Annotated in this window: 48 protein-coding genes and 2 pseudogenes (2 of these 50 only partly in view); 22 read left to right on the plus strand and 28 right to left on the minus strand. The window is 70.6% G+C overall.

Annotated elements, in window-relative coordinates; all coding sequences use genetic code 11:
- Positions 1–714, minus strand: the 5' portion of a protein-coding gene (locus ACWY4P_RS19630) for a helix-turn-helix domain-containing protein (protein WP_456211844.1). It extends 177 nt beyond the left edge of the window; 714 of the gene's 891 nt are visible here — the first part of the coding sequence; it begins with the start codon at positions 712–714; its stop codon lies off the left edge, out of view.
- A gap of 162 nt (positions 715–876) precedes the next feature.
- On the opposite strand from ACWY4P_RS19630, the gene ACWY4P_RS19635 reads away from it, so the two are divergent.
- Genes ACWY4P_RS19635 through ACWY4P_RS19645 form a run of 3 tightly spaced genes read left to right on the plus strand, consistent with a single transcriptional unit; the run spans position 877 to position 2,011 of the window.
- Positions 877–1,380 carry an ATP-binding protein gene (locus ACWY4P_RS19635; protein WP_456211845.1) on the plus strand — a complete coding sequence of 168 codons (504 nt, stop codon included), beginning with the start codon at positions 877–879 and terminating at the stop codon, positions 1,378–1,380.
- Positions 1,377–1,739 (plus strand): hypothetical protein, encoded by a 363-nt coding sequence (locus ACWY4P_RS19640; RefSeq protein ID WP_456211846.1) that lies wholly within the window; start codon positions 1,377–1,379, stop codon positions 1,737–1,739. The genes ACWY4P_RS19635 and ACWY4P_RS19640 overlap by 4 nt, the downstream gene beginning before the upstream one ends.
- Positions 1,736–2,011, plus strand: coding sequence for a hypothetical protein (locus tag ACWY4P_RS19645; RefSeq protein WP_456211847.1), 276 nt, complete (start codon positions 1,736–1,738; stop codon positions 2,009–2,011). The genes ACWY4P_RS19640 and ACWY4P_RS19645 overlap by 4 nt, the downstream gene beginning before the upstream one ends.
- A 70-nt stretch (positions 2,012–2,081) precedes the next feature.
- On the opposite strand, the gene ACWY4P_RS19650 is transcribed toward ACWY4P_RS19645, so the two are convergent.
- The 8 genes from ACWY4P_RS19650 to ACWY4P_RS19685 all read right to left on the minus strand — a co-directional run bounded on the left by ACWY4P_RS19650 (position 2,082) and on the right by ACWY4P_RS19685 (position 13,326).
- Positions 2,082–3,242 carry an ABC transporter ATP-binding protein gene (locus ACWY4P_RS19650; RefSeq protein ID WP_456211848.1) on the minus strand — a complete coding sequence of 387 codons (1,161 nt, stop codon included), beginning with the start codon at positions 3,240–3,242 and terminating at the stop codon, positions 2,082–2,084.
- Positions 3,235–4,293, minus strand: coding sequence for an ABC transporter ATP-binding protein (locus ACWY4P_RS19655; protein WP_456211849.1), 1,059 nt, complete (start codon positions 4,291–4,293; stop codon positions 3,235–3,237). Before ACWY4P_RS19655 ends, ACWY4P_RS19650 begins: the two co-directional genes overlap by 8 nt.
- Before the next feature lie 11 nt (positions 4,294–4,304).
- Positions 4,305–5,270 (minus strand): ABC transporter permease, encoded by a 966-nt coding sequence (locus ACWY4P_RS19660; protein ID WP_456211850.1) that lies wholly within the window; start codon positions 5,268–5,270, stop codon positions 4,305–4,307.
- Positions 5,263–6,189, minus strand: coding sequence for an ABC transporter permease (locus ACWY4P_RS19665; RefSeq protein WP_456211851.1), 927 nt, complete (start codon positions 6,187–6,189; stop codon positions 5,263–5,265). The genes ACWY4P_RS19660 and ACWY4P_RS19665 overlap by 8 nt, the downstream gene beginning before the upstream one ends.
- Before the next feature lie 150 nt (positions 6,190–6,339).
- A complete protein-coding gene (locus ACWY4P_RS19670) occupies positions 6,340–7,989 on the minus strand; it encodes a peptide ABC transporter substrate-binding protein (protein ID WP_456211852.1) in 1,650 nt (549 codons plus the stop codon).
- A gap of 529 nt (positions 7,990–8,518) precedes the next feature.
- Entirely contained in the window at positions 8,519–10,384 is a 1,866-nt protein-coding gene (gene typA, locus ACWY4P_RS19675; protein ID WP_456211853.1) for a translational GTPase TypA, read from the minus strand.
- Between the two features lie 146 nt (positions 10,385–10,530).
- The gene (locus ACWY4P_RS19680) at positions 10,531–11,217 is read right to left on the minus strand and encodes a hypothetical protein (RefSeq protein WP_456211854.1); all 687 of its coding nucleotides are present in this window, start codon (positions 11,215–11,217) and stop codon (positions 10,531–10,533) included.
- Positions 11,218–11,268: 51 nt separating this feature from the next.
- On the minus strand, positions 11,269–13,326 hold the full coding sequence (locus tag ACWY4P_RS19685; RefSeq protein ID WP_456211855.1) for an ABC transporter family substrate-binding protein: 2,058 nt from the start codon (positions 13,324–13,326) through the stop codon (positions 11,269–11,271).
- 323 nt (positions 13,327–13,649) lie between these two features.
- Between ACWY4P_RS19685 and ACWY4P_RS19690 the strand changes: the two genes are divergently transcribed.
- From ACWY4P_RS19690 to ACWY4P_RS19705, 4 genes are all read left to right on the plus strand, one after another.
- Positions 13,650–13,934 carry a hypothetical protein gene (locus ACWY4P_RS19690; protein WP_456211856.1) on the plus strand — a complete coding sequence of 95 codons (285 nt, stop codon included), beginning with the start codon at positions 13,650–13,652 and terminating at the stop codon, positions 13,932–13,934.
- Positions 13,935–14,134: 200 nt separating this feature from the next.
- Positions 14,135–14,980: a hypothetical protein gene (locus ACWY4P_RS19695; protein WP_456211857.1), complete on the plus strand. Its 846-nt coding sequence runs from the start codon at positions 14,135–14,137 to the stop codon at positions 14,978–14,980.
- 15 nt (positions 14,981–14,995) lie between these two features.
- Positions 14,996–16,957 carry a fumarate reductase/succinate dehydrogenase flavoprotein subunit gene (locus tag ACWY4P_RS19700; protein ID WP_456211858.1) on the plus strand — a complete coding sequence of 654 codons (1,962 nt, stop codon included), beginning with the start codon at positions 14,996–14,998 and terminating at the stop codon, positions 16,955–16,957.
- Positions 16,954–17,724, plus strand: a complete 771-nt coding sequence (locus ACWY4P_RS19705) for a succinate dehydrogenase/fumarate reductase iron-sulfur subunit (RefSeq protein WP_456211859.1) — start codon at positions 16,954–16,956, stop codon at positions 17,722–17,724. The genes ACWY4P_RS19700 and ACWY4P_RS19705 overlap by 4 nt, the downstream gene beginning before the upstream one ends.
- A gap of 43 nt (positions 17,725–17,767) precedes the next feature.
- On the opposite strand, the gene ACWY4P_RS19710 is transcribed toward ACWY4P_RS19705, so the two are convergent.
- From ACWY4P_RS19710 to ACWY4P_RS19740, 7 genes are all read right to left on the minus strand, one after another.
- On the minus strand, positions 17,768–20,563 hold the full coding sequence (locus ACWY4P_RS19710; protein ID WP_456211860.1) for a SpoIIE family protein phosphatase: 2,796 nt from the start codon (positions 20,561–20,563) through the stop codon (positions 17,768–17,770).
- Positions 20,564–20,732: 169 nt separating this feature from the next.
- The gene (locus tag ACWY4P_RS19715) at positions 20,733–21,176 is read right to left on the minus strand and encodes an ATP-binding protein (protein WP_456211861.1); all 444 of its coding nucleotides are present in this window, start codon (positions 21,174–21,176) and stop codon (positions 20,733–20,735) included.
- A 367-nt stretch (positions 21,177–21,543) separates the two neighbouring features.
- Entirely contained in the window at positions 21,544–21,939 is a 396-nt protein-coding gene (locus ACWY4P_RS19720) for a (deoxy)nucleoside triphosphate pyrophosphohydrolase (RefSeq protein WP_456211862.1), read from the minus strand.
- A 131-nt stretch (positions 21,940–22,070) separates the two neighbouring features.
- Positions 22,071–22,253 carry an SPOR domain-containing protein gene (locus ACWY4P_RS19725; RefSeq protein ID WP_456211863.1) on the minus strand — a complete coding sequence of 61 codons (183 nt, stop codon included), beginning with the start codon at positions 22,251–22,253 and terminating at the stop codon, positions 22,071–22,073.
- Between the two features lie 219 nt (positions 22,254–22,472).
- On the minus strand, positions 22,473–24,146 hold the full coding sequence (locus ACWY4P_RS19730) for an APC family permease (RefSeq protein ID WP_456211864.1): 1,674 nt from the start codon (positions 24,144–24,146) through the stop codon (positions 22,473–22,475).
- A gap of 435 nt (positions 24,147–24,581) precedes the next feature.
- Complete coding sequence (locus ACWY4P_RS19735; protein WP_456211865.1) at positions 24,582–26,303, minus strand: purine-cytosine permease family protein; 1,722 nt, start codon at positions 26,301–26,303, stop codon at positions 24,582–24,584.
- Between the two features lie 234 nt (positions 26,304–26,537).
- On the minus strand, positions 26,538–27,290 hold the full coding sequence (locus tag ACWY4P_RS19740; protein ID WP_456211866.1) for a GntR family transcriptional regulator: 753 nt from the start codon (positions 27,288–27,290) through the stop codon (positions 26,538–26,540).
- Positions 27,291–27,520: 230 nt separating this feature from the next.
- On the opposite strand from ACWY4P_RS19740, the gene ACWY4P_RS19745 reads away from it, so the two are divergent.
- Positions 27,521–28,948 (plus strand): M1 family metallopeptidase, encoded by a 1,428-nt coding sequence (locus ACWY4P_RS19745; RefSeq protein WP_456211867.1) that lies wholly within the window; start codon positions 27,521–27,523, stop codon positions 28,946–28,948.
- Positions 28,949–29,100: 152 nt separating this feature from the next.
- Here the strand turns inward: ACWY4P_RS19745 and ACWY4P_RS19750 are convergent.
- Together ACWY4P_RS19750 and ACWY4P_RS19755 are read right to left on the minus strand one after the other, a co-directional pair.
- A pseudogene (locus ACWY4P_RS19750) lies at positions 29,101–29,891 on the minus strand (nitrilase-related carbon-nitrogen hydrolase); the annotation flags it as partial.
- Between the two features lie 149 nt (positions 29,892–30,040).
- The gene (locus ACWY4P_RS19755) at positions 30,041–30,391 is read right to left on the minus strand and encodes a DoxX family protein (protein ID WP_456212980.1); all 351 of its coding nucleotides are present in this window, start codon (positions 30,389–30,391) and stop codon (positions 30,041–30,043) included.
- 105 nt (positions 30,392–30,496) lie between these two features.
- On the opposite strand from ACWY4P_RS19755, the gene ACWY4P_RS19760 reads away from it, so the two are divergent.
- Both ACWY4P_RS19760 and ACWY4P_RS19765 read left to right on the plus strand, forming a co-directional pair.
- On the plus strand, positions 30,497–31,423 hold the full coding sequence (locus ACWY4P_RS19760; RefSeq protein ID WP_456211868.1) for a LysR family transcriptional regulator: 927 nt from the start codon (positions 30,497–30,499) through the stop codon (positions 31,421–31,423).
- 94 nt (positions 31,424–31,517) lie between these two features.
- The gene (locus tag ACWY4P_RS19765; RefSeq protein WP_456211869.1) at positions 31,518–33,161 is read left to right on the plus strand and encodes an FAD-binding oxidoreductase; all 1,644 of its coding nucleotides are present in this window, start codon (positions 31,518–31,520) and stop codon (positions 33,159–33,161) included.
- A gap of 171 nt (positions 33,162–33,332) precedes the next feature.
- Here the strand turns inward: ACWY4P_RS19765 and ACWY4P_RS19770 are convergent, their stop codons facing one another.
- The 3 genes from ACWY4P_RS19770 to ychF form a co-directional block, all read right to left on the minus strand.
- Entirely contained in the window at positions 33,333–34,586 is a 1,254-nt protein-coding gene (locus tag ACWY4P_RS19770) for an ATP-binding protein (RefSeq protein WP_456211870.1), read from the minus strand.
- Between the two features lie 204 nt (positions 34,587–34,790).
- Positions 34,791–34,925: a hypothetical protein gene (locus ACWY4P_RS19775; protein WP_456213390.1), complete on the minus strand. Its 135-nt coding sequence runs from the start codon at positions 34,923–34,925 to the stop codon at positions 34,791–34,793.
- 547 nt (positions 34,926–35,472) lie between these two features.
- Complete coding sequence (gene ychF / locus ACWY4P_RS19780) at positions 35,473–36,561, minus strand: redox-regulated ATPase YchF (RefSeq protein WP_456211871.1); 1,089 nt, start codon at positions 36,559–36,561, stop codon at positions 35,473–35,475.
- A gap of 491 nt (positions 36,562–37,052) precedes the next feature.
- Between ychF and ACWY4P_RS19785 the strand changes: the two are divergent.
- Positions 37,053–37,283: pseudogene (locus tag ACWY4P_RS19785) on the plus strand (DUF6542 domain-containing protein); the annotation flags it as partial.
- A 70-nt stretch (positions 37,284–37,353) separates the two neighbouring features.
- Here the strand turns inward: ACWY4P_RS19785 and ppgK are convergent.
- Both ppgK and ACWY4P_RS19795 read right to left on the minus strand, forming a co-directional pair.
- Positions 37,354–38,178 carry a polyphosphate--glucose phosphotransferase gene (gene ppgK / locus ACWY4P_RS19790; RefSeq protein ID WP_456212981.1) on the minus strand — a complete coding sequence of 275 codons (825 nt, stop codon included), beginning with the start codon at positions 38,176–38,178 and terminating at the stop codon, positions 37,354–37,356.
- Between the two features lie 84 nt (positions 38,179–38,262).
- Positions 38,263–39,270, minus strand: coding sequence for a 4-hydroxy-3-methylbut-2-enyl diphosphate reductase (locus ACWY4P_RS19795; protein ID WP_456212982.1), 1,008 nt, complete (start codon positions 39,268–39,270; stop codon positions 38,263–38,265).
- A 54-nt stretch (positions 39,271–39,324) separates the two neighbouring features.
- On the opposite strand from ACWY4P_RS19795, the gene xseA reads away from it, so the two are divergent.
- The 3 genes from xseA (at position 39,325) to ACWY4P_RS19810 (ending at position 41,623) form a co-directional block, all read left to right on the plus strand.
- Positions 39,325–40,545 (plus strand): exodeoxyribonuclease VII large subunit, encoded by a 1,221-nt coding sequence (gene xseA / locus ACWY4P_RS19800; RefSeq protein WP_456211872.1) that lies wholly within the window; start codon positions 39,325–39,327, stop codon positions 40,543–40,545.
- A gap of 10 nt (positions 40,546–40,555) precedes the next feature.
- Positions 40,556–40,855, plus strand: coding sequence for an exodeoxyribonuclease VII small subunit (locus ACWY4P_RS19805; RefSeq protein WP_456211873.1), 300 nt, complete (start codon positions 40,556–40,558; stop codon positions 40,853–40,855).
- A 177-nt stretch (positions 40,856–41,032) separates the two neighbouring features.
- Positions 41,033–41,623, plus strand: coding sequence for a malonic semialdehyde reductase (locus ACWY4P_RS19810; RefSeq protein WP_456211874.1), 591 nt, complete (start codon positions 41,033–41,035; stop codon positions 41,621–41,623).
- Positions 41,624–41,778: 155 nt separating this feature from the next.
- On the opposite strand, the gene ACWY4P_RS19815 is transcribed toward ACWY4P_RS19810, so the two are convergent.
- Positions 41,779–42,318, minus strand: a complete 540-nt coding sequence (locus ACWY4P_RS19815) for a DUF4245 domain-containing protein (RefSeq protein WP_456212983.1) — start codon at positions 42,316–42,318, stop codon at positions 41,779–41,781.
- A gap of 170 nt (positions 42,319–42,488) precedes the next feature.
- On the opposite strand from ACWY4P_RS19815, the gene glpX reads away from it, so the two are divergent.
- Positions 42,489–43,520: a class II fructose-bisphosphatase gene (gene glpX / locus ACWY4P_RS19820; protein ID WP_456211875.1), complete on the plus strand. Its 1,032-nt coding sequence runs from the start codon at positions 42,489–42,491 to the stop codon at positions 43,518–43,520.
- 93 nt (positions 43,521–43,613) lie between these two features.
- Here glpX and ACWY4P_RS19825 read toward each other — a convergent pair whose 3' ends face one another.
- Together ACWY4P_RS19825 and ACWY4P_RS19830 are read right to left on the minus strand one after the other, a co-directional pair.
- On the minus strand, positions 43,614–43,970 hold the full coding sequence (locus ACWY4P_RS19825; RefSeq protein ID WP_361729879.1) for a WhiB family transcriptional regulator: 357 nt from the start codon (positions 43,968–43,970) through the stop codon (positions 43,614–43,616).
- Between the two features lie 149 nt (positions 43,971–44,119).
- Complete coding sequence (locus ACWY4P_RS19830) at positions 44,120–44,794, minus strand: DUF1707 SHOCT-like domain-containing protein (protein WP_456211876.1); 675 nt, start codon at positions 44,792–44,794, stop codon at positions 44,120–44,122.
- A gap of 146 nt (positions 44,795–44,940) precedes the next feature.
- Here ACWY4P_RS19830 and ACWY4P_RS19835 point away from each other — a divergent pair, with 146 nt between their 5' ends.
- Entirely contained in the window at positions 44,941–46,611 is a 1,671-nt protein-coding gene (locus tag ACWY4P_RS19835; protein ID WP_456211877.1) for a fumarate hydratase, read from the plus strand.
- A 54-nt stretch (positions 46,612–46,665) separates the two neighbouring features.
- On the opposite strand, the gene ACWY4P_RS19840 is transcribed toward ACWY4P_RS19835, so the two are convergent.
- Complete coding sequence (locus ACWY4P_RS19840; protein ID WP_456211878.1) at positions 46,666–47,733, minus strand: chitinase; 1,068 nt, start codon at positions 47,731–47,733, stop codon at positions 46,666–46,668.
- Between the two features lie 213 nt (positions 47,734–47,946).
- On the opposite strand from ACWY4P_RS19840, the gene ACWY4P_RS19845 reads away from it, so the two are divergent.
- The 6 genes from ACWY4P_RS19845 (at position 47,947) to ACWY4P_RS19870 (ending at position 56,399) form a co-directional block, all read left to right on the plus strand.
- A complete protein-coding gene (locus ACWY4P_RS19845) occupies positions 47,947–48,354 on the plus strand; it encodes a hypothetical protein (protein WP_456211879.1) in 408 nt (135 codons plus the stop codon).
- 125 nt (positions 48,355–48,479) lie between these two features.
- Positions 48,480–50,612, plus strand: a complete 2,133-nt coding sequence (locus tag ACWY4P_RS19850; RefSeq protein WP_456212984.1) for a bifunctional polysaccharide deacetylase/glycosyltransferase family 2 protein — start codon at positions 48,480–48,482, stop codon at positions 50,610–50,612.
- Positions 50,613–50,744: 132 nt separating this feature from the next.
- A complete protein-coding gene (locus ACWY4P_RS19855) occupies positions 50,745–52,100 on the plus strand; it encodes a class II fumarate hydratase (RefSeq protein ID WP_456212985.1) in 1,356 nt (451 codons plus the stop codon).
- Between the two features lie 57 nt (positions 52,101–52,157).
- Positions 52,158–52,871, plus strand: a complete 714-nt coding sequence (fomD, locus tag ACWY4P_RS19860) for a cytidylyl-2-hydroxypropylphosphonate hydrolase (RefSeq protein ID WP_456211880.1) — start codon at positions 52,158–52,160, stop codon at positions 52,869–52,871.
- Positions 52,872–53,156: 285 nt separating this feature from the next.
- On the plus strand, positions 53,157–53,819 hold the full coding sequence (locus tag ACWY4P_RS19865; RefSeq protein WP_456212986.1) for a class I SAM-dependent DNA methyltransferase: 663 nt from the start codon (positions 53,157–53,159) through the stop codon (positions 53,817–53,819).
- Between the two features lie 567 nt (positions 53,820–54,386).
- On the plus strand, positions 54,387–56,399 hold the full coding sequence (locus tag ACWY4P_RS19870) for a SpoIIE family protein phosphatase (RefSeq protein WP_456212987.1): 2,013 nt from the start codon (positions 54,387–54,389) through the stop codon (positions 56,397–56,399).
- A gap of 64 nt (positions 56,400–56,463) precedes the next feature.
- On the opposite strand, the gene ACWY4P_RS19875 is transcribed toward ACWY4P_RS19870, so the two are convergent.
- Positions 56,464–57,347, minus strand: partial view of a transglycosylase domain-containing protein gene (locus ACWY4P_RS19875; RefSeq protein WP_456211881.1) — the final stretch only. It continues 1,372 nt past the right edge of the window; the window shows 884 of its 2,256 coding nt (coding positions 1,373–2,256); its start codon lies off the right edge, out of view; the stop codon is at positions 56,464–56,466.

The raw sequence follows: 57,347 nt of genomic DNA on the forward strand, positions 1-57,347 counted from the left end.
GTCGACGGATACCGTACTCAACTCGGTCACGTTCGGCTCGATCACCATGAACGCGTGGTTGAAGGCGACGCCGCGCTCGATGTCGAGCGGGAACACTTGGATCGTCACGTTGGGGAGGCGGGACATCTCGATCAGATGCAGGAGCTGATCGCGCATCACCGTTCGGCCACCCCAATGCACGCGTAGCGCCGACTCATGGACGATCGCATGGAGGCGTGGAGCACGCTCGCCCACCAGCACTTTCTGGCGCTCCTTCCGGAACTCGACTGCCTGATCGCGCACGGACTGCGGGCTCTCGACATAGCTGCCGCCGTGGATCGCGGTGGCGTAACCGCTGGTCTGAAGCAACCCAGGCACGTACATCGGCTCGTAGTTCCAGAGGTCGACCGCACCGGCCTCCAACTCTGCGAGGTCGAGGTGGGACGGACTCAGCACCCCGCGGTAGCGGCTCCACCAGCCTTTCCCCGAATCCTGAGCCATGTCCTGAAGCGCGTCAACGTAGGCACCACTCATGTCACCTACAGCCTGCGCGAGCGCACGGACTCGCTCCGGGGACATCCCCGTCCGTCCGGCCTCGATCTTGCTGAGCTGTGGCTGCCGCATGCCGAGCAGAGCCGCGCCGTCCGCCACGGACATTCCCGCATGCTCACGCATTTTGCGCAGCTCAGCGCCGAAACGTCGCTGACGATACGTCGGGTTGGCCCTCAGCCCCATATGCCCCTCCCTGGCTCTCCGCGCGTGCAGTGTCGCTCAGCGCCATCGCGCTCGTCCACTTCTTCAACACCGGTTCGATGGAGCAGGTTGAATACATGACGCCTCTCACATTACCTTGAGTATGGCGCCAGTCACAGAAGGCACTCACCTGGAGGCTGCCACATGCGCACGCCCGAAGAGCCCTGGTCCTACGGCCTGTTCATCCCCCACGACCCCCGCGCCGTGGGCGTCGTCCGGGCCACCATCCGCCACGTCCTCAAAGCGGCCCGCCTCGACTGCATCGTCGACACGGCCGAACTCCTCGTGTCCGAGCTGGTGACGAACGCGTACCGCAACACCGAGACCGACGCGTACGTCAGCATGGACTGGGAGCCGACGCCGCCGGACTTCCGCGTCACCGTGTGGGACTCGGGCTGCGGCCTGCCGCAGCCGGTGACGGCCGATGCCGACGACGAGAACGGCCGGGGACTCACGCTCGTCGAGTCCTGCTCCAACGCGTGGGGCGTGCACGACTACACCGACAAGGACGCGGGCGTCACCGGGAAGGCCGTGTGGTTCACGCTGGCCCCGCCGACACCCGCGATGGGGCAGACTGGGCAATCGTCGACCCGCACTGGCCACCGTATGTGGACGGCCTACGGCACACCGGAGGAGACAGCGCCGTGAGCACTCAGCCCATAGAGGACTCCCACCACGACGAGCCGCTGTTCCCCATGCCGCCGCTGACCGAGCAGGCGCTGCGCGTCGCCGTGCGCTCCCTGGACCTCAGCGCGGCTGTCCGGTTCGAGGAAGAATTCCACAGCGCCTGGCAAGAGGCGGTGCAGACCGACAGCACCGTCCCCATGCACACCTTCCTGCACCGCTGGGGAGTGTTCGTGGCGCTGCGGCGCTACCCGGACCGGGCTCGGCGGCTCCACGAGTTGGAGGCTGCCGTCGCTGAGGCGCCCACCATCGAAGACGCCCGACAGGCCTCGGCCGAGATCGGAAAGCTGCTGGACGCCGCGCGCCGCGAGGTCGCCGCATGAGCGATTGGACCTGGGAGTACCTACCCGATGCCGAAAACGTGGTGGGCGGCTTGGACCCCCAGATCAAGCACGACGTGGAACGGCTTGCTCAGCGGCTGGCCGACGCCGCTGCCGTCAAGTACCTCGGTGATCCACCGGTCCATGAATCCGGGGTGTCGGGATTACTCGACCACGCAGAGGGCCGACTGATCGTCTGGTACCAGGAGCACCGTCGCTTCACCACCGTCTTCATCATCCGGGTGCAGCATTGGCCCGAAACAAGCGGGTCCTGAACAACGCCGAGGGCCGTCCGGACCATCCACACGGTCCGGACGGCCCTCGGCGTGGCCGAACAGGAAAACGCTACGCGTGCACGACGTCCTTCTCCTCCGCGAAGTGGCACGCCGACTCGTGCGCCGCAGGCGTGTCCGTGCCCGCGAAGCGCTCGGGGATGGCGAGCAGCGGGACCTCCTTGGCGCACTTGTCCTCGGCCTTCCAGCAGCGGGTGCGGAAGCGGCAGCCGGAGGGCGGGTTGGCCGGGGAGGGGACGTCGCCGGCGAGGATGATGCGCTCGCGGCCCTCCCGGGCCCCCGGGTCGGGGACCGGGACGGCGGACAGCAGGGCCTGGGTGTACGGGTGGGTCGGGTGGTCGTAGATCTCGGTGTCGGAGCCGATCTCGGCCATCTTGCCCAGGTACATCACGCCGACGCGGTCGGAGATGTGGCGCACGATGGACAGGTCGTGGGCGATGAAGAGGTAGGAGAGGTTGAACTCGTCCTGGAGCTTCTCCATCAGGTTGATGACCTGTGCCTGCACCGACACGTCCAGCGCGGAGACCGGCTCGTCGCAGATGATGATCTCCGGGTTGAGGGCCAGCCCGCGCGCGATGCCGATGCGCTGGCGCTGGCCGCCGGAGAACTGGTGCGGATAGCGGTTGATGTACTCGGGATTGAGCCCGACCACATCCAGCAAGTCCTGCACCTTGCGGCGGCGGTCGCCCTTCGGGGCCACCTCGGGGTGGATCTCGAAGGGCTCACCGATGATGTCGCCCACCGTCATCCGGGGGTTCAGCGAGGTGTACGGATCCTGGAACACCATCTGGATGTTGCGCCGGACCGCCTTCAAGGCCCGCCCCGACAGCCTGGTGATGTCCTGGCCCTTGTAGAAGACCTCGCCCGCGGTCGCGGTCTCCAGGGTCATCAGCAGCTTGGCGACGGTCGACTTGCCGCAGCCGGACTCGCCGACGATGCCGAGGGTCTCGCCCTGGTAGAGGTCGAAGGACACGCCGTCGACGGCCTTGACCGCGCCGATCTGGCGCTTGAAGAGGATGCCCTGGGTCAGCGGGAAGTGCTTGACCAGGTTTCGCACCTGAAGGATGGGCTCGCCGCGCTCGACGGGGGCGTCGATGGCGGCGACGGCCGCCTCCTCGGTGGCGGCCTCGACGACCTCGACCTCGGTGACGTTGGGGGTGGCGTCGGCAGGGGTGGCGTCCACGGCCTCGTGGGTCTTCTCGGTGTCAGCCATGGATCGTCTCCTTCCAGAAGTGGCACGCGCTGCCACGGCCCGGCAGCGGGGTGCCGTCCTGCTCGGTGACCGGCTCCAGCACAGGGACGTCGGTGCGGCAGATGTCCTGCGCCTTGGGGCAGCGCGGGTTGAAGGCGCAGCCCGGCGGGATGTTGAGCAGGTTGGGCGGCAGGCCCTTGATCGCGTAGAGCTCCTGGCCCTTGCGGTCCAGGCGCGGGATCGACTCCAGCAGGCCCTGGGTGTACGGGTGGGCCGGGCGCTTGTAGAGCTCGTGGACCGGGGCGGTCTCAACGATCCGGCCCGCGTACATCACCGCGATCTTGTCGGCGACGTCGGCGACGACGCCGAGGTCGTGGGTGATGAGGATCAGGCCCATGTTGTACTCGCGCTGGAGCTCCGCGAGCAGGTCCATGACCTGGGCCTGGACGGTCACGTCCAGGGCGGTGGTCGGCTCGTCCGCGATGATCAGGTCCGGCTCCAGCGCCAGCGCCATGGCGATCATGATGCGCTGGCGCATACCGCCGGAGAACTGGTGCGGATAGTCACCCACCCGCTCCCTCGCCGCCGGGATGCGCACCCGGTCCATCAGCTCGATGGCCTTGGCCTTGGCCGCCTTCTTGGACAGACCCTGGTGGACCCGGAACATCTCGCCGAGCTGGTAGCCGACGGAGAGCACCGGGTTCAGCGAGGAGAGCGCGTCCTGGAAGATCATGGCGATCTTCCGGCCGCGGATCTTGCGGCGCTCCTCGTTGGTCATGGTGAGCATGTCTTCGCCGCGGAACAGGATCTGGCCCTGCGGGATCTTCCCGGGCGGCATGTCGAGGATGCCCATGATGGCCTGGGCGGTCACCGACTTGCCGGAGCCGGACTCGCCGAGAACGGCGAGGGTCTCGCCCGCGTGGACGCTGTAGTTGACGCCGTTGACGGCCTTGGCGACACCGTCCCGGGTGTGGAACTCCACGTGCAGGTCGCGGACTTCCAGCAGCGGGGTGCCGTCGTCGCTCTCACGCTGCCCGGCGGGGGCGCTCGCGGTCTTCTCGATAGTGGTCACGTACGCCCTCCTCAGCGCAGCTTGGGGTCGAGGGCGTCGCGCACCGCGTCGCCGAGCATGATGAACGCGAAGACGGTGAGGCTCAGCATCCCCGCCGGGAACAGCATCACATGCGGGTTGTCACGGATGGCGTCCTTGGCCGACGAAATGTCGATGCCCCAGGAGATCGCCGGGTCGGCGAGGCCGAGGCCCAGGAACGACAGGGTGGCCTCGGCCGAGATGTAGGTGCCGAGCGAGATCGTGGCCACGACGATGGTCGGGGCGATCGCGTTCGGCAGCACGTGCCGCAGCAGGATCCGCCCGGTCCCGGCGCCGAGGGCGCGCGCCGCCACCACGTAGTCCGTCTGCTTGGCGGTGATCACCGAGCTGCGCGTCACCCGCGCGATGGTGGTCCAGCCAAGGAAGGCCAGGGCGCCGATGACGACGTACACCTTCCGCTCGGTGAAGGCGTTCATCACGACCATGGTGCCGAGCAGGAACGGCAGGCCGAAGAAGATGTCGGTGATCCGGGAGAGGATCGCGTCGACCCAGCCTCCGAAGTAGCCGGCCACCATGCCGAACGTCCCACCGACGAGCGTCACCACGGCGGTGGTACCGATACCGACCAGAACCGAGGCACGGGTGCCGTAGATGACACGCGCGTAGATGGAGCGGCCCTGGCCGTCGTAGCCGAACCAGTCGGCCTGGAAGAAGTGCGTCAGCTCCGGCTTGGTCAGGAAGTGGTTGGTCAGGTCGCCGTCGCGCGGGTCGGCGCCGGTGAACAGACCGGGGAAGGCGGCGATGGTGAGCAGCAGCACCAGCAGGACCGCCGAGATCCAGAACATCGGCCGGTGGCGCAGGTCGTACCAGGCGTCGCCCCACAGGGAGCGCGGCTTGCCCTGGGGGGCGGGACCGGCGGCCGGGGCGGCGACCGGCTCGGCCGGCGGGGCCACCGCGTCGACCGCCGTGTCGGTCTTGGTCTTGGTCACGTCAGGCATAACGGATCCTCGGGTCCAAGACCGCGTACAGCAGGTCGATCAGCAGGTTGATCAGCAGGATGATGAGGACGAAGACCGTGACGGTGCCGACGATCGTGGAGCCCTCACGCTGTCCGAGCGCGTTGTAGAGCAGGTTCCCGACGCCCTGGACGTTGAAGATGCCTTCGGTCACGACCGCGCCGCCGATCAAGCCGCCCACGTCGGCGCCCAGGAAGGTGATCACCGGGATGAGCGAGTTGCGCAGCAGGTGGACCCCGATGACGCGGCGGCGCGGCAGGCCCTTGGCGACCGCGGTGCGCATGTAGTCGGCGCGCAGGTTCTCCGCGAAGGTGGTGCGGGTCAGCCGGGCCACATACGCCATGGACAGCATCGCGAGGACGAAGCCGGGCAGTAGCAGTTGCTCCAGGTTGGTGGAGTCCTGGACGTTGGGCGGCAGCCACTTGAGCTCGTCCGCGAAGAGGAACCGGGCGAGGTAGCCGAGGACGAACACCGGCATCGAGATGACGATGAGGGTGAAGATGAGGACGCCGGTGTCGACGGCCTTGCCGGCCTTGAGCCCGGCCCAGGCGCCGAGGCCGATGCCGACGATCATCTCGATGGCGACGGCCACCGCCGTGAGGCGGAGGGTCACCGGGAATGCCTCGCCCATCACGTCAGTGACCTGGCGGCCACCGAACGTCTTGCCGAAGTCACCCTGGAACAGGTTGACCATGTAGTCGTAGTACTGATGCGGGAGGGACTTGTCCAGCCCGAACTCATGGCGCAGTGACGCGACCTGTGCGGGGTCCGCGGCCTTCTCGCCCCACATCGCTCTGATGGGGTCGCCGGGAAGGACGTGGACCATAAGGAAAATCAACAGAGTTGTCCCGATGAATACCGGGATCATCTGGAGCAGTCGCCTGACGACGTAGCGCCCCATTTTGCCTCCATGCCGTTGGGGGGCGGCGAAGGCCTCGTCTCGTCTGCAGCCACCGAGCGGGGGGACAAGGGGCGGGGCCTTGACGCCTGCGAGCCGGTGCCGCCGCTCCCCGGGTGGAGAGCGGACGGCACCGGCAGGCGGTCCCGATGCTTACTTCTTCTTCAGCTGGACCTGGGTGAAGATGGGGTCACCGTCCTGGCCGTACGGGATCTTCCCGAGGACCTTGTTGGACTGACCACTGTTGACCTTGTAGAACCACAGCGGGATCGCCGGCATGTCCTTGGCGAGGAGCTGCTCCGCCTGCTGGTACAGCTTCACCGTCTCGTCGAGCGTCGGGGCCTCGTCGGCCTTCTTGCTCAGCTTGTCGAACTCCTTGTTGGAGTAGCCGCTGGTGTTACCGGCGGCGGTGGTGCTGTACAGGTCGCGCATGAAGTTGGAGTTGACCGGGTAGTCGAGCACCCATCCACCGCGGTACATCGACTTGACCTGGTGCTTGTCACGGGCGTTCAGGTCGGCCTGGAAGTCCGGCTTGGAGTCGCCGATGCACTCGACCTGGACGGCCTTGCGGATGCTGTTGCAGACCGCGTCGACCCACTCCTTGTGCGGCTGGTCGGCGTTGTACTGGATGGAGATCTTGTTGCCCGGGACACCGCCGCCCTCCTTGATGAGGGCCTTGGCCTTCGCCGGGTCGTAGGTGACCTGATCCTTGAGCGCGCCCGCCTTGTAGCCGAGCACGCCACGGGCGACGTAGCTGTCGGCGGGGGCGCGGGTGCCGTGGAGCACGGTCTTGGTGATCGTGTCACGGTCGATCGCCATCGACAGGCCCTGGATGACCTTGGGGTCGATGTCCTTGAACTGCTTGGTGTAGAAGGCCGGGACGATCGACTGGACCGCCGAGTACTCCAGCTCGATCGCGCGCTTGCCCAGGTCGCTCCGGTAGTTGGTGAGCGCGGTGGTGGGGATCTGCTCGATCCAGTCCAGGGTGTTGGAGCGCAGTGCGGAGTAGGCGGCGTCGGCGGTGGTGTAGTTCGCGAAGTCGATGCCGCCGTTCTTCGCCTTGTCCGGGCCCTTGTAGTCCGCGAACGTCCGGACCTTGATCAGCTTCTTGTGGTCCCAGGAGACGAACTTGTAGGGGCCGTTGCCGATCGGGTGCTCACCGGCGGCCTTGGGGTCCTTGAAGAACTCCTTGGGCAGCGGGGACCAGACGTCATAGCCGAGCTTGTAGGCGAAGTACGAGACCGGGCCGGCCAGCTCGATCTTGAACTCGTTGTCGTTGACGACCTTCAGACCGGACATCTTGTCCGACTTGGGCGCACCCTTCTCCGGGTGGACGTCCGCGTAGCCCTTGATGTCCTGGAACCAGCTGGAGTTGGTCTGGTTGTTCTTGACGTTGGCCGACCAGTTCCAGGAGTCCACATAGGACTGGGCCGTGACCTTCTCGCCGTTGTGGAACGTCCAGCCCGGCTTGAGCTTGACGGTCCAGACGGAGGAGTCCTTGTTCGGGGTGACGGACTCAGCGTTGACGTAGGTGAGCTTGCCGGTGCCCGGCTCATAGCCCACCAGCTGGGAGAAGACCGCCCGGATGACGCGGCTGCCCTGGCTCTCCTTGGCGTTCGCCGGCTGCAGCGGGTTCTGCGGCTCGCTCAGCTGGGCGGTCAGGATCCCCTTCGGGTCCGCCGCGCCCTTGTTCATGTCGTTGTCGCCGCTGTCACTGCCGCCGTCGTCGCCACCACAGGCGGTTGCGGCCAGCGCCACAACCGCGGCCAACGCGACCCACTTGGCGCTCTTGGCACCGCGCATGGGTTTGCCTCCTCAGGAGTCCACTGTCACTACGAAAAAGGGGCCGCCGGAGACACGCTGACACCCCTGACAGCGAAAGGGACCGGAACCCCCCGTGTGCTCGTAGGCCCGCACTCCCCACAGCGCGTGACCCATCGACCCGAGCCCAACGAACCCCATAATTGAGCACGGCAGTCCCGTTAACCACACTTTAAGGGTCTCGCTTTGGTCACAGGATCTACGCGCGGAGCTTCGAAATCCGGACAAAACTGCCGCAGACAGACACACGCGAAACGGACTGTTAACACATCATGCGGAGTGCAGTCACCGATAATCGGACGTTGATCGCCGAATAAGAGCTTGACTGACATGTTGCTGACATGGCAGCAGCCCGGACCCCACCCCGAGGGCGGGAATTCCGGGCCGCTGGCATATGGCGGACGCAACACCGGCCGATTACGCTTGGTAATCGGCCGGTATTACTTTTCTTGGTGTTTTTACGAGCGGCAGGGCGCCTTTACGCGCGGCCGCACGCGGCCGCGATGCGGCGTTACCGCTTCGCCCGGGCGGTGGCGCGGGCGCGGTTCTTCTGGTCGAGGACGACCTTGCGGATACGGACGGTCTCCGGGGTCACCTCGACGCACTCGTCGTCGCGGCAGAACTCCAGGCACTGCTCCAGCGACAGCAGCCGCGGCGGGACCAGGGACTCGGTCACATCCGCCGTCGAGGACCGCATGTTGGTGAGCTTCTTCTCCTTGGTGATGTTCACGTCCATGTCGTCGGAGCGGGAGTTCTCCCCGACGATCATGCCCTCGTACACCTCGGTGCCCGGGGAGACGAACAGCGTGCCGCGCTCCTGGAGATTGGTCATCGCGAAGGCGGTCACCGCGCCCGACCGGTCGGCCACCAGCGAACCGCTGTTACGGGTGCGCAGCTCGCCGAACCACGGCTCGTGGCCCTCGAAGATGGAGTGCGCGATGCCGGTGCCGCGGGTGTCGGTCAGGAACTCCGTACGGAAGCCGATCAGACCGCGGGCGGGGACGACGAACTCCATCCGGACCCACCCGGAGCCGTGGTTCGTCATCGTCTCCATACGGCCCTTGCGCGCCGCCATCAGCTGGGTGATGGCGCCCAGGTGCTCCTCCGGGCTGTCGATGGTCATCCGCTCGACCGGCTCGTGGACCTTGCCGTCGATCTCCTTGGTGACCACCTGCGGCTTGCCGACGGTCAGCTCGTAGCCCTCCCGGCGCATGGTCTCCACCAGGATCGCCAGCGCCAGCTCGCCACGGCCCTGGACCTCCCAGGCGTCCGGGCGCTCGGTCGGCAGCACGCGCAGCGAGACATTGCCGACCAGCTCCTTGTCGAGGCGGTCCTTGACCATCCGGGCGGTGACCTTGTGGCCCTTGCCGCCCTTGCCGACCAGCGGCGAGGTGTTGGTCCCGATGGTCATCGAGATGGCCGGCTCGTCGACCGTGATCAGCGGGAGGGCGATCGGGTTCTCGGGGTCGGCCAGGGTCTCGCCGATCATGATCTCCGGGATGCCCGCGACCGCGCAGATGTCGCCGGGCCCGGCCACCTCGGCGGGCTTGCGGGTGAGCGCCTCGGTCATCAGCAGCTCGGTGATCCGGACGTTGGAGATCGAGCCGTCGCGCTTGATCCAGGCGACGGTCTGCCCCTTCTTCAGCTCGCCCTGCTCGACTCGGAGCAGCGCGATACGGCCGAGGAAGTTGTCCGCGTCCAGGTTGGTGACATGGGCCTGGAGGGGGGCGCTCGAGTCGTACTCGGGGGCCGGGATGGTCTCCAGGAGGGTCGAGAAGAAGGGCTGGAGGCTGTCGCTGTCGGCCGGGACGGTGCCGTCCTCCGGCTTGTTCAGCGAGGCCACGCCGTCGCGGGCGCAGGCGTAGACGATCGGGAACTCGATCTGCTCCTCGGTCGCGTCCAGATCCAGGAAGAGGTCGTACGTCTCGTTGACGACCTCGTCGATCCGGGCGTCCGGGCGGTCGGTCTTGTTGATGCACAGGATGACCGGCAGCTTGGCCTGAAGCGCCTTGCGCAGCACGAAGCGGGTCTGCGGCAGCGGGCCCTCGGAGGCGTCCACCAGCAGCACGACCGCGTCGACCATGGACAGGCCGCGCTCGACCTCGCCGCCGAAGTCGGCGTGGCCGGGGGTGTCGATGATGTTGATGGTGACGGGGTCCCCGCCGTCCGCCGGGTGGTACTTGACGGCGGTGTTCTTCGCGAGAATGGTGATGCCCTTCTCGCGCTCCAGGTCGTTGGAGTCCATGACCCGGTCGTCCACGTGCTGGTGGGCGGCGAACGCGCCGGCCTGCTTGAGCATGGCATCGACGAGGGTCGTCTTGCCGTGGTCGACGTGGGCGACGATGGCAACGTTACGGATGTCGTGGCGCGTGGGCACTGCGGCGCTTCTCCCGGAATCGTGGATGGCGGCGCGCCCGGTCCGGCACGCCCGCCTGCCGGGCAGATCACGCCACGGCCTCACCCCATGGTACGTGGGCGGGGCGGTAACGGACGCCCCGCCCGTACCGGGCCGGTGGACCGGGCTCAGGCCCGCGCGGGGTCGCCCTCGTGGCAGCCCAGCCTGGCGGCCTCGCGCGCACCGCCGCTCGCCTCCTTGTCCAGCTTCTCGCCGCACGCCAGGATGATCTCGATTCCGGCGTCGTCCCAGGTCACCACGTGGCCGAAGCTGACCGTCTCGTCCCCGCAGGCATAGCGGAAATCGGCCTCGACCAGGTCGTACGCGCGGGCCATGACATAGCGGCCAGGTACGCCGGCCTCGCCGTAGGAGGAGTCCTTGTCCTTGTCGTACGCTGTCGTTTGCCCGATACGGTCGGCCAGGGGGACGACCGGCTTCGCCTGCTGGGCCAGACTGCGGATCGACTGCTTCTCGGGCAGGGTTGCGCCCTGTGTCCGGACGGACACGGTGTAGCGGGCCACCGTCTCGACGCCATCGGTACTGACCTTGCTGCCCTTCTTGACCTTGGTGGCGACCGCCATGTCGGTCACCGCCGAGCGCCGGGAGACGTTCAGCCAGGTGTACGTGCCGTCGGCGCACGCCTTTTTGGCCGCGATGTTCTGAGCGCCGCCGCGGGCGGCCCCGTCAGAGCCGTCGGAGCCGCCGGACGTACAGCCCGCGGCCCCTGCCGTGATTGCTACGGCCACGATCGCCGTGGTCAGTCCGCGCTTCATGTCCTTGCCCCCCGTGCCTCCGGTGTTGTGGTCGTCGGCCATGCTTCATGCCAACCGGTCTTCCGGACAAGGGAGTTGAGCCACTCCTGAGGATCACTTCCGGAAGCCGATGTCCTGGTAGCGCGGGGTGGCGAAGCCGAAGGCGCCCGCGTTGACCACGGTCTTCCTGGCCGCGACCAGCTGGGGGCGCTGGTAGAGCGGGATCGACCCGGCCGCCGCCCAGATCCGCGCGTCGGCGCGGCTGACCAAGGCCCGGGAGGAGCCGGAGTCCAGCTCGGCGACCGCCTGGTCGAAGAGCTGGTCGATCTGGTCCGTGCCGACCCGGGTGTAGTTCTGCTCGACGACCAGCGAGCCGTCCGCGGCGGGCTGCGGCTTGGCGTAGATCGGGCGGGCGTCGGTGGCGGGGTAGGCGCTGGCGGGCCAGGAGTAGAGGGCGAGGTCGTAGTTGCCGGAGGCGATGTGGTCCTTGAAGTAGCCGCTGCCCGAGACCTTGGTGATCTTGGTGCGGACGCCGATCGCCTCCAGCATCCGCGTGATGCGCTCGCTGACCCTGCCCAGCGGGGCGGTGCCGGCGCCGGTCGGCACCACGAAGCGCAGCTCCAGCGGCTGGCCGTGCTTGCGTACGACGGCCGCGGCGGCGCGCCCGGAGCGGCCCGCGTCACCCGCGTCGGGGCCCGCGCCCCGGCCGCCGTGCCGCCCGCCGTCCCGCTGCCCGCCGTCCCGCGCGGCGTCGTGGCCCTGGTCGTCCGTCTTGGCGCCGAGCGCCTTCTGCCGGGCCGAGGCGGAGGCGGCGCGCCAGCCCGCGTCGGCGAGCAGGGCCTGGGCCGCGTGGGGGTCCTTGCCGCCGATGGCGCCGCTGTGGTCCTTGTAGCCCTGCTGTCCGGCCATCAGCAGATGGTTGCCGAGCGGCTTGGCGGGCAGCCCCAGGGGCCCCAGCACCAGCTCCGCGAGGCCCTTGCGGTCGATCGCGCGGGCCACGGCGCGGCGCACCCGCTCGTCGGCGAGCGGGCCCTTGGTGCCGTTCAGGGCGAGCTGGGTGTACGCGGGCTCCAGGGCCTTGCGCACGGTGAGCCTGCGCAGGGCCGCCGTCTCGGCCCGTGTCTTCTCGGAGGCGTTCGCCTCCGCCCAGGCGCGCATCGCGTCGGCCGCGTCCCGGCCGCCCGCCGCCAGGTCCGCCCCGGGCGCGGCCCCGTGCCGGGCCGCCGGCTCGGCCGCGGTCTGCTTCTCCGCCCCCCTCTTCCCGTTCTCCCCGCTCTCTGCCTTCTTACCTTTCTTGCCGGGCACCTCGGCCGCGTCCTGGATCCGCTCGGCCATGGCCCGGTCGACCTCGGCCAGGTCGAGCTTCCCGGCCAGCAGCGCGGCGGGCCTCTCCTTGACCGGCACGGCCTTGAAGACCAGCTTGTCGAGCCGGGCCCGATCGCCCCACCAGCGGGGGTTGCGCACCAGCGTGACGCTCTTCGTGCCGCCCGTGATGCTGCGCATCATGAACGGGCCGGCGCTGACCGCGAGCCCCCTGCGCCGCCCGTCATTGAAGGCGGTCGGGTCGCTCATCACGCTCTTCGGATAGAGCGGGGTGAACAGCGAGCGCCAGTCCGCGTACGGCTTGGCGAAGGTGATCTCGACCTCGCGCTCCCCGTCGCCGGGTTCGACCTTGGCGATGCGGTCGTACCCGGCGTTGCGGGCCGTCCAGTACGCGCCGTCCGCACCGCGCAGCGCCTTCCACTGGGCGGTGAAGTCCTCGGCGCCGATCGGGCGCCCGTCGGTCCAGACCGCCTCGGGGGTGAGCTTGTAGCGCACGACCTGCCTGGGCTCGCGGTCCACCACGTCGGCGGCCCGGAGATAGTCGGGGTTGCGCTGCGGGCGGCCCCGGCCGTCCAGGGTGAACAGGGACGGCAGGACGGCGCCCGCGATCCGCTGGGTGCCGCTGTCGGCGTTGGTCTGGAAGGCGTTGAACGTCCCGGGCGCCGCGTCCAGGGCCCAGCGCAGCGTCCCCGTACCGGCCACCCCGCCGCGGGCGGCCGCGGCCACGTCCCGTCGGGCGGCGGCGGGCGAGCTGTCGTCACCGCTGGAGCTGCATCCGCTCGCCCAGGGCAGCGGCAGCAGCACTCCCGCGGCGAGCAGCACGACGCGGCGGCGCTTGGCGATGGACATGACACGTACCTCCGGGGTGGGCCTGCTCGGCCGGACGGGCCGGGTGAGCCGGGATTGTGCATATTTGGCATATTGTGACGCTCATCGCATATACTCCTCACTCAAAGCGACGGTTCAGGAAACAGCACGCCGAGACGGCCATGGAGGGGAAAGGATCACCCGACCGGGTCAATCCGGTGGGCGCGCACCCCCGCGCGCGAGGGTGCGATCGCTCCGGTGGCTCCGCGAATCGCGACAGATCCCTTCCCAACCGCGACCATGACGCGTAACACTCGCTGTCGCATGAGCGTCGCCAACCGCAACCGCGGAAGTGAGGGCAAGTCATGTCCTTGAACGACGACTTGACGGCCGTCCAGCGCCGTCTCGACGACTTGGTCCGTTCGGTCAACCGGCTCGAGCAGTCGGTCGGCGCCGGAGGCCTGGAGATACGCCGCGTCCGTACCGACACGGACCACCTGCGCGAGAGCCTCGCCCTGCTGCGCGAGTCGGCCCCCGGCGAGCGGTCTCGCCCGGAGATGGTGCTGGTCCCCGACGCGCCGTACAACAGTGCGCTCTGGTCGGACGTCGACGACGAGGGGATCGGCGTGCGCGACCATCACGCGCCCTAGGCGCGTACGCGGCGTGACCGGCGCCCGCCCCACGAGGTCGAGGCGACCCCGCACCAGGCGCCCCGCCCCGCACGGGGCAACGCGCTACGAGGCGACCCGGCCGCCGACGCGACGGGCGCTCTCCCTGAGGTGTCCCGCCCCTCACGCCGCGTGAGTGCCGCCCCACCACCCCACCCGCACACTCCACCACGGAGTCCCCTTTGGCCACAGGCACCGACCCCCAGGCCCGTACGGCCTCCGGAAAGAATCCCGCCGTACACGGCGTGCACACGCCCTCGCGCGCCGCCGTCCAGGCCCGCCATCTGCGGACCGACCGCTGGTGGCTCTCGCCCGCGGCCACCGCCGCCGGGCTGTTCGCCTTCATCGTCTACTCGACCTGGCGGGCCTTCTCCGGAGACGACTACTACGCCGAGCCGTATGTCTCGCCGTTCTACTCGCCCTGCGTCGCGCAGAACTGCGTGCCCATGAAGGGCGGCGCGAACTGGGAGATCTTCGGGGCGTGGTGGGGCCTGTCCCCCGCCCTGCTGATCCTGATCTTCCCGCTGGGCTTCCGGCTGACCTGCTACTACTACCGCAAGGCCTACTACCGGGGGTTCTGGGCCTCACCCCCGGCCTGCGCGGTCCCCGAGCCGCGCGCGAAGTACACCGGCGAGACCCGCTTCCCGCTGATCCTCCAGAACATCCACCGCTACTTCTTCTACTTCGCGGTGATCGTCGCCGGGATCCTCAGCTACGACACGGTGCTCGGCTTCCGCGACGAGCACGGCCGGTGGGGCCACATGGGCCTCGGGACCCTGGTGCTGCTCGTCAACATCGCACTGATCTGGGCTTACACCCTCTCCTGCCACTCCTGCCGGCATATCGTCGGCGGCCGGCTCAAGCACTTCTCCCGGCATCCGGTGCGCTACCGGCTGTGGGGCTGGGTCAGCAAGCTCAACGCGCGCCATATGGCGCTGGCCTGGGCCTCGCTGGTGAGCGTCGCGCTGGCCGACTTCTACGTCTATCTGGTGGCGAGCGGCGCCTTCGACGATCCGCGGTTTTTCTAGGAGAGGTGCCTGAAGATGACCCAAGTCGAACGGCAGTCGTGGGACGTGGTCGTGATCGGCGCCGGCGGCGCCGGGCTGCGGGCCGCGATCGAGGCACGCGAGCAGGGCAAGCGCTGCGCCGTCATCTGCAAATCGCTCTTCGGCAAGGCCCACACCGTCATGGCCGAGGGCGGCATCGCCGCCAGCATGGGCAATGTCAACGAGGGCGACAACTGGCAGGTGCACTTCCGGGACACCATGCGCGGCGGAAAGTTCCTCAACCACTGGCGGATGGCGGAGCTGCACGCCCAGGAGGCGCCGGACCGGGTCTGGGAGCTGGAGACCTGGGGCGCGCTCTTCGACCGCACCCCCGAGGGAAAGATCTCCCAGCGGAACTTCGGCGGCCATGAGTATCCACGCCTCGCCCATGTCGGGGACCGCACCGGCCTGGAGCTGATCCGCACCCTCCAGCAGAAGATCGTCTCCCTCCAGCAAGAGGACAAGGCCGAGTTCGGCGACTACGAGGCGCGGCTGAAGGTCTTCCAGGAGTGCACGGTCACCCGTGTCCTCAAGGACGAGGCGGGAGAGCGGGTCGCCGGGGTCTTCGGCTACGAGCGCGAGTCCGGCCGCTTCTTCACCATCGAGGCCCCCGCGGTGGTGCTGGCCACCGGCGGCATCGGCAAGTCCTTCAAGGTGACGTCCAACTCATGGGAGTACACCGGCGACGGCCACGCACTGGCGCTGCTGGCCGGGGCGCCGCTGGTGAACATGGAGTTCGTGCAGTTCCACCCGACCGGCATGGTCTGGCCGCCCTCGGTCAAGGGCATCCTGGTGACCGAGTCGGTGCGCGGCGACGGCGGGGTGCTGCGCAACAGCGAGGGCAAGCGCTTCATGTTCGACTACATCCCGGACGTCTTCAAGGAGAAGTACGCCCAGACCGAGGACGAGGGCGACCGCTGGTACGAGGACCCGGACCACAACCGCCGCCCGCCCGAGCTGCTCCCCCGCGACGAGGTCGCCCGCGCCATCAATTCCGAGGTCAAGGCGGGCCGCGGCTCCCCGCACGGCGGGGTCTTCCTCGATGTCTCCACCCGGATGCCCGCCGAGGTCATCAAGCGGCGGCTGCCCTCCATGCACCACCAGTTCAAGGAGCTGGCGGACGTGGACATCACCGCCGAGCCCATGGAGGTGGGCCCGACCTGCCACTACGTGATGGGCGGCGTGGACGTCGACCCGGACACCACGGCCGCGGCCGGAGTACCCGGCCTGTTCGCCGCGGGCGAGGTCGCGGGCGGCATGCACGGCTCCAACCGGCTGGGCGGCAACTCCCTCTCCGACCTGCTGGTCTTCGGCCGGCGCGCGGGGCTGTACGCGGCCCGGTACGCGGCGGAGGCGGCCGCGGCGGAGCGGCGGCCGGCGCCGGACGACGCGCAGATCGACCTGGCGGCGGCCGAGGCGCTGCGCCCGTTCAGCGCGGAGGGCGGCGAACCCAGCCTCGCGCACCGGTCCACGGTTCCGGCCGAGAACCCGTACACGCTCCACCAGGAACTTCAGCAGACCATGAACGACCTGGTGGGCATCATCAGGAAGGCCGGCGAGATGGAGGAGGCGCTGCACCGCCTGGCCAGTCTGCGGGTGCGGGCGCGGCGCGCCGGGGTGGAGGGGCACCGGCAGTTCAACCCCGGCTGGCACCTGGCCATCGACCTGCGCAACATGCTGCTGGTCAGCGAGTGCGTGGCGCGCGCCGCGCTGGAGCGAACCGAGAGCCGCGGCGGGCACACCCGCGACGACTATCCGGAGATGGACCGCGAGTGGCGGCCGGTCAACCTGGTGTGCCGGCTCGCCGACCCCTCGGGGGGGCTGGCGGCGCCGGACGCGCGACAGGGGCAGATCCGGCTGGAGCGGCGCCTGACCCCGCCCATCCGGCCCGATCTGCTCGGCCTGTTCGAGAAGGATGAGCTGGTGAAGTACCTGACGGACGAGGAGCTGACGCAGTGACTGCGTACGAGGCCCACTTCAAGGTGTGGCGGGGCGACGTGGAAGGCGGCGGTCTGAAGGACTTCCACGTCGAGGTCAACGAGGGGGAGGTCGTTCTGGACATCGTCCACCGGATCCAGGCGACCCAGGCCCCGGACCTGGCGGTCCGCTGGAACTGCAAGGCGGGCAAGTGCGGCTCCTGCAGCGCCGAGATCAACGGGCGGCCCCGGCTGCTGTGCATGACCCGGATGTCGGTTTTCGGCCGTGACGAGACGATCACCATCACTCCGCTGCGCGCCTTCCCGGTCGTCCGGGACCTGGTGACCGATGTGTCGTTCAACTACGACAAGGCGCGCGAGGTGCCGTCCTTCGTGCCGCCCGAGGGCCTGGGGCCGGGCGAGTACCGGATGTGGCAGGAGGACGTGGGGCGGTCCCAGGAGTTCCGCAAGTGCATCGAGTGCTTCCTGTGCCAGGACACCTGCCATGTGGTGCGCGACTTTGAGGAGAACAAGCAGGTCTTCGCCGGGCCCCGGTTCCTGATGCGCGTCGCCGAGCTGGACATGCACCCGCTGGACGAGGCGGCCGAGACCGGGATCGACCGCAAGCGCACGGCCCAGGAGGAGCACGGCCTCGGCTACTGCAACATCACCAAGTGCTGCTCCGAGGTCTGCCCGGAGGGGATCAAGATCACGGACAATGCGCTGATCCCGCTCAAGGAGCGGGCGGTGGACCGTAAGTACGACCCGCTGGTGTGGCTGGGCAACAAGATCCGCCGCCGCGAGTCCTGACGGTTCGGGAACGGGCCGGGTCCGAACCGTAAAGCCCGGCCCGTCACCACATGCTCAGCAGCGCCTCCACCGAGTCCGGGCCCGACGACTGCCCGTTCGGCAGCGCCAGCTCGAACCAGACCGTCTTGCCGTGTGGTGTGCGCCGGCTGCCCCAGCCCGCGCTGAGCAGGCCGACCAGCTGGAGCCCGCGCCCGCCCTCGTCGGTGTCGCGGGCGCGCCGGCGCCGGGGCTGGACCAGGCCGCTGTCCCAGACCTCGCAGACCAGCGTGCGGTCCAGCAGCAGGCGCAGCCGGATCTCGCCCTCGCCGTACCGCAGGGCGTTGGTGACCAGCTCGCTCACCAGCAGCTCGGTGGTGTCCACCAGCTCGTCCATGCCCCAGGACTCCAGCTGCTGCCGGGCCAGTTCACGGGCGCGGCCGACCGACTTGGGCTCGCTGGGCAGCTGCCAGTCGCCGACCGAGTCCGCCGACAGGCCCTGCATCCTGGCCATGAGCAGGGCGATGTCGTCCTCGCCGTGGTGGGTGTCCAGGGTGCTCAGAACGTGGTCGCAGACGTCCTCCAGGGACACCACGCTGTCGGGGGTGTTGAGGGCCGCGCGCAGGGCCTGAAGGCCCTCGTCGAGGGTGTGGTCGCGGGACTCGACCAGGCCGTCGGTGTAGAGGGCCAGCAGCGCGCCGTCGGGGAGCTCGACCTCGATCTCCTCGAACGGCTCGCCGCCGACGCCCAGCGGCATGCCGGGCGGGACCTCCATCAGCATGGCGGACTCGCCCGGTTCGACGAGGACGGGGGGCGGGTGCCCGGCGTTGGCGAACGTGCAGCGGCGGGTGACGGGGTCGTAGACGGCGTAGACGCAGGTGGCGAGGTACACCTCGGCGAGGTCGGAGGAGCCGTCGGCGGCCTTGCCGCGGCGGGCGCGCGAGCCCGCCCGCCCGCCGGCGGGCGAGCCGCCGGGCGCGCCGAGCCCGCTGGCGATCTCGTCGAGGGCGGAGAGGACCTCGGCGGGCTCCAGGTCGAGCAGCGCCAGGGTCCGTACGGCGGTGCGCAGCTCGCCCATGGCGACGGCGGCGCGCAGGCCGCGGCCCATCACATCGCCGACCACCAGGGCCGTGCGATGGCCGGGCAGCTCGATGACGTCGAACCAGTCGCCGCCCACCTCGGTCGCGGCGTTGCCCGGCAGATAGCGGCAGGCGATATCGAGCCCGGCGGCCTCGGGGTCGCCGGGCGGCAGCAGGCTGCGCTGAAGTATCAGCGCGCGCTCGTGCTCTCTGCGGTAGAGGCGGGCGTTGTCGATGGAGACGGCCGCGCGGGCGGCCAGCTCCACGGCCAGGGCGGTGTCCCGCTCGCCGAAGGGTTCGCTGCCCTTGGTGCGGGAGAACTGGGCGAGGCCGACGACCGTGTCGCGCGCGACCATCGGCACCACCAGCGTGGACTGCAGCATCGTGCCCAGCTCGAGGCTCTCGCCGCTGTCCCGGCCGGGGATGACGCGGGCCCGGGCGGTGCGCAGGGCCACGGCGCTGGGCGAGTTGAAGGGGTAGCGGTGCACCTCGCCGACCTGGACGGGCTTGGCGCTGCCCGCTCCCTCGCCGCCGGCCAGGTAGCTGTCGCCGAAGGCGACCGGGCCGGCCGAGACGGCGCTGGCGAAGGCCACCCGGCGCAACTCGGCGCTGCCGTCGGCCAGCCCGGGCGGGGTCTCGTCGCCGGAGAGCAGCCCCTGGTAGAGGTCGACGGAGGCCAGGTCGCAGAACTGCGGTACGGCCACGTCCAGCAGCTCGCGCGCGGTGGTCTCCAGGTCGAGGGAGGTGCCTATTCGGGCTCCCGCCTCGTTGAGCAGCGCCAGGTTGCGGCGTACCCCCGCGGCCTCCTGCTCGGCGCGGCGGCGGCCGGTGACATCGGTGGCCAGCCCGGCGACGCCGATGGGCCGGCCCGAGCCGCTGTGCAGCCGGTACAGCGAGATCGACCAGCGGCGCCGCTCGGAGTTGCCGGGCACGGTGCCCACGATGGGCATATCGGTCAGCGACTGGCCGCTGTCGAGGACTTGGCGCAGGGCGGCGGCGAGCCGGTCGGCCTCGCCGCGCGGGAGCAGATCGTACGCGGAGGCGCCGCGATACGCCTCGGTGGGGCGGCCGAAAACCGTGGCAAACCGCTCATTGACGCGAAGCATGCGCAGATCGGTACCGAAGAGAAAGAAACCGAGCGGAGATTGACCGAAAACGGCCTGCGATGCGGCGAGGTCGGTCTCCAGCCCGCGTAGAGCCGTCACATCAACGGCGATACACAGGGCGGACCGCTCACCGTGCTCGGTCTCGGCCGGCATCACATAGACCTCGGCGATTCCGTGCCCTTGTGGCGCCTGTGGGTTGTGATACGGGACGAGCCCGGTCCACTCCCTGCCGTCGAGGATGTCGGCGACCGTGCGGCGGCTGGCCTCGCGCAGCTCGGGCGGCACGAACGCCTCCACCGGGTCCTTGCCGATGGCCTGTTCGGGACTCAGGCCGAGGAGCTCGGTGGCGCGCCGGCTCCACTGGGCGATCCTGCCGTCGGGCCCCAGCCCGAAGGAGGCGACCCGGATGTAGTCGTAGATCGAGCCGGGCGGGCTGCTCTGCCATACCGCCGGGGCGGAGGACAGGGAAAAGTCCGACGATCGGTACGGCACAGGCGAAGAGGATGAAGCAGACACAGAAGATGAAGGTGACGAGGACGATGAAGACGATGAAGAGGACAGGGAAGACGAAGCGGGTGAGATGGACGAACGCGACGATGAGGATGTACGTGACTCCGGCGACATCTGCGAACCAACCGCCTCCTCGGGCATATCCGCCCCCGCTGGCTTCTCGCTCATGCGCCCGTCCCCTCCGGCTCAGGTGCTCCGACCGGCTCTCAGATAGCGAGTATCCAGCACCTCGGCCATCCGGAGTACGGTCTTCACGATCACAGCACTATCTCAGCCCGCATTCAGGTCCCGTCCCGGCTTTTTGACAAGCGCTCAAGATCAGCGCTCTCTCACACTCTTAACCGGGCAGAGCCAGCTCGAACCACACCGTTTTCCCGGCGGCGTTGCTCCGGGCGCCCCAGCGCAGTGCGCTGCGGGCCACCAACTGCAGGCCACGGCCGCCTTCGTCCTCCGGGGCGGCCACGCGCTCGCGCGGCGGATCGGTGAGCGGGTCGGAAACCTCGACCAGCAGGACCGGGTCCCCCGCGGCGCGTTCGCGACGGGCGTACAGACAGACGCCGATCGGGCCGCTGGCATGCCGCAGCGCATTGGTGACCAACTCGCTCACCAGCAAGACCGTCACATCGCACAGCGGCGTCAGGCCCCAGCCGTCCAGCGCCTCGCGCACCTGGGAACGGACCACCCGCACGGCCCCGGGCTCGGCGGGGAGAACCCACTCGACGAAGCCGGGCCGGCCGGGCCCGGACCCAGCCGCTCCTGCGCTGTCCGTCACGCCGATCACTTCCCCCGACCTGTCCAAGCCCCGCCGGAAAGTACGGATTCAGGGAGGTTAATCAGTACATACCCGATATCCGGGTCGCAGTACCGTCCGCCGCCCTGAGACGACCTGGGGGTTCGTGGGGCCGCGTCGGTGGGGCCGGGCGCATGCGGTCGGGCGCATGGCGCCGGGAACAGGACCTAGGCCCTGTCTCCCCGATCTCTGCGGGCCCGCGACGCCTGGCACGCACGCTCGCCGCGTTGTCGGGCTCGCCCGAGTAGGCCCACTACGAGGGCGACCCTCCGCCTTGCGATCGCACGCGCCCCCAGCTACCGCTGGGAGGTGCCCCCTGACGCCGCAGGCTGATCCACAGAGATCGGGGAGACAGGGCCTAGGCGCTCAGCAGCCGCCGTACCGCCTCGGCCACCGCCGGACGGTCCTCGTCCAGCCAGTCGACCTCGTCCACGCGGTCGGGCGGGAGCCAGCGCAGTTCGTCGTGGTCCTCCAGCGGGCGCGGCTCGCCGGAGCACAGCTCCGCGGTCCACACCTGGAGGACGTACCCGGGCTTCAGGGCCCACTCGCCGGGCAGCCGCTCCAGCGGCCGCACCTCGACTCCGAGCTCCTCGCGCAGTTCGCGCACGAGGGCCTGCTGCGGCGTCTCCCCGGGCTCGGCCTTGCCGCCGGGCAGCTCCCAGCGGCCCGCGAGCTCGGGTGGGGCGCTGCGCCGCGCGGCCAGCAGCCTCCCCTGGTCGAACACCGCTCCGCCCACCACCACGCGCACCGTCATGCGCCGCACCCTACGGGAGTCCCTCAGGGTGTGGCGCGGGCGGTGGAAGGAGGCGCTGGAGAGGGGGCCTGGGCCATTGCCGGGCTCAGGCCCGGTGGGCGGCCGGGCAGCGGAGCCCGGCCGGGGGTCGCTCAGCGGGTCTGGCGGGCCGCGGTCCGCTCGACGACGTAGAGCTGCTCCTTGCTCTGCGAGTCGAGCCGGTCGGCCACTTCCTGGGCCTCGGTCTTGGTGGCGTAACGGCCGACGCGATAGCGATTGCCGTTGTCGTCCTGGCGGATGACGAGCCATGGCAGGACGGCATTGCTGTCACTCATCGGTCCGCCCCCTCCAATCTGGCACGCCCCCGCGCGCGCCTCCGTGACTCCGGTAAGGAATTCCCGATCCGCATATGCCCGAGCCTACGCCCAACCTTCACGCACCGGATACGCCTTCTCACAACGAGGTAATCATCCGGCCACGCCGCCGGTCATCGGCGGCGTGGCCGGTCGAGGTGTCGCCCCGCCAGGGCGGCACCTCGTCCGGCCCGCACCATGTCAGACGCCCGCGGCCGCCTTCTCGCGCCGGTCGTCGCCCGCCTCGCCCGCGGCCTCAGCGGCGGCCTCGGCCTCGGCGGCGGCGGTCAGCTCCTGCTCGGCCTGCACCAGGCTCGGGTTGCGCCAGGCACTGCGCACGCCCCAGGTGTAGAAGAGCAGACCGATCACGGCCACGATCAGCAGGTCCCAGCCCTCGGGCAGATAGCCGCGGCCGCCGTACTCCTCACCGCCGGCCCACGAGACCACCGCCATGACCAGCAGGTACGACACCATCCAGGCGCCCGCCAGCAGGTGCGGCTTCAGCTCGGCCCACGGCTTGCGCAGCTCGTACCAGGCCCAGATCGGCAGACCGATCGCCATGATGAAGATGACCTTGCCGGTGAGCGGCCAACGGGCCCAGTACAGAACGAGCGAGCCGAAGACCATCGCGATCGGCGCGATGATCGGCATCGCGCGCAGCTTCACCGGGCGCGGCAGGTCCGGGGAGAGGCGGCGCAGCGACATCACGGCGACCGGGCCGGTGATGTACGAGATGACCGTCGCGACGGAGACGATCTCGGCGAGCGAGCCCCAGCCTCGGAAGACCGCGAGGAACGCGAAGGCGATGACCAGGTTGAGCAGCAGCGCCGGGCGCGGGATGCCGGTCTTGGGGTCGACCCGGCCGAAGACCTTCGGCAGGTGACCGTTCTCCTGCACACCGTGGATCATGCGGGAGGTGGTGGCCGCGTAGATCATGCCGGTGCCGGACGGGGAGATGAAGGCGTCCGCGTACAGCAGCAGCGCCAGCCAGTTCAGGCCCCAGGCCGTGGACAGGTCGGCGAGCGGGGAGTTGAAGGACAGGCCCGACCAGCCGCCGTGCGACAGGTCGGCGGCCGGGACCGCGCCCAGGAAGGCCACCTGGAGGGCGACGTAGATCACCAGCGAGATGACGATGGAGCTGATGACGGCCTTGGGCAGGGACTTGCCGGGGTTGCGTGCCTCGCCCGCCATGTTGAGCGGGGACTGGAAACCGTTGTAGGCCCAGACGATGCCGGAGACCGCGACGGCGGTGAACACCGAGCTCCAGCCGTTGGGGGTGAAGCCGCCGTTGTCGCTGTAGTTGCCGGAGTCGAAGTGGGCCAGCAGCAGGGCGCCCGCGGTCAGCGTGGGGACGACCACCTTGAAGACGGTGATCGCGGTGTTGGTCTTCGCGAAGAGAGTGATCGCGAACCAGTTGAGGAAGAAGTAGAAGACCAGCAGGACGGAGGCGAGGACGACACCGCTGCCGGTCAGCTCCTTCCCGTCGTACAGCTGCTTCGCCCAGCCGAAGTCCCAGGAGCTCATGTACTGGATGGAGGCGGTGGCCTCACCCGGGATCACCGAGACGATGGCGATCCAGTTGGCCCAGGCGGCCAGATAGCCGGCGAGCGAGCCGTGCGAGTACTGCCCGTACCGGACCATGCCGCCGGCCTTGGGGAACATCGAGCCGAGCTCGGAGTAGGTCAGCGCGATGGTCAGTGCCACCGCGGCACCGATCACCCAGGCGAGAATTGCGGCGGGGCCGGCCAGTGACGCGGCTCGTTCGGCACCGAAGAGCCAGCCGGAGCCAATGATGGAACCGAGGCCGACCGCGGTGAGCGACACCGTTCCGAGCGACCTTTTGTAATGCGAGTGGGAACCTTGTTCAGTGCTCAACGTCCCTGACACTCCCTTCGTCCCCAATAGCTGTACCTGATGCAAACCGGCGTCATCGTACAAGCGAATTGAAGGGGTGCCTCACGGGTTTGAGCTGAGTTTGAGGTCCGGCTCTCACAGATGCACTCTGGGGCGCATCAACGCAGGTCAATCGCTGGTAAAATCCATGAGAAGCATAAGTCAAGACGCGCCTGCCGGGCCCTTCGCTGAATCTTTACGGACCGGGCACGGGACTTATTAATCCCGCCCGTAATCGCCTGCAACTCACCGAGGAAGCGACGACTCTTCCTCAATGTTCGTGCACAGATACCGCGAATGGGCCCAGATGGCTGAGTGACGCGAGTTGAGCACGATGTGCCGCTTTTCATGCAGCGGCCACGGATCTCAAATCTACCTCAAATTCCATCGAGCTCAAATTCAGCTCAAATCTATTTGTTATGACCGGAGTTGAGGAACGGTCGGCACCGGCATCAGCACCGGCTCGGCGGCGGGCGCCTTACGGCACACATCGCCGCACTCCGCGTCCAGGGAGCAGCACAGCGAGCAGATAGGTCCGGCCTGCACCGGGCAGTCCGCGATATCCGGCAACTCGTACGCGGTCTCGCAGACCGCGCAGGTGTGGGTGGCGGTGACATCCGGCACCTCGACGGCCGGGCCGTTCACCCGGTTCTCGCGGGCCAGGTAGTACTTGCCCTTGGTGAGCCAGGCCAGCAGCGGACTGAGCAGCAGCGCCAGGCCGCAGGCGATGAAGGTCGAGAACGCCTCGGCCACCTCGCCGAACAGGCCGAAGAAGGCGAGGATCGACACCGTCGAGGCGGTCACCATCGCGCCGAACCCGGCCGGGTTCACGGCGTACAGATACGCGCGCTTGAACTCGATGTACTTCGGACTCAGCCCCAAGGGCTTGTTGATGACCAAGTCAGCAGTAACCGCAGCGATCCAGGCAATGCCGACATTCGAGTAGAAGCCGAGCAGCTTGTTGAGCGCCGCGAACATGTTCATCTCCATGAGCGCGAGCGCGATGGCGAGGTTGAGGAAGATGTACCAGACCCGGCCGGGGTGGCGGTGGGTGACACGGGAGAAGAAGTTCGACCAGGACAGCGAGCCGCTGTAGGCGTTGGTCACATTGATCTTGATCTGGGAGACCACCACGAAGACCGCGGCGGCGGGCAGCGCGACCGAGCCCAGCCACGGCTTCAGCGCCTCGATCTGCGGAGCGATCGGCTCCAGCGCATGCGTCTTGCCGACCGCGCCCAGCGCCACGAAGGCCAGGAACGCGCCGCCGATCTGCTTGGCCGCGCCGATGATCACCCACCCGGGTCCGGCGGCGAGCACGGCCAGGTTCCAGCGGCGCTTGTTCTCCTCGGTCTTCGCCGGCATGAAGCGCAGATAGTCCGCCTGCTCGCCGATCTGCGCGATGAGGGACAGCGCCACGCCCGTACCGAGCCCATAGCCGATCCAGTCGAAGCCGGAGCCCGCGCCCTCCGTGCCCCCGAAGGAGGCGAACGAGCCCCAGGCGTCCGGGGCCTCGAAGGCGAGCACCACGAAGGGCAGCACCAGCCCGATCAGCCAGATGGGCTGGGTCCACGCCTGCACCTTGGCCAGCGCGCCCATCCCGCGGAACACGATCGGGATGACGATGAGGGTGGTGAGGAGATAGCCGATGGGCAGCGGGATATGGAGGGCCTGGTGCATGGCCTGCGCCATGATCGAGCCCTCCAGGGCGAAGAAGATGAAGGTGAAGCTGGCGTAGATCAGCGAGGTCAGCGTCGAGCCGAAGTAGCCGAAGCCGGCGCCCCGGGTGATCAGATCCATGTCCAGGCCGTACTTGGCGCAGGCCCGGGCGATCGGGATGCCGGTCAGAAAGATGATCGTCGCGGCGGTGAGGATCGAGGCCAGACCGCTGGTGAAGCCGTAGGTGAAGACGATGGACGCGCCGATGGCGAAGTCGGCGAGATAGGCGATGCCGCCGAGGGCGGTCGAGGCGACCATGGTCGGTGACCAGCGGCGGTAGGAGTGCGGGGCGTAGCGCAGCGAGTAGTCCTCGCGGCTCTCGTCGGCGGCGAGCCGGGCGTAGCTCCGGCGGGGCGCCCGCGCCGGAGCTACGGGGGTGACCGTGTCCGCGTCCGTCATGGCGTCCGTCATGGCATCTGTCATGGCGACTTCCTGTCGTTCGGCCCGTGACCAGTACGAACGAGGAAGGTAGGAGCCGGAGGTGACGGCGTGCCGCGATGCGGCGTTTCCGGTCCGTTACGGGAGGCGGGGGGCTGTTAACTCCGCGTCAAACCGCCCCGGACCGCCCCGGACCGCCCGGACACGCCCGGACCGCCCCGGACCGCCCCGGACCGCCCGGACACGCCCGGACCGCCCGGACCGCCCGGCCCACCCCGGTCAGCGCACCGGGAGGTGGTAGGCGACGCGGTACCGCTCGGCCAGCACCACCACATCGGCCGTCTCGACGGGGCGGCCGCCCGCGAAGTACGTGCGCGAGATGACGAGTACGGAGTGGCCCGGCACCCCGCCCAGCGTCAGCACCTCCTCCGCCCGGCCGGGCCGCGCGGAGACCTCCTCCGTCACGTTGTCCACCACGAGGTCGATCGCGGCCATCCGCTCGACCACGCCGCGCCCTGCCAGCGGCCCCTCCTCGGGCAGCATCACGGGCGAGCGGCCGGTGATGGCGAGCGGCTCCCAGGAGGTGGAGATCATCACCGCCTCCCCCGCGGCCCGGAACACATACCGGGTGCGCATGACGCGCTCGCCGGGCCCGATGCCCAGCCGCTCGGCGGTCTCGCGCCCGGCCTCCTCCCGCTCGCTGCCGGACTCCCAGGTGCCGATGATCCGGTCGTCGGCCTGCTCCTGGCGGAACGGGTCGGACTTGCCACCGGCGCGGAAGCCGGTGCGGATCAGGCGGCGGGGGACGGGGAGCGCGCGGACATAGGTGCCCGAGCCGGAGCGGCCCTCGACCAGCCCCTCGGCCATCAGCACCTTGCGCGCCTCGAGGGCCACGGTGTCGGAGACCCCGTACTCCTCACGGATCCGGGCCTGGGAGGGGAGGCGGGTATGCGGTGGCAGCTCGCCGGTGGTGATCTTCTTCCGGAGGTCGTCGGCGACTCGGAGATATGCGGGCTGGTCACCAAAGGCCACGAGCGCTCCCAGTGGTTGACAGTCGGCAACAGCTTCGCAACGGAGGGTTGTCATGCGCAACTGAAGGCCAGAGCTTCACCAGAAGTGGTGAACTGCAGCTCAGAGACGTTTACTTCGACAACGACGCATAAGGCCGGTATCAATGGCGATCAACGCCCGAGCATCGCCGCAACGCCGCCGTGCATCGCCGTTCAGCGCCGTACACCAGCCCGCCCCCCCAGGAGCCCGCCGTGCGCACTCGCCCCTCCCCGCGGCCGCTGCCCGCCGCCCTCGCCCTGCTGCTGTGCGCCGCCTGCACCGGCGGCGCGGGGGCCAAGGACGCCGCCGACGACGTCCCCGGGGCGCGGCCCGGCGCCGCCGGAGTCGGCGACCCGCTCTTCCCGAAGCTCGGCAACGGCGGCTACGACGTGTCCCGTTACCGCCTCACTCTCGACTACGCCCCCGACTCCCACCGCCTCAAGGGCACCGCCGAACTCACAGCCCGCACCACCCACGCCCTGACCTCCTTCCACCTGGACCTCGCCGGACTGCGGGTGCACGAGGCCACGGTCGACGGCCGGCCCGCGAAGACCGTGCGCACCGGCACGGAGCTGACGCTCACCCCCGCCGCCGCCCTCCCCAAGGGCCGTACGTTCAAGGCCACGATCGTCTACGACGGCGAGCCCAAGACCCTCTCGGACCCGGACGGCTCGGAAGAGGGCTGGATCAGGTCGGCAGACGGCGCCGTGGGCGTCGGCGAGCCCACCGGCTCCATGGCCTGGTTCCCGGGGAACCACCACCCCTCCGACAAGGCCGCGTACGACATCACCATCACCGTCCCCCAGGGCTACACCGCCGTGTCCAACGGCGAGTTGACGCTCCGGAGCGAACACGGCGACCACACCACCTTCCGCTGGCACACCGGCGAGCCCATGGCGAGCTATCTGGCCACCGTCGCCGTCGACGACTTCGACATCCACACCACGACCACCGACGGCACACTCCCTCAGTACGTCGCCGTCGACCCCGAGCTGGCCGACCGGGCCGCCGATGTCCCCGACCAGGTCACCGAGGTCATCGACTGGGAGACCCGGACCTTCGGCCCGTACCCCTTCTCCTCCACCGGCGCGATCGTCGCCGACCTGCCCGACCTCGGATACGCCCTGGAGACCCAGACCAAGCCGCTCTACCCGTCCCCGCCCAGCGAGCCGCTGCTCGTGCACGAGCTCGCCCACCAGTGGTTCGGCAACTCCGTGACGCCCCGGACCTGGAAGGACATGTGGCTCAACGAAGGGTTCGCCACCTACACCGAATGGCTGTGGGAGGAAGGCCATGACGAGGACGGCCGCACCGCCCAGGAGATCTTCGACGACTTCTACGACGGCACGGACGACGAGAGCGAGGGCATCTGGGACTTCCCGCCCGCCGACCCGCCCAGCGCCGGCCGGGTCTCGGACCCGCCCGTCTACGGGCGCGGGGCGATGGTGCTGCACAAGGTGCGCGAGGCCGTCGGCGACAAGACCTTCTTCGCCATCCTGCGCGCCTGGACCCGGGACCACCGCCACGGCAACGCCGATACCGCGCAGTTCATCGCGCTGTGTGAGAAGAAGTCGGGCAAGGACCTCCAGGACCTCTTCGACGTCTGGCTCTACGGAGACGGCAAGCCGAAGAAGCCATGACGTGATCACCCCGCTGGTCCGTCACCGCCCTGGTGCCCGTTCCGGCTCGGCCTGGAGACCGTCCTGGCCGGGATCGAGGCCCAGCTCGGCCCGTAGCGACCCGCCGCGGCGGGCCCATCTCCGGCCGCCCCGGGCCCCGGGGTGCCCGCCCCCGGTGCCGGGATGGCCAGGACACGGTCCCTCAGGACCGGGAGCTCCGCCCGGAGCGCCGCGACCGCGTCCGTCTCGACCTCCGCGGTGAGGACCTCCTCGTCCGCCCCCGCCTCGGCGAGCACCGTGCCCCATGGATCGACCACCAGGCTGCCGCCCGCCTGCTCCATGCCGCCGTGGGTCCCCGCGGCGCAGCAGGCCAGGACGATCGCCTGCTCCTCGACCGCGCGGGCGCGCACCAGGATCCGCCACTGCTCGCGCCGCTGGGCCGGCCATGCGGCGGGCACGACCAGGATCTCGGTCCCGGCGTCGACCAGTGCCCGGAACAGCTCGGGAAACCGCAGGTCGTAGCAGGTGGCAAGGCCCAGCTCGCCCAGGTCGGTGGGGACCGTCACGACCTCCCGCCCCGCGGCCATCCAGGCGGCCTCACCGGTGTCGAAGCCATAGCGGTGGATCTTGCGGTACGTGCGGCGCAGCACCCCCGTCCGGTCGAAGACCAGCGCGGTGTTGTAGAGCGCACCGCCGCCGTCGCGCTCCACCACCGTCCCGCGTGCAACCACACGGCCGCGGACCTCGCCGCCGCCGACATGGCGCGCAGGGTCGGCCCGTCGATGCTGATGGGCTCGGCGCCCGCCTGCCAGTCGTCGTAGGCCCAGGCCCCGGTCGTCCAGAGCTCGGGCAGCACCACGAGATCGTCGCCGGCCCGGCCGCGGACCAGTGCGGCGGCGCGTGCCCGGCAGTCTTCGGCGGATTCCGTGTCCGAGACCGAGAGCTGGACCAGAGAGGCGCGCACGAGTCGCCCCCTTTCGAGGACCGTCCCGCCGGTTCAAGGGGACGGTGACATGAACGACATTCTCCCAGCCTGCCTGCCGGGCCGCAGCCTCGCGCCCCCGAGGGGCGGCGTCATGCGGTTGTGGCCGACGAGGTCGTAGCCCTTGGCGACTACCGCACGAGAGCGAGGACAAGAGCCGCGACAGCCAGCCCCAGATATCCCACAGGAAACGCGATGTTGTGGAAGACGCGCAGGCGCACGTGCGCGCCGACGGCACCGACGAAGAACAGCACGAGCCCCGCCGCGGCGGCGACCCCGATGAACCGGACCCCCAGAAGCCCCAGCAGCAGCCCGGCGGCCCCAGCGGCCTTGAGCGCGGCGAGCCAGGGGATCCAGGCCCGCGGAACGCCCACCTCCGCCGAGTTCGCGAGCACGAACTCCGCCTTCGCCAGGTCCGTCGCCGCGATCCCGGCATTCGCCACGATCGCGACGACGGTAACGACCGCGTACACAGTGAACACTCGCACCCCTCCCTCTCCCTGTTCCTCTCCCTGTTCCTCTCCCTGTCGACAAGCCTCGTCAGGGCTCGGAGCGCCGTCCAATACCTGCGTCCATAACCTGGCGGCATGGATATCGACACGCGGTTGCTGCGGTACTTCGTCGCCGTGGCGGAGGAAGGGAACCTCACCCATGCCGCGCAGCGGCTGTTCGTCTCGCAGCCCGCGCTGACCAAGCAGATCAAGCAGTTGGAGGCCCAGCTCGAAGCGACCCTGTTCACGCGCTCCCGGTCCGGCATGACCCTCACCGAACCGGGTCGGGCCCTGGCCGAGCGGGCCCCCGCCCTGCTGGCCGAGTGGGACGGAATGCTGCGCGAGACGAAGGCCGCCGCGAGCCGCGCGGCTCGCGTGCTGCGCGTCGGCTTCCTGGCCAGCGGAGCCAACGAGGCGACCCAACCCATCGTCGCCGAGTTCTCCCGCCGCCGACCGGGCCGGCGCGCCCAGATGCGGCAGTCCTCCTGGTCCGACCCGTCAGCGGGCCTCGCCGACGGAGAGGCCGACGTCGCCCTGGTGCGCCTGCCCTTCCCCGGCCAGGACGCCCTGCGCGTAGCGGTCCTGTTCACCGAAGCCCGCTGCGTCGCGCTCGCCGCGACGCACCCTTTGGCCGCCCGCGACGTCATCCCCTTCCGAGACCTCTGGGACGAACCCTTCGTGGCGGCCCCGGCCGAATCGGGCCCGTGGCGCGACTACTGGCTGGCCGCCGACGAACGCGAGAACCACCCGGTCCGCATCGGCGCCGTCACCGACCAGCCCGACGACTGGCTCAGCGCGATCGCCAACGGCTACGGCATCGCCCTCGCCCCCGAATCCGCCGCCCGCTTCTACGCCCGCCCCGGCGTCGTCTACCGCCCCGTCACCGGAGTCAGCCCCAGCCAGGTCGCCGTCGCCTGGACCCCGGCCGACGACGCCAACCCGATCGTCCAGGACTTCGTCAACTGCTGCCTGGAACTGGGATCCCGCGACTGTACGGTCCTGAAAAGTTTTAGATCCGCTTAACGGCGCTCCGGCACCTTTGGTCCCTGTCCAAGAGCCCGCGGGTGCGCCGTTTCCCCCGTGCGTTCCCCTCGGGGCGACAAGGGGAGTGAGGACAATGCGGGAGCAGACCAGACGTTCCGTGCTGCGCTCGGCGGCGGCGGTCGGTACCGGGATCGGTATCTCGGCCACCGGGACCGCCGGGGCGGCAGAGGCCCAGGCAGCGGGCGCGGCGCAGCACCGGCTGAGCCAGGAGGCCACCTGTCCGCCGCCGCTCGGCCCCATGCGGGTCGGCAGCGAAGATCACCGCTACTACGAGCTGGTGCGTCGCGGCACCAACGCGCGCTACACCGGATCGCCCGATCAGGTGCGCGTCGTGGGCAGCACCGAGCACGTGGAGGAGGCGGTGCGGGACGCGGTACGCGGTGGCCTGCGCGTCGCGGTGCGCAGCGGCGGACACTGCTTCGAGGATTTTGTCGACAATCCCGAGGTCCGGATGGTCATCGACATGTCCGGAATGACGGCTGTCTACTTCGACCCGGAGCACAACGCCTTCGCGGTCGAGACGGGCGCCACACTCGGGGAGGTGTACCGCAGGCTGTACCTGGGCTGGGGCGTGACCATCCCCGGCGGCTGGTGTCCCTCGGTGGGCGCGGGCGGCCACGTGCAGGGCGGCGGCTTCGGCACGCTGAGCAGGCTGCACGGCCTCACCGTCGACCACCTGTACGGGGTCGAGGTCGTCACCGTGGACGGCGGCGGGCGGGTGCGCACGGTCGTGGCCACCCGCGAGGACGGCGACCGGCACCGGGATCTGTGGTGGGCGCACACCGGAGGCGGCGGCGGCAACTTCGGGGTGGTGACCCGCTACTGGTTCCGCTCCCCCGGCGCCGGCGGCTCGGACCCGGCACGGCTGCTGCCGAGGCCGCCACGGCACGTGCTGACGTTCAGGGCAGCATGGCGCTGGCAGGACTTGGACCAGGCGGCATTCACCCGGCTGATGGAGAACCACGGCGCCTGGGTCGAGGCCAACAGCGATGCCGGCTCGCCCGCCGCCGCGCTGCACTCCGACCTCCTCCTCATGCCGGCCCTGCTGGGCGCCCCCTACATCATGGGCCAGGTCTCCGCGGAGTCGAACGCCGAGCGGCTGATGCGCGACCACCTCGACGCGATCAGCGCGGGCACCGCGGCCTACTCGCTCACCCAGCTGAGGAAGGAAGTGCCCTGGCTGCGGGCCGCGCAGATCGGCACTGGGGAGGGCCTGACCCGCAGCCATACGAAGATGAAGTCGGCCTACGCGAAGAAGACGCTCAGCCGCGACCAGATCAAGGTGGCGTTCTCGCACATGACCGAGACCGACACGAGCCGCATACCGGGCGTGATGACGCTGTCGACGTACGGCGGCAGGGTGGGAGACGTCGCCCCGGACGCCACCGCGTACGCCCACCGGGGGACCCGCTTCAAGATCGGGTACGTGACGGCCTGGGCCAGCCCCTCGGACGCCGACGTGTTCGAGGCGGGCGTCAGGAACTTCTACCGGGCGATGTACGCCGACACGGGCGGTGTCCCCGTTCCGGATGAGATCAACGACGGGGCGTACATCAACTACCCCGACGCCGACCTGCGGAACCCTGCCTGGAACACCTCGGACACGCCGTGGCACTACCTGTATTACAAGGACAACTACCGGCGTCTGCAGCGGGTGAAGGCTCGGTACGATCCCACGAACGCCTTCCGCCACAGCCTTTCCATCGAGCCGGCCTGAACCGGCCGGCGCGGCTCCTCGCGCGAGAGTTGAAACTTCAATTAAACATTGAAGCGGAACGTCGGGAACAGCGCAGTCACCTGCGGAAACGGCAAATCCGGCCGGACCATCCAGCGCCGATCCAGCAACAAGCATGGAATCGCTGGATCACCCCACCGGCCCCACCGCCCGTCAGGGGCTCAGCTGCCACAGGGCGTCCATGGGCAGAGCCCGGATCCGGTCGCCGAACGGCAAGGTCTGCTGTCCCGTATAGAGGACGTAGCCGGCGACGAACCGGTCCCCGAGCAGGTTGGCGAGATTGCGCAGCCCCGAGAGGTCCTCGGTGCGCACGGTGGCCCCGGCCTTGACCTCAATGCCGATCACGTCGCCTCGCGGCGTCTCGATGACGGCGTCTACCTCGACCTTGTCCTTGGTCCGATAGTGGAAGAGGCGGCCTTGCTGCTCGGACCAGGTCAGCTGGCGGGCGAGCTCCATGACGGCGAAGTTCTCCAACATGGCACCGGCCGCGCCGTCGGGCTCAGCGAGCCGGGCGGCGTCCTGGCCCGTCAGATGGCAGGCGATCCCGGTGTCGACGAAGGCGAGTTTGCCAGTCCCCACCGTCCTTCCCGTCAGCCCGGAGGTCCAGGCCGGAATGGTCTTGATCAGAAAGACTGAGGTAAGCAGTTCCAGGTAGCGCACCAGCGTGGTGCGGGGAATACCCGAGGCGGTGGCGAGCGCCGCAGGGACCAGCAGCCCTCCAGTCCGCCCGGCAAGGAGACCGAGGAGTTTCAGGATCTCGCCGTGCCGCTCGATACTGGCGAGCTCCAGCACATCACGTTCGACAAGCGTCGAAAGATAGGCGTTGAAGAACGCGGTCCGGCGCCGGGGCGTGCGCTTGACGGCCTCGGGGAATCCGCCGACGACCGCGCGGTCCAGATAGTCGCGCTTACGCAGAGCGGAGGTGCGGCTGAGGCCGGGGCCGTGAGTGAACGCCGCGTCGACGAACCGGTCCGGACCGCCGCTGATCTCCCCTTGCGAGAACGGCCACAGTTCGATGACCTCCATACGGCCGGGCAGCGCATCCGGCAGCGTCCGCATGGCAAGGATCCGCGAGGATCCGGTCAGCAGGAAGCGCCCCGGCGTCGGATCGAGGTCGACGGCCACCTTGATCGCACGGAGGAGTTCCGGCGCAAGCTGGATCTCATCGATGAGCATCATCGAGTCGTGCTCGACGAATCCCGTGGGATCGTCCATCGCGGCACGCAGGGTCGCCGCGTCGTCGAGCAGACGCAGGACGGGGTCGCGGCGACGCGCGGCGGTCAGGCGGGTCAAGGTCGACTTCCCCGCCTGACGGGCGCCGTTGACCAGCACCACGCGTGTGTCATCGAGCGCTTCCGCGACAAGGCTCTCGGCATGGCGCCGAACCAGATCATTGCGAGTTGCCATGCATCACAGAGTGCCACCACCGCCAAGATCAATGGTCATTTAGACGGACCCCTTGTGGACAAACAGCCGATAGGGTGGTGGGCATTCGGACGGACGACGGCCCATCGATCACTCAAGCGACCGACAGCTGAAGATCCTGAGCGGCCAAGCAGCTCGGCGAGCAGCTGCCAGGCAACGGGCACGTCACCGCCACCGCAGCCGCCCTCAGCCCGGGCCGCCCCGCACAACAGTCGGCACGCAAAGAGTGAGCGGCGCCTCCATCATCGACAGATCCGAGCCAATGAGGACCAGCAGCACCGGCTTGGTTTCCAGCACCCGGTCCCAGGCCCGTTGCAGCATCCCGGTGTGGCCGATGCGGCAAGGTCTGCTGTCCGGTGTAGAGGACGTGGCCGGCGACGAACCCCAGCAGGTTGGCGATCGGGGAAGTGGGGTGCGTCCCCGCGTCGTCCGGTGCAGGGCACCTTCCGGCGGTAACTGGGGGAGCATCGCAAGGCGGAGGCTGCGACATCAGCAGCTGCCGCCGCGGGCCCTCGTACTGGGCGCTGCGGTCGATATGCCTCCCCCAGCTACCGCTGGGGGAGGCACCCCCTGCCACGGCGTAGCGGGCGACTCCGACAACGCAGCGAGGTGCCGTGCCGGGCGGCGAGGGGGCGTGCCTCACTTCCCCGAGGCCGCTCAGCCACGCCGACCGAACCAGCAAAAATCCAGCAACCGGAAACCCCGCCCGGATTCAACAAGTCGGACGGCAACGCCCTGACTTGCACAAACACTGCGTCGCATCTCGCGAACCCCGACCTTGAACATTCCGCCGCAACGCACGAATCCAAGCAGCGAATCGCCCCCTGAACTGCACAAATGTCGATCAGGGGGCGAGCTCGGGGAGGAACTAGACGTTGAAGCGGAACTCCACCACGTCCCCGTCCCGCATCACATAGTCCTTGCCCTCCATCCGGGCCTTGCCCGCCGAGCGGGCCTCGGCGACCGAGCCGGTGGCGACCAGGTCTTCGAAGGAGATGACCTCGGCCTTGATGAAGCCCTTCTGGAAGTCGGTGTGGATCACACCGGCCGCCTCCGGGGCGGTCGCGCCCTTCTTGATGGTCCAGGCGCGGGACTCTTTGGGGCCGGCCGTGAGATAGGTCTGGAGGCCGAGGGTGTGGAAGCCGACGTGGGCGAGGGTGGCCAGGCCGGGTTCGTCCTGGCCCACGGACTGGAGGAGCTCGAGGGCTTCCTCGTCGTCGAGCTCGGCGAGGTCGGCTTCCAGCTTGGCGTTGAGGAAGATCGCCTCGGCGGGGGCGACGAGGGCGCGCTGCTCTTCCTTGAAGGCGTCGTCGGTGAGCTCGTCCTCGTCCACGTTGAACACGTAGAGGAAGGGCTTGGTGGTGAGCAGGTGCAGGTCGTGGAGGACGGCGGCGCGCTCGGTGCCCTGGACGATGCCGGCGGAGAAGAGGGTGCGGCCCTCGTCGAGGATGGCCTTGGCCTCCTCGACGGCCTTGACCTGGACCTGCTTGTCCTTCTGGATCCGCGACTCCTTGACCAGGCGCGGCAGCACCTTCTCGATGGTCTGCAGGTCGGCGAGGATCAGCTCGGTGTTGATCGTCTCGATGTCGTCCTTGGGCGAGACCTTGCCGTCGACGTGGACGACGTTCTCATCCTTGAAGGCGCGGATGACCTGGCAGATCGCGTCGGACTCGCGGATGTTCGCCAGGAACTTGTTGCCCAGGCCCTCGCCTTCGGAGGCGCCCTTGACGATGCCCGCGATGTCGACGAAGTCGACCGTGGCGGGGAGCTTGCGGGCGGAGCCGAAGATCTCGGAGAGGGTGTCGAGGCGGGGGTCGGGGACGCCGACCACGCCGACGTTGGGCTCGATGGTGGCGAACGGGTAGTTGGCCGCCAGGACGTCGTTCTTGGTCAGGGCGTTGAACAGGGTCGACTTGCCGACATTCGGCAGACCGACGATTCCGATCGTGAGCGACACGTTGGCGACTTCCCGTAATTTCCCATAGCGAGAATGTGACGACAGAGACGAGGCCCGCGACGGGGCCGATGCACCAGTCTACGGGGCCGCTCCGCGTCACCCGGCCGGACTGACAATCGGTCGAACACACTGCCAAGGTCCTGCGAAGGGCGTGTCCAACGCCGGATTCTCACCGCCCCTCGACCTACGTTGGTCGGGTGGAGCAATACAGCACCCGTACCCCGCGCCGCTCATACGCCCCGCCGCCCCGCCCGGCAGCGGACGACAGAGATGTGAGCCAGGACAGCCAGGACAGCCGGGCCGGCCGCGACAGGTACAGAGGCGGGGCGGGCGAGGCGGCGCGCGGGCCGGTGGCGGCGCGGCGGCCCGGGCCGGGCGCCGCGGCGGCGGTGGGCGCCGTGGGGCCGACGGTGCGGCGTGCGGCGGCCGGGCTGCGCTGTCCCGCCCCGCGCCTCACCGGCTTCGGGGCGGGGCTGCTGGCCACCGTCGCCATGCTGGCCTTCGGGTGCCTGGACGCGCTGCTGTTCTCCGGCTCCACCGTCTCGTACGGCGTGGTCTTCCTGCTGGTGGGCACGGCCTGCGGGCTGTGGGTGCGGCCGGTGGACCTGGCCGCGGCGCCGGTCGGGGTGCCGATCGCGTTCGCGGTCGGGCTGCTGCCGATCAACGAGGGAACGGCGGGCCTGGGCGGGCAGGCGATGGGCGTGTTCACCTCGCTGTCGCTGACCGCCGGCTGGCTCTACGCCGGGACGCTGCTGACCTCGCTGATCGTCCTGGCGCGCAAGGGCGCCCTGGTCAGTCGGCGGAACCAGCGGCAGCAGTGGGAGCAGCAGCAGAGTCGCGGGTCGCGGCCCGTTCAGCCGTCGAGGCCCGATCAGCCGTCGCGGCCTGGGCAGCCATCGCGGCCCCCACGATCCCCGCGTTGTTCAACAGCTGCGCAGGCACGATCTCGGCCTTGAGCCCCTCGATCAGCGGCAGGAACTTCGACGCCTTGCGGCTCACCCCGCCGCCGATCACAAACAGCTCGGGCGAGAACAGCATCTCCAGGTGCTCGAGGTACTTCTGCACCCGGTGGGCCCAGCTGTGCCAGCTCAGGTTGTGGTCGTCCTTGGCCTTGGTCGAGGCCCGCTTCTCCGCCTCGTGGCCGCCCAGCTCCAGATGGCCCAGCTCGGTGTTGGGCACCAGGCGCCCGCCGATGAAGACCGCGCTGCCGATGCCGGTCCCGAAGGTGAGCAGGACGACCGTGCCCGTACGGCCGCGCCCGGCGCCGAAGGTCATCTCCGCGATGCCGGCCGCGTCCGCGTCGTTGACCACCGTGACCGGCGACCCCAGCCGCGCGCCGAGCAGCGCCGCCGTGTCGACGCCGATCCAGCTCTTGTCGACGTTGGCGGCGGTGCGCGTCGTACCGCTCGTCACCACGCCCGGGAAGGTCACCCCGACCGGCCGCCCGCGCCAGCCGAAGGAGTCGACGACCTCCCGGACGCTTTCCGCCACCGCGTCGGGCGTGGCCGGGTGCGGGGTGAGGACCTTGAAGCGCTCCTCGGCCAGGTCCCCGCGCGCCAGATCCACCGGAGCGCCCTTGATGCCCGAACCGCCGATGTCCACACCCAGGACACGCACGGCGTCGGCGTCGCCGGGACGGGCGGCGGGCTGCTGCTGCGCCTGCTGCTGCGGTGCGGTGTGCGTCGTTTCCATGATCGAAGGCTAGAGGGTGTCGGCAGGAGTGGCGTCCACCGCGGCCGCCGCCTCGGCCCTCAGGTCGCGGCGCAGCTCCTTGGGCAGCGAGAAGGTGAGGCTCTCCCGCATCGGCTGGACGACCTCGACGTCCCCGAAGCCGCGCTCCGCCAGCCACTCCAGCACGCCCTCGACCAGCACGTCCGGCACCGAGGCGCCCGAGGTCACGCCGACCGTCGTCACGCCCTCCAGCCAGGCCTCGTCGATCTCGCCGGCGAAGTCGACCAGATGACCGGCCTTGGCGCCGGCGCCGAGGGCGACCTCGACCAGCCGCACCGAGTTGGAGGAGTTCTTGGAGCCGACGACGATGACGAGGTCGGCCTCGGCGGCCACCTGCTTGATCGCGATCTGGCGGTTCTGCGTGGCGTAGCAGATGTCGTCGCTGGGCGGGCTGATCAGCGCCGGGAACCGCTCCTTGAGCGCGTCCACGGTCTCCATCGTCTCGTCGACGGAGAGCGTGGTCTGGGACAGCCAGACGACCTTGGACTCGTCGCGGACCCGGACGTTCTCCACATCCTTCGGGCCGTCGACGAGGGTGATGTGGTCGGGCGCCTCGCCGCTGGTGCCGATGACCTCCTCGTGGCCCTCGTGGCCGATCAGGAGGATGTCGTAGTCCTCCTTGGCGAACCGGACGGCTTCCTTGTGGACCTTGGTGACCAGCGGGCAGGTCGCGTCGATGGTGGCGAGCCGGCGCTGCTCGGCCTCCTTGTGGACGACCGGCGCGACGCCGTGGGCCGAGAAGATCACGATGGATCCCTCGGGCACCTCCTCCGTCTCGTCGACGAAGATCGCGCCCTTCTTCTGGAGGGTCTGCACGACGTACTTGTTGTGGACGATCTCCTTGCGCACGTAGATCGGCGCCCCGTACTGCTCGAGGGCCTTCTCGACGGCGATCACGGCACGGTCCACGCCGGCGCAGTAGCCGCGGGGGGCCGCGAGCAGGACCCGGCGGGCTGTCGTTGCGGTCATGTTCACCATGGTAGGGGCCATGGACCCGGGTCATTGTCGGTGGCGGCCGATACGCTCGCGCACATGGCTGTCAACACGTCCGCGGAGACGCCGATCCCGGTCGGCGAGGTGTCCCGGCTGATCGGTGGATGGATCGACCGGCTCGGGGCGGTGTGGGTCGAGGGGCAGATCACCCAGCTGTCCCGGCGCCCCGGCGCCGGGGTGGTGTTTCTGACCCTGCGCGACCCCTCGTACGACATCTCGCTCACCGTCACCTGCTTCCGCGCCGTCTTCGACAAGGTCGCGGACACGGTCACCGAGGGTGCGCGGGTGGTGGTGCACGCCAAGCCGGAGTGGTACGCGCCGCGCGGCCAGCTGTCCCTGCGGGCCGCCGAGATCCGGCCGGTCGGGGTCGGGGAGCTGCTGGCCCGGCTGGAGCTGCTGAAGAAGTCGCTGGCGGCGGAGGGCCTGTTCGCGGCCGACCGGAAGAAGCCGCTGCCGTTCCTGCCGCAGCTGATAGGGCTGGTCTGCGGGCGGGCCTCGGCGGCCGAGCGCGACGTGCTGGAGAACGCGCGGCTGCGCTGGCCCGCGGTCCGCTTCGAGGTGCGCAATGTCGCGGTGCAGGGCGTCCATGCCGTGCCGCAGGTGATCGAGGCGGTCCAGGAGCTGGACGCGCTGCCGGACGTGGACCTGATCATCGTGGCGCGCGGCGGCGGCAGCGTGGAGGACCTGCTGCCCTTCTCCGACGAGCAGCTGGTGCGGGCCGTGGCGGCCTGCGCCACCCCGGTGGTCTCGGCGATCGGACACGAGCCGGACTCGCCGCTGCTGGACCTGGTCGCCGACCTGCGCGCCTCCACGCCCACCGACGCGGCCAAGAAGGTCGTGCCGGACGTGGGCGAGGAGCTGGTACGGATCCAGCAGCTGCGCGAGCGCGCGCTGCGCAGTGCGAGCGGCCTGCTGGACCGGGAGGAGCGGGGGCTCGCGGCGGCGCTGGCCCGGCCGTGCCTGCGGCAGCCGCACCGGATGGTGGACGAGCGGGCCGGGCAGGTCTCGGGGCTGCTCGACCGCGGCCGGCGCTGCCTTGGGCATCTGCTGGACCGGGCGGACTCGGAGCTGGCGCACACCCACGCCCGGGTGGTGGCCCTGTCCCCCGCCGCGACGCTGCGGCGCGGCTATGCGGTGCTACAGCACGCGGACGGGTCGGTGGTGCGGGCGGCGGCCGAGGTGAGCGCGGACGAGGAGCTCAGGGCGCGGGTCGCCGAGGGCGAGTTCACGGTCCGCGCCGTTGTCAGCCCCTCTGAATAGGCTGTGCGGCATGGCGAAGACCGAAGAGAAGGCGGAGAAGGCGAAGGCCGCCGGGAGCCCGGCCGAGGCGTCCACGCTCGGCTATGAGCAGGCGCGCGACGAGCTGGTCGAGGTGGTGCGCCGCCTGGAGGCGGGTGGGACGACTCTGGAGGAGTCGCTCGCCCTCTGGGAGCGCGGCGAGGAGCTGGCGAAGGTCTGCCGCCGCTGGCTGGAGGGCGCCCGGGCGCGGCTGGACGCGGCGCTGGCCGAGACGGCGGAGGGGGACGAAGGCGAGGACGGGAGCGGGGACAAGGGAGACGGCGAGGGCTGACGGGCGGGCTGCCGCGGCCTCTGCTGTGCCGCGGCAGCCGCCACCATGACGCTCCGCTGTGATTTCGCTGTGATTCGGAACACCCTACCCGCAGTTTAGTTGAACGTTAACCTAATCCGCGTATGGTGGGGCTCCGTAAGCACCACCCCCACAGCAAGCAGAAGGTTGTTCACGCCCATGTCTCTCGCCCTCGCCCCCGCCGCCCAGGACCTCCTCTTCCGCGAGGCCCACACCGCCAACACCTTCACCGACGAGCCGGTGACCGACGAGCAGGTGCAGGCGATCTACGACCTGGTCAAGTACGCCCCCACCGCCTTCAACCAGTCGCCCCTGCGGGTCGTGCTGGTCCGCTCGGCCGAGGCCCGCGAGCGCCTGGTCCCGCACATGGCCGAGGGCAACCAGGCCAAGACGGCCACCGCCCCGCTGGTCGCGATCCTCGCCGCGGACAACGAGTTCCACGAGGAGCTGCCCACGCTCTTCCCGCACTTCCCGCAGGCCAAGGACGTCTTCTTCGCCGAGCGCGCCGCCCGTGAGCAGGCCGCGTCGCTGAACGCCTCACTCCAGGCCGGCTACTTCATCCTGGGCATCCGCGCCGCCGGTCTGGCCGCTGGCCCGATGACGGGCTTCGACCCGGCCGGTGTGCAGAAGGAGTTCCTGGATGACGACCACACCCCGCTGGTGATCATCAACATCGGCAAGCCCGGCGAGAACGCCTCGTTCCCGCGCAGCCCGCGGCTGGCCTACGACCAGGTCGTGACCGCCGTCTGAGCCCCCGCTCCCCCCAGCGGGACGCCGCCGCCGCGTTCTCCCCGCGGCGAGTGAGCCTTACGGAGGGCCGAGCACGGTCGACCGTCGACAGGGGCTGAGGCGCCCCGGCGGCGAACCGAGCCCCGAAAAGAAGAGCGGCACCCCGGCCGTCGCGCTCAGCCTTTCTCCGTGTTGAGCGCGGCGGCCATTTCCGTCAGCTGCCCGAACGACGCCGTGCCGGTGACCACCGTGGTCACACCCGGCTCCGTACTCACCAGCGCGTCGTACTTGTCGCCCTTGTAGCGGACCCACTCCTTGCCGTCGATCCGCTGCGTCTTGGCCGTCTTCTTCGCCTGCTGGGTGACGTCGGCGACGTACGGCCCCGCCTTGGCGTCGCTCTGCTCGACCGCGACGTACTCCTCCTCCGGGGTGAGGAAGCCGAGGTGCCAGGCCGTGCCCTCCGCCTGCGACGACGGCACGGGCCCATACGTCACCGAAGTCGCGCGCCAGCCCTTGGGCAGGCTGCCGGGCTTTGGCGCGGCCACCGGATACGGCGCCGCGCGCCGGGCGGTGATCAGCTCTACCCTGTAGTCGACCGTCTTCAGCGGATTCTTGCTGTCGTCGCGCGGAATGGCGAAGACGTAGATGCCCGCTGCGACGGCGCCTATCGCCGCCACCGACAGCACCATGTCCCGCACCGTCTCTTTGCCTCGCATACCTGCCACGCCCCCTATCGTCCCTCATGGCAGCCGTGCTCATGCGTGGGGCCCTCTGCTCACATTCGTAATCAGCGGATAGTGTGCTTTTCGGGGGGCTGTCCCCAGCTCCCCGAAAAGCACGAATCACCCTCACATCCGGCCGTCGCCGTACAGAAAGGTGCGATCCGATGACCGAGCATCATCTGCCGTCCCAGCTGGAAGTCAGCCCCGAGGCCCCCGACCGCAACCTGGCCCTGGAGCTCGTCCGGGTCACCGAGGCCGGTGCCATGGCCTCCGGTCGCTGGGTGGGACGCGGCGACAAGAACGGCGCCGACGGCGCCGCCGTGAAGGCCATGCGCTCCCTCGTCCACACCGTGTCGATGAACGGTGTCGTGGTGATCGGCGAAGGCGAGAAGGACGAAGCGCCCATGCTCTTCAACGGAGAGCGAGTGGGCGACGGGACCGGCCCGGAGTGCGACGTGGCCGTGGACCCGGTGGACGGCACCACACTCACCGCCAAGGGCATGGCGAACGCGGTATCCGTCCTGGCCGTCGCCGATCGCGGCACCATGTTCGACCCGTCCGCGGTCTTCTACATGAACAAGCTGGCCACCGGCCCCGAGGCGGCCGAGTTCGTCGACATCACCGCGCCGCCGGGCGTCAATATCCGCCGGATCGCGAAGGCGAAGAAGTCCAGCCCCGAGGACGTCACGGTGGTCGTGCTCGACCGGCCCCGGCACGAGAACATCGTCAAGGAGATCCGGGAGGCGGGCGCCCGGATCAAGTTCATCTCCGACGGCGACGTGGCCGGCGCGATCATGGCCGTGCGTGAGGGCGCCGGCGCGGACCTGCTGCTGGGCATCGGCGGTACGCCGGAGGGCATCATCGCGGCCTGCGCGATCAAGTGTCTGGGCGGCACCATCCAGGCCCAGCTCTGGCCCAAGGACGACGAGGAGCGGCAGCGCGCCATCGACGCCGGCCACGACCTCGACCAGGTACTGGAGACGGACGACCTGGTCAGCGGCGACAACGTGTTCTTCGTGGCCACCGGCATCACCGACGGCGATCTGCTGCGCGGGGTGCGGTACCGCGCGGAGACCGCGACCACCCAGTCGCTGGTGATGCGCTCCAAGTCGGGGACCATCCGGCAGATCGACTCCACCCACCGGCTGTCCAAGCTGCGCGCCTACGCGTCGGTCGACTTCGACCGCGCCCGATAACACCCCTCACGGGCGGGGCCCCTCCTCCCCGGCGGGGCCCCCCTTTTTTTGCAGGCTTTTTTTGCAGGCTCGGTCAGCTTTTTGCAGGCTCGGTCAGCCGGCGGCCGCCACCCGCACGGTGCGCTGGAGCTCCGCCTCGCGACGCCGCCGGCGGGCCAGCACGACGCGGCGCTCGGCCGCGGTCAGCCCGCCCCACACCCCGTACGGCTCCGGCTGGAGCAGGGCGTGCTCGCGGCACTCGACCATGACCGGGCAGCGCGCACAGACGCGCTTGGCGGCCTCCTCCCGCGACAGCCGCGCAGCCGTGGGCTCCTTCGAGGGAGCGAAGAACAGCCCGGCCTCGTCCCGGCGGCACACAGCCTCCGAGTGCCAGGGGCCTGCCTGATCCCGAGCGGGGATGCGCTGCGGGGGCACGGCGGCGTCCAGCAGGGGCTGATGCGGTTGCAGCACGGTCTACTCCTGACGACGGCTCCGGTGGTCACCCTTGCCCGCCTGGCCCGTACGGCCCGTTAGCACCCCCATCAGCCGTACGAGAGACGATGCACCAAGCCTTACCCGCTGTGCGCGTGCTTATGCACACCGTTGCCCCGGCCGGGAATTCAATATGAACGTAGGTTCTTCAGGCGTTTTCCGCGCCTGCGCTTGACCTCGGCACCGCCGAAGAAGGCGAATCCCCGCACCACGATGACCGGGGCGTCCGGGTCCGGGGCCTCATACGTCTTGATCTCGAATCCGCCGAAAATGCCCCCGCCGTCGCCCCTGACCGTGACGTTCTCCGGGACCTTGATCTCGACTCCACCGAAGACGGCGCAGACGTCGATGACGATCTCCCGCTGCTCGAACAGCGCCTCGGTCAGGTCGATTTCGACGCCGCCGAACACCGCGAGGACATGGGTGGTGCGCCTGACCCGCCAGCGGCCCTTGCGCACCGCGCCGCCGAAGACCGCGGTCAGGTTCTCGGAGGCGGGGAGGGTACGGGCCCCGTGCGGCCCCAGACCCCCCGGCCCCGGGGCGGCGGCGCGGCCGGGCACCGCGGCCGCGGGCAGATCGCGGACCAGGGGCTCCAGCTCGCCGACGGTCTTGGCCCGGTAGACCGCGTCGATCCGCTCGGCGTGCTCCTCGGGGTCGAGCCTGCCCTCGGCCAGCGCCTCGCGCAGGATGTCCGCGATCCCGTCGCGGTCCGCGTCCGAGGCACGCAACTCCGCGGTGGACAAGGGTGCGGGGGCGGGTGCGGGGGCGGTTTTCGTCAGGGGCACCGGCTGCTGCTCAGTCACCCGGCCAGAGTACCCAGTCGCGATGTATCGCGACTAGGGGTCAGGGGGACGTCCGTATGCCCGACCTCACAGATCCGGCCGTCCGGCCCCGTTCTACGCTGGTGTCCGCTGTCGACGATGTCAGCCGTAACCCCGTCGAGTGAGGAATGGCCGCGATGCCAGAGTTTGCCTATTCGGACCTGCTGCCCCTGGGTGAAGACACCACGCCGTACCGCCTGGTGACCTCCGAGGGCGTGAGCACCTTCGAGGCCGACGGGCGTACGTTCCTCAAGGTCGAGCCGGAGGCGCTGCGCAAGCTCGCGGCGGAGGCGATGCACGACATCTCGCACTATCTGCGCCCGGCCCACCTCGCCCAGCTGCGCCGCATCCTGGACGACCCCCAGGCCAGCCCCAACGACCGCTTCGTCGCGCTCGACCTGCTGAAGAACGCCAACATCGCGGCCGCGGGCGTGCTCCCGATGTGCCAGGACACCGGCACGGCCATCGTGATGGGCAAGCGCGGGCAGAACGTGCTGACCGAGGGCGGCGACGAGGAGGCCCTGTCGCACGGCGTGTACGACGCGTACACCAAGCTCAATCTGCGCTACTCCCAGATGGCCCCGCTGACCATGTGGGAGGAGAAGAACACCGGCTCCAACCTGCCCGCCCAGATCGAGCTGTACGCGACCGACGGCGGCGCGTACAAGTTCCTCTTCATGGCCAAGGGCGGCGGCTCGGCCAACAAGTCCTTCCTCTACCAGGAGACGAAGGCGGTCCTCAACGAGGCCTCGATGATGAAGTTCCTGGAGGAGAAGATCCGCTCGCTGGGCACCGCGGCCTGCCCGCCGTACCACCTGGCGATCGTGGTCGGCGGCACCAGCGCGGAGTACGCGCTCAAGACCGCGAAGTACGCCTCGGCGCACTATCTGGACGAGCTGCCCACCGAGGGCTCCCCCACCGGTCACGGCTTCCGCGACAAGGAGCTGGAGGAGAAGGTCTTCGAGCTGACGCAGCGGATCGGGATCGGCGCGCAGTTCGGCGGCAAGTACTTCTGCCATGACGTACGGGTGGTCCGGCTGCCCCGGCATGGCGCGTCCTGCCCGGTCGCCATCGCCGTCTCCTGCTCCGCCGACCGCCAGGCGCTGGCGAAGATCACGCCCGAGGGCGTCTTCCTGGAGCAGCTGGAGACCGACCCGGCCGGCTACCTGCCGGAGACCACCGACGAGCACCTGTCGGACGACGACGTGGTCCGCGTCGACCTCAACCGGCCGATGGACGAGATCCGGGCGGAGCTGACCAAGTACCCGGTCAAGACCCGGCTCTCGCTCACCGGCCCGCTGGTCGTCGCCCGCGACATCGCGCACGCGAAGATCAAGGAGCGGCTGGACGCGGGCGAGGAGATGCCGCAGTACCTGCGCGACCACGCCGTCTACTACGCGGGCCCGGCCAAGACCCCCGAGGGTTACGCCTCCGGGTCCTTCGGGCCGACGACGGCCGGCCGCATGGACGCGTACGTGGAGCAGTTCCAGGCGGCCGGCGGCTCGCACGTCATGCTGGCCAAGGGGAACCGCTCCCGGCAGGTCACCGAGGCCTGCCAGGCGCACGGCGGCTTCTACCTCGGCTCGATCGGCGGCCCGGCGGCGCGGCTGGCCCAGGACTGCATCAAGAAGGTGGAGGTCCTGGAGTACGCGGAGCTGGGCATGGAGGCGGTCTGGAAGATCGAGGTCGAGGACTTCCCCGCCTTCGTCGTGGTCGACGACAAGGGGAACGACTTCTTCACCGACCCGGGCCCGTCCCAGCCGTTCGTCACCAGCATCCCGGTCCGCCCGCAGACCTGATCACACGCGCTCGGCCGGACCCCGTTCGGCCGGACCCCGTTCGGCCGGCCCCGCTCAGCCGGTCAGCACCGCCTCGAACGCCCCCGGGCGCTGGGCCACGCCGCTACAGGCGGGGTCCGGCCCGGGGGCGCCGGCGCGTGCGGGGCACGGGCGGTCGCGCTCGGCGGACCACATGGACAGCCGGCCGATCCCCTTGGCCGCGGCGAACCGGGCGAGCCCGGCGGCGTCCTCGAGCGTGAAGACCTCCCCGGAGACGTCGTTGACCCCGATCATCGGGGTCACGGTGAGGGTCTTCCAGGCCGCGGCCGCGGAGAGGCCGAGGACGCCGCGGATCCGGCCGTGGGCGTTGAGGGCGGCCTGGACGGCGTACCGGCCCATGTCGCCGGTGTGCTCGCCGCCGTAGTTCATGGCCATGATGTTCACGCCCGAGACGGCGACGCCCTGGGCCCGGGCGTTGGCGAGCAGGGCGCTGCTGTCCTCGGTCAGGCCGTAGGGCATGGCGGGCAGGGTGAAGGAGACGTCCAGGCCGGGGCGGGCGCGCTGGAGCAGCGCGATGGCGCGCGCCCGGCGGGTGGCGGAGACGGGGTCGGCGAGGGTGGCGCCCTCGATGTCGAAGTCGGCCTTGGTGAAGCCGTAACGGTCGATCACCGCGGCGTAGGCGGTGGCGAGTTCGGGCACATCGGCGCAGGCCGTGGCCAGTTCCCGGCCGGCCGCGCCGCCGAAGGAGACCCGCACCTCGCCCCCGGCCCGGCGCACGGCGGCGATACGGGCCGTCAGCGCCCGGTCGGCCAGCGGGATCCCGCCGTCCCAGACGGGGGCGCAGCCCTCGCCCGCGATGACGAACCCCATGGTGAACTCCCTGACGCCGCGCGCGGCGGCCGCGGTCATGTCGTACCCGGAGGCCGCCCAGGCGCTGACGTACGGCACCAACGGCACATCGGCGCGGCCGGGGACCGGCTGGGGCACGGGCGGGTGCGCGGGTGGGTGTGCGGTCGGGGACGCGGTCGGGGACGCGAGCCGCGGGGGCGGCCGCTCGCCGCCGGCCCATACGGCGACGGCGGCGCAGACCGCCGCGGCGAGCGTGGTGTAGCCGCCCAGGCGCGGGGTGGAGATGGCCCTCACGCGACGTGCTCTCCTTCCGGTACGGGAAGCCGGGCGCGGGCCCGCCGGATGCCTTGTGCGCCTCCGGGGCGCCTCAGCCTCCCCCAGCCTTCGGCGGCGGCGCTTCGTCCGCCATTCCAAACTCGCACACCAAATGGTCCGTCATGGGCTATGACACACCGCACTGTTTATCTATATGCGGAAAATCCTATTTGCTGCATTAGCCTCTGGCTCATGGACCCTCAGTCAGACGTGGCCGAGCGCACGCCGGCGCGCCTCCTCGCCGCGGACGACGCCACGGCGGGGCCCGTGTTCGTGGACCTCTCCGGGCGCCGCGCCCGCCTGTTGCGGCACGCGGGCGTGGTCGCGGGGGCCGCGGTCCTCGGGTACACGGCCCTCCTGGGAACGGGCTTCTCGGGCGGCACCGCCGTCGCCCCCGACACCCTGGCCCCCGGCCCCGGCCCCGGCGCCGGCCCCGCCCCCGGCGCCGCCGTCGAGTCGGCCGCCCAGGACGCGAAGGACACCCGGCGCGGCCACCCCTCGGCCCGCAAGCCCTCGCCCGACAAGCCCTCCGCCTCGGCCGGAGCCGCCCGGCGCGCCGACCGGCACGCCGACCGCCGGACGGAGGCCAGGGCGCGATGAGCGGCGGCAGACAGCCGGGGCTGCCGCGCCCGCGCCGCCGCAGACACCCGGCGGCGCCCGTGCCCCCGACCCGGCCCCGGCCGCAGCCCCGCCCCCGGCGGGTATCCCGGCGCGCGGTGTCCCGGATGGCCGCCGCCGGGCGGCACGCCGTCCCCCGGCTGCGCATGGTGCTCGGGGTGGCCACCCTGGTCGCGCTGGTCTGCGGGATGCTGCTGGACGGCTATCTGCACGCCGAGGTCGGCAACGACGCCCGGGTGCACCGCTCGTACCACGCCCACGACGTCCCCCACCGGGTCCGCGACGGCGGCCCGGTGCTCACCTTCGACGACCACGGCAGGCCCACCGGCCACCGCATCCCGGCCCGGACCATCGCGCTGACCTTCGACGACGGCCCCGACCCCCGCTGGACCCCCAAGATCCTGAAGGTGCTGCGCGAACACGACGTACCGGGCACCTTCTTCGTGCTCGGCCAGATGGTGGTCCGCAACCCCTCCCTGGTGCGCCGGATGCGGGCCGCCGGCCATGAGATCGGCGTGCACACCTTCACCCACACCGACCTCGCCTACCAGGACCGCGACCGGGTGGACCGCGAGCTGGCGCAGTCCCAGCTGGCGCTGGCCGGCGCGGCCGGCATCAGCAGCTCGCTCTTCCGCGCCCCGTACGCCTCGACGCTCGGCGCGCTCGACGACCGGACCTGGCCGGTCCAGCGGTATCTGGGCGACCGGGGCTACATCAGCGCGTTCATCGACGTCGACAGCCGGGACTGGCGGCGCCCGGCGGTCGAGCGGATCGTCCGCAACGCCACCCCGAAGGCCGGGAAGGGCGCCGCCGTGCTCTTCCACGACGCGGGCGGCGACCGCTCGCGGACCGTCCGGGCGCTGGGGACGTACATCGAGCGGATGAAGGCGAAGGGCTACACCTTCGCCACGGTCACCGGGGCGCTCGGCGCCGGGGCCGCCGTCCACCCGGCCGACGGGGCGCGCGTGTGGCAGGGCAGGGCCCTGATCTGGGCGGCGGCGCTCACCCAGTTCGCCATGCCGGGGCTGGCCTGGCTGCTGGCCGTGGTGGGCCTGGCGGTGCTCGCCCGGCTGCTGATGATGGCGGTGCTGGCCTGGTGGCACCGGCGCGCCCGCGACCGGCGGCGCTTCACCTGGGGCCGGGCGGTGGACGAGCCGGTGAGCGTGATCGTGCCCGCGTACAACGAGAAGGAGTGCATCGCCAACACGGTGAACTCGCTGGCCGCCAGCACCCACCCGATCGAGATCCTGGTCGTGGACGACGGCTCGACCGACGGCACCGCCGAGATCGTGCGCGCCCTGGGCCTGCCGAACGTACGGCTGCTGCGGCAGGAGAACGCGGGCAAGGCCGCGGCCCTCAACCACGGCATCGCCGAGGCCCGCTCCGACCTGATCGTCATGATGGACGGCGACACCGTCTTCGAGCCCGGCACCGTGCGCGAGCTGGTCCGCCCCTTCGCCGACCCGGGCGTCGGCGCGGTCGCGGGCAACGCCAAGGTCGGCAACCGCGCCGGCCTGATCGGCGCCTGGCAGCACATCGAGTACGTGATGGGCTTCAACCTCGACCGGCGGATGTACGACCTGCTGCGCTGCATGCCCACCATCCCCGGCGCGATCGGCGCCTTCCGCCGCCGCGCCCTGCTGGATGTGGGCGGCATGAGCGCCGACACCCTGGCCGAGGACACCGACATCACGATCGCCCTGCACCGGGCCGGCTGGCGCGTCGTCTACCAGGACAGCGCCCGCGCCTGGACCGAGGCGCCCGGCTCGCTGGGCCAGCTGTGGCGGCAGCGCTACCGCTGGAGTTACGGCACCATGCAGGCGCTGTGGAAGCACCGCCGCTCGCTGGTCGACCGGGGTCCCTCGGGGCGCTTCGGCCGGGTCGGGATGCCGCTGGTGGTCCTCTTCCAGGTGGTCGCGCCGCTGTGCGCACCGCTGATCGACCTGTTCACGCTGTACGGGGCGGTCTTCGTCGACCCGGTGAAGTCGCTGCTGGCGTGGTCGGCGCTGATGCTGGTGCAGCTGCTCGGCGCGGCGTACGCCTTCCGGCTGGACGGGGAGCGGTACGGTCCGCTGCTCGCGCTGCCGCTTCAGCAGATCGCCTACCGGCAGCTGATGTATCTGGTGCTGCTGCACTCCTGTGTCACCGCGGCGACCGGTGCCCTGCTGCCGTGGCAGAAGCTGCGGCGCACCGGCGAGGTGGACACCCCCCGCACGCCGGCGCCGGGGGCCGTACGGTGACCCGGCTCACGCGATCACCCGCGTGGGAGCGGGAACAGGCCGGGCACGGCGGGTGCTGTGCAGAGTGGAGGTGGGGCTGCCGTGTCCGACGAGAAGTTGCCCGACGAGAAGTACCGCATCGAGCACGATTCCATGGGTGAGGTGCGGGTCCCGGCGCACGCCAAGTGGCGCGCCCAGACCCAGCGGGCGGTGGAGAACTTCCCCGTCAGCGGGCAGCGTCTGGAGCGCGCGCACATCGAGGCGCTGGCGCGGATCAAGGCCGCGGCCGCCGGCGTCAACGCGGCGCTCGGCGTGGTCGACGCCGAGGTCGCGGAGGCGATCGCGGACGCGGCGGCGCAGGTCGCCGAGGGCCGCTGGGACGAGCACTTCCCCGTCGACGTCTTCCAGACCGGCTCGGGCACCTCCTCCAACATGAACATGAACGAGGTGCTGGCCACCCTCGCGAGCGAGCGGCTGGGCCGCGAGGTCCACCCCAACGACCACGTCAACGCCAGCCAGTCGTCCAATGACGTCTTCCCCTCCTCCATCCACATCGCGGCCACCGCGGCCGTCACCGCCGACCTGATCCCGGCGCTCGACCACCTCGCGGCGGCGCTGGAGCGCAAGGCGGCGGAGTTCGCCGACGTCGTCAAGGCGGGCCGTACGCACCTGATGGACGCGACGCCGGTGACGCTGGGCCAGGAGTTCGGCGGATACGCCGCCCAGGTCCGCTACGGGGCCGAGCGGCTGCGCGCCGCGCTGCCCCGGCTGGCCGAACTGCCGCTGGGCGGCACCGCCGTGGGCACCGGCATCAACACCCCGCCCGGCTTCTCCGCCGCCGTCATCGCCGAGCTGGCCCGCGCCACCGCGCTGCCGCTCACCGAGGCCCGCAACCACTTCGAGGCGCAGGGCGCGCGCGACGGCCTGGTGGAGACCTCCGGCCAGCTGCGCACCCTCGCGGTCTCCCTCACCAAGATCGCCAACGATCTGCGCTGGATGGCCTCCGGGCCGCGCACCGGGCTCGCCGAGATCGCCCTGCCCGATCTGCAGCCCGGCTCCTCGATCATGCCGGGGAAGGTCAACCCGGTGATCCCCGAGGCGGTGCTCATGGTCGCCGCCCAGGTCACCGGCAACGACGCGACCGTGGCCTGGGCCGGGGCGGCCGGAAACTTCGAGCTCAATGTGATGCTCCCGGTCATCGCCAAGAACCTGCTGGAGTCCATCCGGCTGCTCGCGGCCGCCTCCCGGCTGCTGGCCGACCGCACGGTCGACGGGATCACCGCCAACGTGGAGCGCGCCCGCGAGTACGCGGAGTCCTCCCCTTCCGTCGTCACCCCCCTCAACCGCTACCTGGGCTACGAGGAGGCGGCGAAGGTGGCCAAGAAGTCGCTGGCCGAGCGGAAGACCATCCGCGAGGTGGTCCTGGAGTCGGGGTATGTGGAGCGCGGGCTGCTGACCGTGGAGCAGTTGGACGAGGCGCTCGACGTGTTGCGGATGACCCACCCGTAACGCGGTGTTGCGGTACAGGTCACGGCGTGGTGCCGCCGGCCCACCTAAGATCTGCTCATGACAGCGGACATCGTGGAGACGACGGGCACGGCGGACACCGCTCGATGGGCGCCGGGGGACCATATCCTGTGGCGCTACCGCGCCAACGCCGGCGAGCGCATCCACATCTGCCGCCCCGTGACCGTCGTCCAGGACACCGCGGAGCTGCTCGCCGTCTGGCTGGCGCCCGGCACCGACTGCGTCAAGCCGCAGCTCACCGACGGCACCTCGGTCCACCGCGAGCCGCTGTCCACCCGCTACACCAAGCCGCGCACCACCGCGCTGTCCTCGTGGCTGGGCACCGGGGTCCTCAAGCTCGCCCGGCCCGGTGAGCCGTGGTCGGTGTGGCTGTTCTGGGAGGGTGACTGGCGGTTCAAGAACTGGTACGTGAACCTGGAGGAGCCACGGCTGCGCTGGAGCGGCGGCATCGACTCGGAGGACCACTTCCTGGACATCGCGGTCTACCCGGACCGCAGCTGGGAATGGAAGGACGAGGACGAGTTCGCGCAGGCCCAGCGCGTCGGCCTGATGACCCCTGAGCAGGCCGAGCGCGTACGGGCCGCGGGGCGGGCCGCCGTCGGTCTCATCGAATCCTGGGGAGCGCCGTTCCGGGAGGGCTGGGAGGACTGGCGTCCGGACCCGGTGTGGACCGTCCCCGCGCTGCCGGCGGACTGGCAACGGCCGGCCGTCCGTACCGACCGGTATCGCACGTCGGCGCACTCGAGGTCCTGAACCTCTTGCTGCGCCCCTGTGTTTCAAACGTAGGATCGTCGTCCGGAAGACTGCACTCGTGAAAAACCAGACGGTGGCGCAACTCACGAATGAGGCGTGACATCTGACGCGGTCACAGGAGGGGGCGGAGGCGTGAGCGGTGAGGGAGGCCGGCACGTCCACGGGGCGGCGGGAGACGGGGGGCCGGTGACGGTGACGGAGAGCCCAGAAGGTCCAGCAGGCACAGGCCGCACAGAGGGCGACGACTACGCCGACGACTACGAGGGGTTCGAGGACTTCGACCGCCTGGCGCTGGACCGCAGCGGGCAGGCGGAGGCCTTCGACACGATCGGCGACCGCTACGACGAGGCGTTCCCGCACAAGGACGGCCAGATCGCGGCCGGCCGATGGCTGGCCGGCGCCCTCGCGCCCGGCTCCCGAGTGCTCGACGTCGGCTGCGGCACGGGCCTTCCCACGGCCCGTCAGCTCGCCGACGCCGGACACGACCTGGTCGGCATCGACATCTCCCCGGGCATGCTCAAGCTGGCCCGGAACAACATCCCGACCGCCACCTTCCACCAGGTGGACATCGTCGACCTGCGCTCCGGTGGCCGCTACGGGCCGGGCGGGTCGCGGGACCTGGGCGAGTTCGACGCGGTCGTCGCCTTCTTCTCGCTGCTGATGCTGCCGCGCCCGGAGATTCCGTACGCCCTGCGGGCACTGCGCGGACTGCTGAGACCCGAGGGCCTGTTGGCCCTGGCCATGGTCGAGGCGGACGTGGACGACTTCGCGATCCCGTTCCTGGGCAACTCGGTGCGGGTATCCGGTTACCTGCGGGAAGAACTGCGGCGGGTCGTGCAGGACGCGGGCTTCGAGATCACCGGGGAGGACTCGCACTCGTACGCCCCGGCCAGTACGGACGTACCACCCGAGATCCAGCTCTATCTGCACTGCCGACGACGTGTCTGACACTCGGTGCGCCCGGACGAACAGGGCGCATGGCCCCGGACGGATGGAAACCCACGCGTGACGGAGCACCCCACCTCCCACAACGAGCGGCAGGCCACCAGCCCAGCCGCCGCCTCGGGCGCGCCCGAGGACGCGCACGGCGCGGTCCCGGACCCGCGGACCGCCGTACGACGGGCCGCTGCCCCCGGCCAGGAGCCGGACGGCGGGCGGCCACGCCCGGCCTTTCCCGCGGCCGGCCCGGCCTCCGGCCAGGGCCCGGCCGCGGACCCCGGCCCCGTCGGGGCCGCCGAGCCGGGCGCGGCCCGCCCGCGCGGCCAGGCCACGCCCGAGGAGCGGCCCGCCACGGGCCGGCGCCGAGGCCGCGGCCAGGGGGCCGGGCAGCGCGGCGGAAGCCCGGCGGCCGACCAGCGCGGTGGCGGTACCGCCGGGCAGCGCGGTGGCGGTACGGCGGGGCGGCGGGCCGGGGCGGGTTCGGGCCGCCGTGACCCGGCGGCCGGCGATTCGGCCAGTGACGCGGTAAATGAGCACCCGGCGCAGCCGGAGCACGGCACACCGGAGGGCGAGCCTGTGTGGGACGCGGACCACAACGCCGCCAGGGGCGCGGCACGCCGCCCCGGAGCGCGGGACGGCGATCCCGGCCCCGGCGCCGAGCCCCCGGCCGCGGGGAGCGACGGCACGGGCGGGCGGCGCGGCCGCGACGCCCGGGGAGCCGCCCGGCGCGGCGCGGCCGCGGGCGAGCACCCGCCGGCCGGGGTGGGCGACGCCCGGGCCGCGGCCGAGGTCGGCTACCGCGCGCCCGAGGGCGGACTGCCCGCGGTGCCGCCGGGGGGAGGGACGGTCGCCGCCGAGGCGGCCGCCGCGCGGGACCGGGGCGGGGACCGGCTGCGGTTCGTCGGGGCGGCGACCCGGCGGATCGCGCGCGGCATCGACCTGGACGAGATCGTGCTGGGCCTGTGCCGGGCCACCGTGCCGACCTTCGCCGACGCGATCCTGGTCTATCTGCGCGACCCGCTGCCGGTCGGCGACGAGCGCCCGGTGGGCCCGGTCGTGCTGCGGCTGCGCCGTACCGACCGCATCCCGCTGGACCCGGACACCGAGAGCGGGCGGCTGCCGCTGCTGCCCTCGCAGCCGGACCTGTCGCCCGCCGTGGGCGGCGGCCCGGCGGCCGAGCTGTGCGAGGTGGAGGCGGGCGGTCCGCTGAACGAGGTGCTGCGCGGGGTGCGGCCGGTCTTCGGCGACTCCTCGGCCGCCCGGGCCGCGCTGCCCGAACTGCTCGGTGAGAGCACGTCGGTGGCCACGGGCCAGCGCACGGTCCTGGCGCCGCTGCGGGGGCGGCGTCGGGTGATCGGCGCCGCCGTGTTCGTACGCCGCCCCGACCGGCCGCCGTTCGAGCCGGACGATCTGCTGGTCGCCGCCCAGCTGGCCACGCACACCGCGCTCGGCGTCGACAAGGCGGTGCTGTACGGCCGTGAGGTGTACATCGCCGACGAGCTGCAGCGCACCATGCTGCCCGACTCACTGCCGCAGCCCACGGGCGTGCGGCTGGCCAGCCGCTACCTCCCGGCCGCCGAGACGGCGCGGGTCGGCGGCGACTGGTACGACGCGATCCCGCTGCCGGGCAACCGCGTCGCGCTGGTGGTCGGCGATGTGATGGGCCACTCCATGACCTCGGCCGCGATCATGGGCCAGCTGCGCACCACCGCGCAGACCCTGGCCGGGCTCGACCTGCCACCGCAGGAGGTGCTGCACCACCTCGACGAGCAGGCGCAGCGGCTGGGCACGGACCGCATGGCTACCTGCCTGTACGCGGTCTACGACCCGGTCGCGCACCGCATCGTGGTGGCCAACGCGGGCCATCCGCCACCCCTGCTGCTGCACCGCGGCGGGCGCGCGGAGGTGCTGCGGGTGCCGCCTGGCGCGCCGATCGGGGTCGGCGGCGTCGACTTCGAGGCGGTCGAGCTGGACGCGCCCGCGGGCGCCACTCTCATGCTCTACACCGACGGTCTCGTCGAGTCGCGGATGCGCGATGTGTGGACCGGGATCGAGCAGCTGCGCGAGCGTCTGACGGCGACCGCCCGGCTCACCGGCCCCAACCCGCCGCCGCTGGAGCCGCTGTGCGACGAGGTGCTGGACATGCTCGGCCCGGGCGACCGGGACGACGATGTGGCGCTGCTGGCGGCCCGCTTCGAGGGGATCGCGCCGAGCGACGTCGCCTACTGGTTCCTGGATCCCAAGGCGCAGACGGCCGGGCAGGCGCGCCGGCTGGCGCGGCGGGCGCTGGCCCGGTGGGACCTGGACGATCTGACCGACGCGGTGGAGCTGCTGGTCAGCGAGGTGATCACCAACGCCGTGCGGTACGCGGAGCGGCCGGTGACGCTGCGGCTGCTGCGGACGGACGTGCTGCGCTGCGAGGTCGGGGACGATGTGCCGCAGCTGCCGCGGCTGCGCCAGGCCCGGCCGTCCGACGAGGGCGGGCGCGGGCTTTATCTGGTCAACCGGATGGCGCGGCGGTGGGGTGCGACCCGGCTGAGCACGGGCAAGGTCGTGTGGTTCGAGCTGGCGATGCCGCCGCGGCCCTGAAGCACCTCATACGGCGGCGGGCGGGGCCGCGAAGGCCCCGCCCGCCGCCGTGCCGTGTATCAGCTCATCCGTTGCCGCCCAGCCGCTTGTTGCGTCCGCCGCGCGTGTCCAGGGAGGGCGAGGTCGGCGGGGTCGTGGGCGGCGTGGTGGTGTCGGTCGGCGGCGTGGTGCCCGAGGTCGGGGGCGTCGTCGGCGGGGTGGTGGGCGGGGACGAGGAGGCCGTCGGGCTGTTGCTCGTCGGCGGGGCGGAGGTCGTCGGGTCCGTCGACGCGCTGGTGGGCGGGGTGCTGGGGCTGTTGCTCGTGGGCGGCGGAACGGCCGCGCCCATGTCGGTGTCCAGGTCGAACTTGGCGGTTCCCTGGCCGTCGAGCGCCGCGCCCATGTACGCGGCCCAGATCTCGGCCGGATAGCCACCGCCGTTGACGCGTCCGCCGCCGCCGGTGCCGGTCAGCGTCACCTGCTTGCCGCCCTTGGCCTCGCCGAACATGCCGACCGAGGTGACCAGGTCGGGGGTGTAGCCGGTGAACCAGGCGGACTTGTTCTCGTCGGAGGTGCCGGTCTTGCCCGCGACGGCCTGGCCCTTCTGCCGTACGGCCGAGCCGGTGCCCTCGTCCACCACGCCGGTCAGGACCGAGGTCACGGAGTCCGCCGCGGTGCGGCTGATCACCTCGTCCCCCGTGGTGTCGGGCAGCTCGGCGCGCTCGCCGCCCTTCTCCGCCGACTTCAGGATCGAGGGGGTGACCTTCTTGCCGTGGTTGTCGAGGGTGGCGTAGACACCGGCCATGTCCTTGGGGCTGGCGCCCATGACGCCCAGCGACATCGCGGGGGCCACGTCGAAGCCGCCCGCCTTGGCGTTCATGCCCAGCTCGGTCGCGGTCTTCTTGACCTTGTCCAGGCCGACGTCCACCGCCATCTGCGCGAAGACCGAGTTGACGGAGTTGTTCATCG

The sequence above is a fragment of the Streptomyces sp. LZ34 genome (assembly GCF_053890475.1).

Excerpts from the sequence above, each read along its gene's own strand:
- ACWY4P_RS19770 (WP_456211870.1), bottom strand. The coding sequence starts at position 34,586 with ATGGCAACTCGCAATGATCTGGTTCGGCGCCATGCCGAGAGCCTTGTC.
- ACWY4P_RS19700 (WP_456211858.1), top strand. The coding sequence starts at position 14,996 with ATGACCCAAGTCGAACGGCAGTCGTGGGACGTGGTCGTGATCGGCGCC.
- ACWY4P_RS19850 (WP_456212984.1), top strand. The coding sequence starts at position 48,480 with ATGGCCGCCGCCGGGCGGCACGCCGTCCCCCGGCTGCGCATGGTGCTC.
- ACWY4P_RS19650 (WP_456211848.1), bottom strand. The coding sequence starts at position 3,242 with ATGGCTGACACCGAGAAGACCCACGAGGCCGTGGACGCCACCCCTGCC.
- ACWY4P_RS19710 (WP_456211860.1), bottom strand. The coding sequence starts at position 20,563 with ATGAGCGAGAAGCCAGCGGGGGCGGATATGCCCGAGGAGGCGGTTGGT.
- ACWY4P_RS19795 (WP_456212982.1), bottom strand. The coding sequence starts at position 39,270 with ATGGTGAACATGACCGCAACGACAGCCCGCCGGGTCCTGCTCGCGGCC.
- ACWY4P_RS19645 (WP_456211847.1), top strand. The coding sequence starts at position 1,736 with ATGAGCGATTGGACCTGGGAGTACCTACCCGATGCCGAAAACGTGGTG.
- ACWY4P_RS19660 (WP_456211850.1), bottom strand. The coding sequence starts at position 5,270 with ATGCCTGACGTGACCAAGACCAAGACCGACACGGCGGTCGACGCGGTG.
- ACWY4P_RS19720 (WP_456211862.1), bottom strand. The coding sequence starts at position 21,939 with ATGACGGTGCGCGTGGTGGTGGGCGGAGCGGTGTTCGACCAGGGGAGG.
- ACWY4P_RS19775 (WP_456213390.1), bottom strand. The coding sequence starts at position 34,925 with ATGCTGCAACGGGCCTGGGACCGGGTGCTGGAAACCAAGCCGGTGCTG.
- fomD (WP_456211880.1), top strand. The coding sequence starts at position 52,158 with ATGACAGCGGACATCGTGGAGACGACGGGCACGGCGGACACCGCTCGA.
- ACWY4P_RS19685 (WP_456211855.1), bottom strand. The coding sequence starts at position 13,326 with ATGTCCATCGCCAAGCGCCGCCGCGTCGTGCTGCTCGCCGCGGGAGTG.
- ACWY4P_RS19735 (WP_456211865.1), bottom strand. The coding sequence starts at position 26,303 with ATGACAGATGCCATGACGGACGCCATGACGGACGCGGACACGGTCACC.
- ACWY4P_RS19635 (WP_456211845.1), top strand. The coding sequence starts at position 877 with ATGCGCACGCCCGAAGAGCCCTGGTCCTACGGCCTGTTCATCCCCCAC.
- ACWY4P_RS19760 (WP_456211868.1), top strand. The coding sequence starts at position 30,497 with ATGGATATCGACACGCGGTTGCTGCGGTACTTCGTCGCCGTGGCGGAG.
- ACWY4P_RS19805 (WP_456211873.1), top strand. The coding sequence starts at position 40,556 with ATGGCGAAGACCGAAGAGAAGGCGGAGAAGGCGAAGGCCGCCGGGAGC.
- glpX (WP_456211875.1), top strand. The coding sequence starts at position 42,489 with ATGACCGAGCATCATCTGCCGTCCCAGCTGGAAGTCAGCCCCGAGGCC.
- ACWY4P_RS19765 (WP_456211869.1), top strand. The coding sequence starts at position 31,518 with ATGCGGGAGCAGACCAGACGTTCCGTGCTGCGCTCGGCGGCGGCGGTC.
- ACWY4P_RS19845 (WP_456211879.1), top strand. The coding sequence starts at position 47,947 with ATGGACCCTCAGTCAGACGTGGCCGAGCGCACGCCGGCGCGCCTCCTC.
- ACWY4P_RS19815 (WP_456212983.1), bottom strand. The coding sequence starts at position 42,318 with ATGCGAGGCAAAGAGACGGTGCGGGACATGGTGCTGTCGGTGGCGGCG.
- xseA (WP_456211872.1), top strand. The coding sequence starts at position 39,325 with ATGGCTGTCAACACGTCCGCGGAGACGCCGATCCCGGTCGGCGAGGTG.
- ACWY4P_RS19690 (WP_456211856.1), top strand. The coding sequence starts at position 13,650 with ATGTCCTTGAACGACGACTTGACGGCCGTCCAGCGCCGTCTCGACGAC.
- ACWY4P_RS19810 (WP_456211874.1), top strand. The coding sequence starts at position 41,033 with ATGTCTCTCGCCCTCGCCCCCGCCGCCCAGGACCTCCTCTTCCGCGAG.
- ACWY4P_RS19670 (WP_456211852.1), bottom strand. The coding sequence starts at position 7,989 with ATGCGCGGTGCCAAGAGCGCCAAGTGGGTCGCGTTGGCCGCGGTTGTG.
- ACWY4P_RS19835 (WP_456211877.1), top strand. The coding sequence starts at position 44,941 with ATGGCCGCGATGCCAGAGTTTGCCTATTCGGACCTGCTGCCCCTGGGT.
- ACWY4P_RS19665 (WP_456211851.1), bottom strand. The coding sequence starts at position 6,189 with ATGGGGCGCTACGTCGTCAGGCGACTGCTCCAGATGATCCCGGTATTC.
- ACWY4P_RS19725 (WP_456211863.1), bottom strand. The coding sequence starts at position 22,253 with ATGAGTGACAGCAATGCCGTCCTGCCATGGCTCGTCATCCGCCAGGAC.
- ACWY4P_RS19855 (WP_456212985.1), top strand. The coding sequence starts at position 50,745 with ATGGGTGAGGTGCGGGTCCCGGCGCACGCCAAGTGGCGCGCCCAGACC.
- ACWY4P_RS19680 (WP_456211854.1), bottom strand. The coding sequence starts at position 11,217 with ATGGCCGACGACCACAACACCGGAGGCACGGGGGGCAAGGACATGAAG.